Raw genomic sequence first — 43,943 nt, 5'->3', positions numbered from 1 at the left:
TAAAGCTAAAGCTGAAGAGAAAAAAGCTGCTGCTCTAGCTAAGGCTGAAGCTGCTAAAACTAAAGCTGAAGAGAAAAAAGCTGCTGCTCTAGCTAAGGCTGAAGCTGCTAAAGCTAAAGCTGAAGATAAAAAAGCTGCTGCTCTAGCTAAGGCTGAAGCTGCTAAAGCTAAAGCTGAAGAGAAAAAAGCTGCTGCTCTAGCTAAGGCTGAAGCTGCTAAAACTAAAGCTGAAGAGAAAAAAGCTGCTGCTCTAGCTAAAGTTGAAGCTGCTAAAGCTAAAGCTGAAGAGAAAAAAGCTGCTAAAGCAAAAAATGGTAAAGAATAATACGCTGTAATTAAGTTGCTTCATTGCAATCGAATATAGTAAAAGCCGGAAAGAATCGAATTCTTTCAGGCTTTTTTTATGTAATTATATATTGGTTTTTGCAAGTATGTTTTCCGTCCACTCAATGTGAGTTTTCGTCCATTCACCTTGGTTTTTCATCCATTCAATGCACGTTTTCGTCCACTCACCTATCGTATTTGTCCATTCGCTTGGAGGCATACACGATTCCTTTGGAGAAAGACATTGAATCCAATATCAGATTGATTTGGGGTATGAGTTCCTCATTTCTGGACATGTTACGCTTTTTTGGTTTTCCCATTACAGTATCACTGTGTAACAAAAATGAATCATAAAAAAAATCCATGCACGAGTGCATGGATCACTTAATTTTGACTAACACAACTTAACGGTGAGGGGGGTTAAGAATGTGTTTTAAAACTCAGCGTCGATTTGGAGAAAAGTCGCTGACATGGCTTCTTCCCTGATTTTCAGAAAGAATATGTTCTGTATACGATAATGATAATCATTATCACTGTGTATGTCAACACATTCTCTGTTAATTTTTTGTATACTACATTTATGACTACTTTGACGAACGATCAAATCCGACAATTAAATATGTACAGCACGTATATCACACCTCCTGCTCATCCCCTGTTTACACGTAAACAAATGGAAAACATCGATTTCCTGTCATTGGTACAAACCATAACGGGCATTAGCAATAAAACAGTTGCCGCTTCCTACCTTATGCGTCGCTATGGAATGTTTGTATCAACCCAATTTGTTATGCTGGCTACTTACGATGAATTGTGGATGGGACAGCATGAAGACTTGATGTTTGCTGCAAATGTTGAATATGGGGTTAAAGGCATTAGTATGTATATCGATAAAAATGATTACTGTGATGTAGAAAATCTTCCCCGTGAAGCAATTATTCAAAATATATTAAATGAACATATTTATTCGTTGATAGTGGAGATACGAAAGCACTCCTCTGTCTCGCCTCTAACATTGTGGGAAAACGTTTTTGGATTTCTGTTATGGCATTATGCTGTTCTGCTTGGAAATCCAGCTACTGAAAAACAAGCCAGAATTGATTTCGAAATCTTAAAATCGCCAACAGTGTGGCAAGGAATCTCCAGGAAATCATTGTTCCAGGCCTATCTAAAAAATCTTGAACCTAATCAATTACTGAATTCTCCAGTACGAACAACTTGCTGTTTTTCTAAGGATGTTCCTGGATTGCAGAAGTGCGGTTTTTGTCCTCTTAAATAGTAAAAAATACCCATTTGCACATTGGCATGTTTTAGTAATGTGGAATTAGGATAAACCTAACATTAAGAAGATGAAAAGGAGCGTGTCAATGACATGGAAAACATTCAGGGTAAAGTTCAAGAGGAATTAAACAACGTAAGTCCAGAAAAGAAAGAAGAAATTTTAGCGAATTTTTCAACCTTTAAATCTTATTTAGGCGATAAAGTAGCATTGGGAGAAAAATTAGGTCTTGGTGAAGAGCAATTAGCGAAGACAGCTGAAAAAGTTGCAGGCTATTTAGCAAATAATGAAGAGCCTCGTAACAGCGAAGAAAACTTATTACAAGAACTATGGAAGTCTGGCGATAAAGATCAGCAACATGCTTTAGCTCACATGTTAGTAAATATGGTGAGAAAATAAGCATTTGAAAGGTGTGGATTCGTATGACGAACAAACCTTTTGACAATAAAGAACGTGAAAATCAAAAAGGTCGTAAATTAGACAATCCAGATGTAGTTGATACAGATAAGGAAAGCCTATTCGATATGCATGAAGACATGCAAACCGTTGATGCTGTTCCTGTCGAAGAACTAAACCAAAAAGTAAAAGATGAAGAAAATAAACGTCATTCAAAAGATACTTCTTCTAGCGAAGAACGTTATCCAGAGTAAAAAAATCCGGATTCTCCCTTTGGAGAACCCGGATTTTTTCATGTTAATATGATTACTCTTCTTCAACTGTTGATGTTGCAGCTTCTTTAATTTCAGATCTTCTTGCATACGCATTTTTTACGATGGCCTTAATCACTGCGTAGGTCGGAATTGCTAATATGATTCCCCATAAACCTGCGATATTTCCTGCAGCCATAATGATTGTAATAACAGTCAATGGATGAATATGAAGAGCTCTTCCCATTACATTTGGTGAAATGAGATTACTTTCAATTTGTTGGGCAATAAGCATTATTACCGCAACGTAAATGACCATTTGCGGCTCTTGCACATAACCGATGACCAAAGCAGGTATGACCGCTATAAATGGTCCTAAAAACGGAATGACATTCGTTAACATACCAAAAAACGCCAATAGGAGTGCATAGTCCAAATCAATAATCATATAGCCGATAAGCAGCATTATCCCTACAGCTACACTCACCAAAAGCTGACCTTGAATGTATGCCTTCAATGTCAGATCAATATCATGCAAAGTTTTACGAATCCACGTCTTGCGTTCACCACTGAAAAAATTCGCAATAAACGGGGCAAATTTCTCATGATCTTTCAAAATATAAAAAAGGAAGAATGGCACTAAAACTAAAGCAAATAACCCCGAGGCAAAACTTTGTACAAATAATACGACCCAATTACTAAAGCCTTTTGCGAAATCGCCGACTTTGCTGGATTGGTCATCAATTGATTGTTCAATCGCTTCAGGGAGTCTGTTCTTTTGATCGAGTACATACTTCACCATATTTTCAACATCCTGTGTAAGAGCAGGAGCATCCTCAACCAATGAGTTAACTTGTTTTGTAATGGCAGGTCCGATTATTGCAGAGAAAATCCAAAAAACGAATGCCAGCAAGACAAAAATAGCCGATAAGCTTGTCCATCTTTTCCATCCTCTTTTATCCAAAACATTAAGTAATGGCCGAGTTAAATAGAAAAGAACACCACCCAATAGTAATGGGAGGAATATAGTTTGCCCGATAATAACAAGTGGAGAGAAAATCCCTTTTACTTCGATAAACATTCTTATAATCAATAAGGCCAGCAAAATGCCGACTCCAACTTGAAACCAAAGCTTCTTCGTCAATAAAGTCACGTCCTTGAATATGTTTGTTTTTCCTTATTATAAGTTATTTTTGGTAATAACGGGTATACATACTTAAAAATGGTTAAGAGAGGACGTTAGTAATGGAATATTACCATGAACTTCGACAACCTGTAGACCATCGTCCCCTTATTTTACCGGGAGCAGTTGTCATTATTCTAAATGATAAAAATGAAATACTGTTACAGGAACGTAAACCTGGTTTATTTGGGTTGCCCGGTGGATTAATGGACTTAGGTGAAAGCTTAGAAGAAACCGCTAGAAGAGAAGTATTCGAGGAAACAGGACTGAACGTAATGGACTTAGAATTATGTCAGGTTTTTTCTGGACCAGACTATTATTTTAAAATTGATAATGGCGATGAGTTTTATTCTGTTACTGTCGTCTATCAAGCGAAGAATTTCACTGGGGATCTTCAAATATATGAAGATGAGACACTGAGTTTAGGATTCTACCCATTGAATCAATTGCCAACCCAACTTTTGGCGTCAAACAAGAATTTTTTAGAAAAATGTTTAAAAACGTGATTTTAGGGCATTTATAATACGGAGGATTTTCTCGCCTACTTTGTTCCTCTTATTATTCTGCAACAAACAAAAACTCCAGGCAAAATTCTATTTTGGAAGGAGACTGTTTAAATGAATTGGTATGAAAAATTAAATCAATATTTCCCAGTCGAAGAAATGAAATCAAAAGAGCATATGGAAACTCTCCTTGCTGAAAAAGGCAATGTGTATATAAAAGATGAGGGCCCTAAACACGTGCTTATGTATGTTGAGTTTGAAAATTTTGTATTTGTGGATTACCTATTTGTCTCGAAAGAAGCCCGTGGTGAAGGATTGGGTCGCATACTTTTGAACAAACTAAAAGAAAAGAACAAAGCTATTCTACTTGAAGTGGAACCTGTAAATTATGAAGATACTGATACAGAAAAACGCCTAAAATTCTACGCTCGTGAAGACTTCAAACACGCATCCCGCATTGGGTATACACGCCGCTCTTTAGCGACCGGCGAAAATACCGTTCTTGAAATACTCTACTGGTCACCTAACGATCAAGATGAAGAAGAAATTTATAATGCAATGAAATGGACTTATGAAAACATCCATACTTTTAAAGACGAACAGTTTTATGGTGATTCATACGACCCATCCAGTCAGGTTCTTGTTTTTAAGACTGACAAAAAACCGAATATGCTTAAATCTTATTAATAACGAAAAGACGAGAGAACCGCTCATTTTGGTCCTTTCGTCTTTTTTTGAGCCTGCTTATTCACCTACCTCCATCTTGAAGTAAAGCACAATGTTACTTAAATATTCGAAATGCGAAATTCATTCATCATGATTAGCAATTTTCATTTACACAGGAATTCTACGTGATAGCAAAAGAACGTTCCTACGTAGTAAAGAAACCAACGAATATTACATATTTGAATGCAGAACCTTTTTTCTTATAATTTTCTTTCCAAATACGAACTGCTAATACTATAAATTGTTGCAATGATGAAAGCGATAATACTTGGGTAACCAACGTAAACTACTGGATTCATATGTTCAACTAAACTATATTCTCCCCATTCAAGCCATAAACGCCAACCCATTCCAAGGCTACTTAATATTAAGCTACCCCTAAAAACAAACCATATTCTTTCTTTAAATAGCCCCACAAATATGTTCGCAACCACAAAATACATCACTAATGCAACAATCATATTTAACAAACTAAATCCCTTCAATACAGGAATCACAAACGTAAATGTGATGCCTGAAAAAAAAACAATAATGATGATTGTAAGTATTAAAAATTTAGCAGGTGACTTCGCTACTTTATGATAAAACTGTTGTTCAAACATCCATTTACCTCCGTTTTACCATCAGCTGTATTAATTAATGTTGAGTTTACTTTCACCGACACTTATAATCTATTTTGTTTTGTGATCATTAATTACAGTTGAAAATTCGTTGAAAAATTTGATTACTGTTTCCCCTAATGGGTTTATATGATCTTCCGATTTGAAGGGAGTAATTCCATTTTTTCGATACTGTTTGATATATGTAGAAAATGCTTTATCTACCGCTGAAGCATACTGCTTAAGATTAAAAATATAATAGGATTTCTCATCTGAATAAGGATTGATATATTCAATTTGAAGGCTTGTACCATCACTTGAGAAATTATAATAGTCCCAATTCCCGTAGTATTCCACTTTAGATGTAGTAGCTTCTCTCTTATATAAATTCAAAAGGACAAGGAAGTATTCAGGTAAAGCCATAAAACCAAGGCCAGAAATAAAACTAAATTTTTCTTCACCTCCAGTAACTTCAATCTTAACATCACCATTAGTGAAATTTATGTCTACGTTACACTGGTAATCCATACTCAAAATAGTTTTCCCTCCTTATTTCTTGTGTAAAAAATTTAAAATTCCCCCATCAATAATAGTAATTTTCCGCAGTATAGATTGGCCATTCCCAAAATACAGATCCTTGGGATACAATAAATCTATCCAAAAATAATTCCAAATTAAGGTGGAGTGGTCTTGGTCCATCTATATGGTCTAATAGAAAAAGATAATTAGGGTTCTTTTTTTCAATCGCCTCTAAACTAATGACGAGAAATTGTTGTTCCACTTTCCCAATTGGTAATAATTTACTTTTCTTGTCCATGTATTCTAGATTCTCTACTATTTCCTGTATCGAAAATAATTCAAGACCACCACCAATGTTTCTTCCATCGAGCAGCTCCTGAAAAATCTTCACCCCATTAAACTTCATCAGAAATAAACGATAGTCATCGGGTAATCGATACCCAATCCTTTCCTCGAACTGTAGAACGTTTTTTTCCTCGTCAGATTGATTGATTGAACTTATTACTGAAGTAAGTCGTCCACCAGTTTTAATTAATGTGTGTCTTTTTTGGCTATCCATAGTTTGTATAAGAGTTTGTATAATCTTCGTCACGTCCATATCTTCACTCCTCGTAATTATTCCACCAGCCATTATTGCCACAAACAACCTTTTGGTGAATGTAAACAGATGGCGCAAATCTTTTAAACAGGAATGCTACTCCATTATTTAAAGAAGCATAGGATAACGAAATTTACTTAGTTGCCGTTAAACAATCCAAAGCCTGTTAGTACGATGAGGGCAAGAAGATATATTAAAATTACCCTTACTTTAAAGCACCCCTTAAAGCTTCAATTTTTACATATATTACTAATTCAACATCATTCTAATAATCCCTTTTTCTCCTACCCCGTTAATTGGAGAAGAAAAAAGAGCTGTTAAATGCAGCCCTGTGATCAATCCTTTAATAAATTACTTTTACGTACTGCGTTAGTTCAATAAGAAGCATAGTCTTCAGGAACGTATTATCTTAAAAACTCATAAAGTATTTTTTGGCGTTCGTCATAGTCTGGGTAAAGTATATGGAAGGTTGGTACTGCTATTTCGGCATTTTTATTTCCCTTCCAAAATATCTCCAACCATTCCTCAAAGTTTTTAATGATTTTTACAATTGATAGAGATGATTGACCAATGAAACCTAATCTATAGTTATAATCAACTGAATCTTTTTCGCAAATAAAAACCCAGTGATTATTACTTACTTCACCTGCATCGAATGTTGTTAGAGAAATAAGCTGATTTGAATCTATAACTTCATTCGTTTCTTCAATTAGTACTTTCTCTGGAATGTTTGGGATGATTTTATTTACTGGACCAATCATTCCACATGGAGAATTTTCACTAATTCCACCTATGGGCTCCCATGCTAAAAGAAGAATCCCATTAGAGAATTCCATAAGAAATTCTTTGTATGAAGATGGAAGTCGAAACCCAAGTTCCCCTTCAAATGAGGCAATCATCTGTTCTGTTGCTCCATAAAACCGCTCTGCAGGAGGAAATCGTTCATCAAACATATTAAAGAACTCTTTATTCGGAAATCGTTCATTATACTGCTCTATAAATTCATTTATCTTCATGGGTTCCCCTTCCCCAAATTAATCTAATATCCGACGTTTATTCAACTATCCGACCTGAAAAATGAAAGTTCGTTGAGACGGAAATTATTGATAAAGATAGTAATCTTGCGCGTGCACTACTTCAAAACCGACAGATTCATATAGTTTCAAGGCATGTGCATTTTTTGTTTCCACTTCAAGATGCACGGAGTGACCGAGCATGCTTTGTTTTTTGACGACATTTTGCAGCACTTTTCGGCCTGTGCCTTTGCCTTGGAATTCAGGTAGAATGGAAAAGCCATAAATCCAGGCTTGCCCGTCTTCACGTTTCACGCGGATTTTCCCGATTGTTTGATTATTTACTTCAATCATCAACATATCGGTATCTTCATCGCTATCAATTCTACTTTCCATTGCTTTAGCGTCTTCTACAGGTACACCAAACGCTTCAATGTCTAAACGAATTCTCATGTCCAGATCTTCAAGTGTCGCCTCTCTCAAAACTACACCTTCCATTTCATTAAGTGGTCTTTCCTTCCATTCCATTTGATGTTCTGAAAATGCGTGTATAGCACCGTGTTTATTCAAAAAAGCTTTTGCTTCTTCAGACCCAGCTGGTGCATTCAGTAAAATCTTCTTATAGTTATTTCGTGCAGTTTCCATTGCTTCTAAAAATAAGCGATTAAAATGACCTTTTCGACGTTCCCTTGGTTTAACCATCCCGCAAATTTCCGCAGTGGAACCAAATGCGTAAATCCCTAAAAATGCAACAAGTTCATCATTTTCATAGTGCAGAAAATCCAATTCATCTGATTCACGTGATCTGAGCATTTCCCAGTTCAGTTTCAATTGGATGCCGTCATGTGCTTCACATTCTTTTTGTAGTTTTTCGATTTCTTGTAATTGTTCTTTTGTAAGCATATATTTCTCCTTCTATTCTGATTATTCAACTTAAAAATAGCTTCCCACATTATCCAATGGGAAGCTACTGATTATTCAGGTTTTTTATAATTTGCTATGGCTGTGGTAATTTGATCTTCAATTGGTGTAACTGCTGCTAAATCATTGTTAATCATAATGGAGAATGTGAGTAACTCTCCATCTTTCGTTGTGACATAACCCGATAAAGCCGACACGGCCGTTAAAGTTCCGGTTTTCGCTTTCACATTTCCGGCTGTAGGTGATACTTTCATTCGATTACGCAATGATCCTCCTACAAAACGTTCACTCACTCCGGCGACTGGCAGTGATGTTAAGAATGTTTGATACCATGGCTCCATTTGAACAGCCACAAGAAGACTAGTTAATTCATTTGAAGGAATTAAATTGACGTGAGACATACCCGAAGCATCACGAATCTGGATGTTTTCCATGTCTAATCCGAGTAGTGCTGAATTCTCTTCGATCACTTGAAGTCCTTTGTCCCAACTTCCTTCCCCATAGACCACTTTCCCCATTTCCTTTGCCAATACTTCGGCGTGTCCGTTATTGCTGAGTTTCATGAACGGAATGAATAGTTCTTTCAGTGTCATAGAGTGCTTAAACGTCAGAAGTTGAGCATTGCTAGGTGCCTTGGCCAACGTGATTTTTGATTTACCTACAAATTGAATTCCTTTTTCCTCTAAAGATTTTTTGAATAAGTCCAACGCATAGTAGGAAGGCTCCCAAATCGCTATCCACTCACGAGTGACTGTACCACCCACTGGGACTGTGCCTTCGATAATGATATTGTTCGATCCATGTTCCCGTTCTATTGTGAGCTTTTTCGTTTGGTCGGCACCAACCGTTTTCGAACGATTGATAATGTTGACTACATCAGTGGCAGGCAATACTTTAATTGTAGCCGGCTCCCCGACATTTTCATTTGCATGTGCTTCTACAATTACTGTCCCGGCATCATAATCCGCATTAGGGGATGCTGTGAGTGCCGACACTTGTGCAGCATAATAATAAGATTCATCCGTCCACGTAATATCCTGCGATAAACGAACGTTGTCATACCAAGTATCGTCCCCAAGCAAGTTCCCGTTTATCTTTTTAATACCCTGTGCTGCAAGATTCTGTGCAAATACATCGAAGTCCTCCTTTAACAACGTTGGATCTCCTTTGCCTTTCAAATACAAATCTCCATGTAACATGCCATTTTTTACTGTGCCATCGGTCAAAACTTCTGTAGAAAACCGATAATTTTCACCGAGTGTTTCAAGAGCAGCCGCTCCAGTTAGGAGTTTCATATTTGAAGCAGGATGCAACCTCGTTTCACCGAAGTGGTCATAAATTAGTTCTCCTGAGGTGGCTTTTCGAATACTCACGCCAGTCGTGGCTCCATCGAGACGTTCATCTTGAAGAATTTTATTGATGCTGATTCCTAATTGGGCATACTCATCTGTTGCAATAGCGGTTTGTTGTTTCGTGCCATCTGTAAATGGATAAATCGCCAGCACCGCAATCAACAAAAAGAGTATATATTTTTTCAATTTCAAGATGATGTTCCCCCTTATAAGATATTTAGACGAGCATATCATAAATTATTTGAATATTATGGTATTTTTAACTAATTTATAAAAAGCATTCTATTCTCATAGGCGCGCTGTCGAATGTCTATTTCTATATATGTACACCAACTGATAGGTATGTATTCAAAATAGATTGACTTACACCTTTCGTCGCACAAAAAAACTCACTTGAACAAAGTGAGTTTAAGTGAATATAACTGCATAATATTGAAAAAGTTCCAATGTAAGAAATATTGATTTCCATTGCGGCGGACGCGTTTCGCGGGCACGGCTTCAGTCTCCTCATCACTGCGTTCTTCCGGGGCCTTCAGCTCGTGCTGTTCCCGCTGAAAAGATATTGGTCTACCAATATCTTTGCGACGAGTAACCGCAGGAGCAGTCTTGTTTTCGCCGCCTCCACTCCAATCAACAGAAATCGCTTCTCTTCAAAATAATTAAATTTGGAAAGTGGTCGGTTATTTCTGAAGACTCCTGCGGAAAAAACGGAACAAGCTAGACCCCGCAGGCAGAGCCGAGGAGGCTGGCGTTTCGTCCGCGGAAAGCGAAAGAAATAACCGACCACCTTCTTTTTTGATGGAGTGCGAAAAATAAGAACACGTATTTTCACTATTTTATTAATCAATATTCTTTTGTCATAAAACTGAACCTCACTTGAATAAAGTGAGGTTTGGACGAGTTGTTAAATATACTCCACACAATATGATGAGTAAACCGATGATCATGTGTAAGGAAATAGGCTCTTTCAATAAGAAATAGCCCCAAAAAATGGCTGATATCGGGATTAAGTACGTTACGGAAGTCGCGAATTCTGCGCTCCGTTCTTTCATTATGTAAAAGAATAATAAATGAGCAATTCCGGAACCAAAGAATCCTAACCCAATAATGGCAAACACGACTTCCCCGTTCAAGTTTTGTGTAAGTGTATGTAGTTGATTGGGATTCGTTAGTAACATCATAACCCCTCCTACCACAGCACCTATAATCAATGTACAGGTTGTGATAAAAATGATTCCAGCCTCTCTCAAATGTTTACGAACATAATGTGATGAAAAGCCATAGCACATAGTCGCCAAAATCATCGTACCTATTCCAACAAAACTTTCGCTGAACAAAAGTGAAAGATCGAAATCCATGATAATCAGTATTCCAACGAACCCTAGAGCAATGCCAATCCATTGTTGTTTAAGTAAAATCGCACCAAAAAACAGCAAGCCAATTAAACCTGTAAATATCGGCGTAAAAGCATTAAGAACTGCAGCCAGACTGCTGTTAATTTGGGTTTGACTCAATGCGATCAATCCCCATGGCAAACCGGCATTTACAACACCAACCACCACTAATGCTTTCCAAGGAATAGGTTTAATTATTTCTTTTCGCTTAAACCAAAGCATTGGGAGCAATAACAAAGCACCCGCAATACAACGGATAAAAACGGTCCCCCATACACCCGCTGGCTCACTAAGAATTGAAATGAATACGAAAGATAATCCCCAAATCAAACTTAGGGTTATTAGTGCTATGTATACGCGCATAAGAACTACTTCCTTTACTGAACTTTCGTTCGATAGTGTGTAGGGGATTCCCCTGTTTGTCGGTGAAACACTGTTGAAAAATGCGCCGCATTGACATAACCGACAGTATGAGCAATATCGCAGACAATCAAATCAGTTGTGCGGAGTAGTTGCTTTGCCTGATCCATTCTTGTTTTCAATAAAAAACATGCAGGAGATATCTTCATTTCTTTCGTAAATACCTTCTGTAAGTAAGTCGGAGAAACAAATAATTGCTCAGCCAGTTTTTTCAGTGTAAGGGGTTCCTCTAAATTTGTTTCAATTATTCCAATCGCTTGATTGACGAGTTGTGAGCGCGACTGAATGAAAGACAGATCTTCCGGTCGGCACCTTTTACATGGACGATACCCAGCGTCGATGGCAGCACGTTGCGATAAAAAAATGGAGACATGCTGACGAAGCGGAACTTTGGATGGACAGGAAGGCCGACAAAAAATGAGCGTAGTTGAAACCCCGTAAAAGAACTGACCATCAAAATGACGATCATTTTTTGATAGAGCTAACCATTCTACTTCATTCATCCGCATTCCCTCCTTTTTTTCATAATAGTAACACATTCCTTCAGCTTGAAAATTGAATGCCAACAATAGAAAAGCAAAGAGCATCGATGTTCATTATAATTAGTAGTAGGAGGTGTTCATATGTACAGAGGTTATACGGAATCACCTATTGGTCTCATTGAAGTAACCGCAACAGAGATCGAACTTGTCTCTGTCTTATTTGTTGATGAAAAACAACAGAGCCATGAGAATGAAATTATCCATCATTTCCTTTATGAAATAGATGCTTATTTTAAAGGAGATTTAAAACAATTCACAATTCCTCCAATGAACGGGACCGCTTTTCAAAGTGGAGTTTGGAACGAGCTCATCCGCATCCCTTATGGTGATCGGTTAAGTTACTCTGAAATTGCTCATCGTATTCAAAAACAAAAAGCTGTGAGGGCCGTTGGAACGGCTATCGGCAAAAATAAATATGCACTCATTGTGCCATGTCATCGAGTGTTCAGTAAAAATGGCTCACTGTCTGGATTCGCTTGGGGCTCATGGCGAAAAGAATGGTTGCTAGAACATGAAAAGAACCATTCACAAAAGTGAACGGTTCTCTATTTTTCAGTTATATCCTGTTTTTCCTATTTCCCATGATATCCGAAATTCATATGTTGATAGCGTCCACGAATGATTTGGTAAATACCGTACAAAATTAGACCTACAGCTACTACCGCAAGGATAAATTGACCAAATGGTTGACTCGCAAGTTCGGATAATGCGCCACCGAGACCTTTCGAATGGTTAGGATCATGCGTGTAGGCAGTGCGAATAAAGAAGAAACCAACCATTGTTAACACCACTCCACGTGCAATTAATCCAATCTTCCCAGAAATACGTGCCAACTTCGTTTCTTTATCATTCATTTCATACGTCTTGAATTTCTCCATAAACTTTTCTTTCACACCACTGAAAAGTTCATATAGTCCATATCCGATGATAATGGCACCCACTAAACCGACTAACCAAACACCAAACGGTTGCTCCATCAATTTGGCTGAAATCGTCTTTTCGCCTCCACCACCAGCGTTACCGGTGTGACTTGCTAGTTTAATCGCTCCAAAAGCCAAGTTACTATAAATCACGCCACTAATAAAATAACCTGTTCGCTTAATTAACCCTTTTGCATCCGTGCCTTCATTTTCAGGATCTTTAAATGCCTTGATGAAATCCCACAGGATGTAACCTATCAAACCAATACCAATAATCCATAATAAAATTTCTCCGAACGGCATTTCCGCAATGGATTGTAATGCTCCTGATGTACCTGTTGTATCTCCACCTGGACCGAAAGCTGCTAGTGCTGCCAGGATTCCAATCATCCCATACACAACACCTTTCGCCATATAACCGAATCGACCGAAGCGACGAATCCACGGTTTCGCTTCCTTCATTTTCTCTTTTGCTTGTGCGGTTGATGTATTCATCTGGCCACGTCCTCTACTTTTACTGTTACTTCATAAGTTCCCTTTCGAGTGAAATTGGAAACCTACTAGTTGAGGTCGTTTGAAAAAAAATCAGAAATAATTTCTGGGTGTAAAGGATAACTTTACAAATTTTAACCCAATGAACAACATAACCATTTTCAAGAAAAAGCCAACTTCTATTTTGAAGCACTTCATGAATGATTCATTTTTTGGAAAAGCCTTCATTATGCCAACCTACTCGTTTAGTTGGTTGACTTGTGGTTTGGTGGAGTTACTTTTGCTTAATCGGCATCACCACAGATTTAATCGGCATGAAAACACATTCAATCGTTTTCGCCCAATAATCACCAATAATTAAAGACATGGCCTAGACCCTGTCTTTTACTTTTTAGTATGAGCTATCCAACCGCCAAATAAAGTGGTTGAAAAGAATTGGGTCACTCGTTCAAAACCAGCTTGTTGTAAAAGTTCTTCCATTTGACTGGAAGGAATGAATGATAGTTCACGAACCGACTCCTCCATTGCATCTACATCTTCTTGCGTTAAATCCGTTAAATCCAGCCAGATTGATTTCCATAAATTCATTCGTTCATCAAATTCCGGATTTGATTGATCACCAAACATTGACACAAGAACAAAGGGAGAACCAGGTTTCAATCTATCTCTTACGGTTTTTAATAAGCTCAACTTTTCTTCGTTGGTTTCCACGAAATGGAGGACGAGCAAGCAAGTCGCAGCATCAAATGTTTCATTAAACTCTATTTCTTCAATTGTCCCTGTATGGATGGATACACGTTCTTCGATTCCTTCATTTTTAGCTTTTTGCAGAGCAACTTCCAGCATAGCTTCCGATGGGTCAACTCCACTGAACGTCCAAGTTGGATTCGCTGTTCCAAAAGTGACAATTTCATTTCCTCCACCCGCTCCAATAACCAACACATTTGCTGAGTCTTTTACATTGGCGCGCAGAAATGACTGTACCATCCTGAACAAAGCATCGTATGTAGGCAGAGCCCTGCGAATGCCTTTATCGTATTCTCTTGCCATTTCCATATCAAATTCCAAATCGTCTTTCACTGTGTTGCCCCCTTAGAAGTTGCACTTTATTACCTTCTATTATGAGTTAGTTTTTAGAAACTTTCAAACCGTCCCATACTCGCTATTTTAAGAGAATAAATGGTACACTTTGACAAAACACATGCCCAATGGAGGCTGATATAGATGGCAAACACGATGTTAAAACGTCCTCTCGGTCAAACAGATTTGCAACTCTCTCCCCTGGGACTGGGGACTTGGCAATTCAGTAAAGGTTCAGGTGTCGTGGGCAAATTTTGGGGAACGCTGGATGACCAACTAACTGAAGACATCATTAAAACGTCATTAGAAGGCGGCATCAATTGGTTTGATACCGCTGAAGTATATGGCAACGGGGAATCCGAAAGAATTTTATCGAAAGCACTTGAAAATATCGGTGCCACTCCTACAGAAGCACGCATTGCAACCAAATGGTGGCCGATGCTTCGAACAGCGGGTTCCATATCGAAGACAATCGAAGAACGCAAAGAAGCACTACGAAATCGCCCGATCGACTTGTATCAAATTCATCAACCATATTCCCTTTCATCAGTTGAAAAGCAAATTACAGCGATGATTGAGCTAGCTAAAGCCGGTCATATCAAGCATATCGGTGTCAGTAATTTTAATGCCTCCGCGATGGTCAATTCTCATCGCATTCTAACTGAAAACGGGCTAAGTCTTGCATCCAATCAAGTGAAATACAGCTTACTCGATCGACGTATGGAGGAAAATGGCGTTCTGGAAAGCGCTAAGGAATTAGGCATTTCCATCATCGCTTACTCGCCACTTGAACAGGGGTTACTGTCTGGTAAATTCCATGACAATCCAGCATTGATTCACGATGCAAAAGGCCCCCGCAGGTTTCAACGTAAATTCAAGGAAGCAGGATTGGCAGAATCTAAACCACTGATTGCTTTACTCGATGCTATTGGAGAAAAATACAATGTCAGTGCCAGCCAAGTCGCTTTGAACTGGACCATTCATTATCACGGTGATACCGTATTTGCGATTCCCGGTGCCACTAAAGTTCACCACGCGCAAGATAATGTTGGTGCCTTGACGTTTAAACTGGATGCCGGTGAACTCGAAGAAATTTCACGAGCTTCCTGGAAAGTTCTTCAAAAATAATTAGTTTCCTCTCGAGGAGTGACATGATGTTAGAAAAATTTGTTGAAGATGCTACTGGAAAAAGAATCAGAACGTGTGCCTCCTTAAAAGGTGGCATATCTTCTGAAATGTTGAAGTTCGTGCTTTCATCGGGTGAATCAGTTGTGCTGAGACATATTATTGATTCACAGTGGCTCAATGAAGAACCTGATTTAATTGAGCATGAAAAACAAAGTTTATTGATTATGAAGTCTATGTCAGTGCCTACACCGCATTTTTTAGCTGCTGGTCCACCGAAAATTGAAGCCCTATTGATGAGTGAATTACCAGGTAGCGTAGACTTGGAAATTACTCAGTCTCTCGACGCTATAAAACAATTGGCAACAACACTGCACGTCATACATCAAACTCCAATATTGGATCCATTTAAATGGACCTATTCTTCCTATGTAAAACTCACAAATGTATCGATTCCTTCTTGGACCACTCAACATCAAGCTTGGACAAAGGCTATACAATTTGTTCAGAATACGCCTAAGTTCCATCCTGTTTTTATTCACCGCGATTACCATCCGACCAATATTTTATGGGAAGGAAACCAATTAAGTGGCGTGGTTGATTGGATTAATGCCTGCCTAGGTCCCGCTTTAGTAGATGTGGCTCATTGCCGAATGAACTTGGTAATGCTGTACGGGCTTGAAACAGCAGATCAATTCTTGGGTGAGTACTTACATTTATCCGAGGAGACCTATACGCCTTATTGGGACATTCTCGGTCTCCTTGATTTTGTTGATGAGGATTTAGATGTATACGATGGCTGGACTGATTCAGGATACTCGTTCCTAAACAGAACGATCATGCAACAACGTGCCGACGTATACATTCAAAACTTGACTGCCAAACTAGACGCCTTGTAAAAGGCGTTTTTTTGTTGTTCATTATTTTAAAAGGATTAAATTATTAGAATAATTAAAATTGTACTTGTAATTAGATTATTCAATATTGTATAGTCTTATACAAGAATGAATAAAGGAGCACTTCATGAATACAATGTTATTACTTCCTAATACCGACGAAGAAATAATGGATACCCACGATGAAGATATTATCATCACGACTCGGGAAGGAAAAATCATTAAAGTTACGCAAATCAGTGGTGAACATTATGGTCTAACGCCTGGTGACCTTTTAGGAAAGTCCGTTTTCGATTTGGAGGCACAAGGAATTTTTTCACCAGCGATTACTCCGGAAGTTGTGGAAAAAAAGAAGAAAATTGTAACGGTCCAAACGACACCATCAGGTCGAAAAGTACTGATTACCGGAATTCCCCTTTTTAACGAACAACGTGAAGTCGAGTTCGTCATCAGTTATTCTTACGAACTGTCAGAGCTCATTGTTATGAAAGAATACTTGCAAGATTTAGAGACTGAAATGTCTAAGGTCAAAGAAGAACTTGCCCATTTAAGGGATCAGCATATTCAAATTGATGGATCCATTATGGAGAGTCAATCTTCTGCACGTGCAGTTAAAACTGCCCTAAAAATGGCACGCATCGATGCTCCGATTGTTATTCAAGGGGAACGTGGTGTCGGCAAGACGACCTTGGCAAAATTTATTCACAGTCAAAGTAATCGAAGTGATGGTCCATTTATTGAAGTGAACTGCAGTACAATTCCTGAAGCTGTATTTGAAATCGCTTTCATTGGTCATCAAGAAGCCAAATCACAAGGCTATTTATCCCTAGCTTCTGGTGGTTCACTTGTATTAAAAGAAATGGATCAACTATCGCTTGCTTCACAAGCAAAATTATTTAACCTTTTGAACAAAAACACATCAGCCAGAATTATAGCGATGAGTGAAACTCCATTAGATGAATTAGTCACAGAAGGAAAACTGCGGGAAGACTTATTCTATCTTCTTCATATCGCACCAATTCAATTGAAACCACTACGGGAAAGACCCGAAGACCTTGAAAAAGCGATCTCCTTATATTTACAGGAATTCGTCGAACAGTATCAAGTTGAAAAGAAAATGGCAGATGATCTTTACATCCACCTTCTCCAACTTGAATGGAAAGGCAACTTCCGAGAATTGAGAAATGTTTTAGAACGGATTTTCATCACAAGTGATTCGAATAAATTAACGCTGGAAGATTTACCATTACACTATCAACCTTCCGAAGGTGAACAAATAGGGATTGATTTTGATGGACAAACTTTGCCACACATTTTGGAGTTTGTAGAGAAGAAAGTATTGCTGAATACACAAAAAAGATATAAAACGACAACAGAAATGGCCCATGTCCTTGGAATCAGCCAACCTTCTGTCGTTCGAAAGTTGAAAAAGTATACCAGCTCCCCTTTGGAAGATGAGATGGATAAAATTACTTAAACATTAAAGGGGGCATAAATTGTTGGTTACCCTTTAAAAGTATCTATTCCTTACACATCTACCATTGATAGTTTTAAGAATCTCCAAACCATCCGGCAACACGATTAAGCTCCTACTAGTCGGGGACTTGATATTTTAGATAGTCACATATTTTAGTAATAGGGGGAAATTATGATGAAAAAATGGTTGTTAGTATTATGTTCACTTATGTTGCTAGTCATGTTGGGCGCATGTGGTAAAGAAGGAGAATCCACTGCTTCTGGTAGTTCAGGAGAACCGTTAAAAGTAACTCTTCCTACATGGACAGGCTATGGACCACTGTTCTTAGCGAAGGAAAAAGGCTTTTTCGAGAAAAATGGTGTAGATGTAGAGCTTTCAATTATTGAAGGTTTAGGAGAACGTAAAGCTGCACTAGCTGGTGGCAAAATTGACGGCATGGCGACTGCTTTAGATGTACAAGTTACATTAGCAGGAGCTGATATTCCTGTTCAAGTTGTATGGTTATTGGATGATTCATACGGCGGTGATGGAATTCTCGTAAAAAATGATATTAACGATGTGAAAGACTTGAAAGGCAAACAAGTTGCTTTTGAAGTTGGTTCAACTAGCCAAATGCTTGCCTTAACAGCATTAGAGCAAGGTGGTTTAACGCAAGATGATATTACTGTTGTTCAAATGTCAGCGGGTGACGCTGGTGCCGCATTTGCAGCTGGTAAAGTAGATGCCGCTGTTACATGGGAACCTTGGTTGACTAAAGGTGCAGAAGCTAACGGAAAAGTTTTACTAACAACAAAAGATCTGCCTGGCATCATCCTAGATACAGTTGCTTTTAAAGAGGACGTAATAAAAGAACGTCCAGAGGATATTAAAGCATTTGTAAAAGCTATGGGTGAAGCGATGGATTACTGGAAAGAAAATGAAAAAGAAGCAAATGAAATTATGGCAAAAGGTCTAAATATCGACGTAAAAGAATTTGAAGCAACAGTAACTGGATTGAAATTCTTTACAAAAGAAGATAATGCGAAATTATTTGGAACTGAAAGCGAGAAAGGTTCTATTTATCAATCAGCAGAAAATGCTATTCAGTTTTATAAAGATCAAGACATGCTAGAGAAAGACTTAAAAGCAGATGATGTTGTGAATGGAAGTTTTCTTCCAAAGTAACAAATTAATAAGCTAATCATTTTTAAATAGGATGTATGAATTGTCACGTACCATCTTGGTGATTGATATTCAGGGTTTAACTTGATAGGTGTTGGTTTTTTCCTATTCAAGTTAAGCTCAAATCCAAATACATACATAGATGGAGGGTACGATATGGGAACCAAATGGTTTACACCAAATAAAGAGATACCTAAAAAGATTTATACTTCTGCAGGTTTTTTCACATTCATTGTTGTTCTTGGAATCTGGTCTCTCCTAAGTTACAGCGGATTTGTAAATCCCTTGTTCTTACCTACCCCTACCGCGGTCTTAGCTACAGCAACAGAAATGTTTATGAGCGGAGAGATTTTCTCTGATATCGGTATCAGTTTTTCTAGGGTATTTACAGGATTTCTTATCGCCGCATTAATAGGCATTCCTCTAGGAATACTCATGGGATCATTACGAATTATGGAAGGTGCTTTTGAACCCATTATTGGGTTTATTCGATACATGCCTGCATCCGCATTTATTCCATTATTAATTTTGTGGATTGGTCTTGGTGAATCCGAGAAAATGGCCGTTATTTTCTTAGGTACGTTTTTCCAACTTACACTCATGGTTATGGATGTTACCAAAAACGTGCAAAACGATTTAATCGATGTTTCTTATACACTTGGTGCCAAGAATTCTCAAATTTTCACTAAAGTTATTTTACCCGCTTCATTACCGGGAATCGTAGATACGCTGCGTATTACGTTTGGCTGGGCGTGGACGTACTTAGTGGTAGCAGAAATTGTTGGAGCTTCCAGCGGCTTAGGCTACATGATTATGCAAGCCTCCCGCTTCCTGCAACCTGAGAAAATTATCGTCGGTATTTTAATTATCGGTTTGCTCGGACTTATTACTGATATCATGTTCAAATCCATTTACCGCGCTTCGTTTTCATGGATGAGAAAGGATGGTTATTAAGATGGTCGCACCAAAACTAGAAGTGAATGCAATAGGAGCATCGGACTTAAGAAATGAAGGAAAAACAGCTCCCAGAATTATTACACCAAAATTGGAAATTAATGATGTAGGAAAAATATTTAAAACGAAATCTGGAGAAACCACAGCGCTCGAAAAAACATCTTTTACTGTGGAAGATGGTGAGTTCGTCACCATTTTAGGGCCGTCCGGATGTGGAAAATCAACCATACTACGTATCGTAGCGGGCTTGGAAGAGTCTACTTCGGGTCAGGTTTTGCTTGATGGACAAGAAATTAACGGACCTGGACCGGATCGCGGCATGGTCTTTCAATCTTACACTTTGTACCCCTGGTTAAATGTTAAAGAAAATATTACATTCGGCTTGAAGTTAAATGGTGTTTCTCAAAAGAGCGAGACGATATCGCAAGACACTACCTGCAATTAATCGGGCTGGAAGGTTTTGAAAAGCACTATCCCATTCAATTATCCGGCGGTATGAAACAACGCGTAGCTATTGCACGCGCATTGGCTAACAATCCGAAAATATTATTGATGGACGAACCATTTGGAGCACTTGATGCGCAAACAAGATCCATCATGCAAGAAGTTTTGCTTAAAGCATGGGAAGAGTCGAAAAAAACGATTTTATTTATCACACACGATGTCGATGAATCTATCTTTTTAGCTGACTCGGTATATGTAATGACCGCAAGACCAGGAAGATTAAAAAAGAAAATTCCAATCACACTGGATAGACCACGGGAATTTAGTATGAAAAACACTGCAGAATTTGGTCATTACAAAGAAGAGTTATTGTCTCTCATTCGTGAAGAAAGCCTAAAATCAATTAAGTAAGAACCGTTTTTACAAATCGAAATAATGCTCAATATGATCTTGGAGGTCAATTGTATGGAAAATAAATGGGACCATCTGGTCAAAAATATGCCAAATCGCTTAGCTCCGAGTATGGCTAAAGATCATCCGAACCTCCCTGTCGTCAAAGAAGAAGGTTGTTATTACTTCGGAGTTGACGGAAAGGAATATCTTGATTTCACGTCTGGTATTGCTGTAACAAATGTCGGTCACAGACATCCTAAAGTAGTTCAATCTATCAAAGACGCAGCAGATGGTTTAATGCATGGCCCCTCTGGTGTAATTATGTATGAATCTATTTTAAGATTGGCAGATGAACTTGCCGACATAATGCCCGGTAACCTGGATTGCTTTTTCTTCGCCAATAGCGGTACCGAAGCTGTAGAAGGAGCACTTAAACTTGCCAAATATGTAACAAAACGACCTTATGTCGTTTCATTCACAGGTGGTTTCCACGGGCGGTCATTAGGCGCGTTGGGTGTTACTACCTCAAAAAGCAAATACCGTAAGTTTATGCAACCATCAGGCCTTACATATCAAGTACCTTACGCAAATGTGAAAGAATGTCCGGCCGGTTCAGATCCAGAAGCTTATGTAATTGAGAAATTAGAGAAAGATTTCGCTACTTTGTTTAGTCATCAAGTCACACCTGAGGAAGTCGCCTGCGTAATTTTAGAGCCTGTACTGGGTGAAGGTGGCTATGTTGTCCCTCCAAAAGGCTGGTTGAAAAAGGTTCGTGAAATTTGCGACCGTCATCAAATATTGCTTATTTTTGATGAAGTACAAACTGGATTTGGCCGAACAGGCGAATGGTTTGCGGCACAAACATTCGATGTTACACCAGACATCATGGCAATAGCTAAAGGAATTGCATCTGGCTTACCTCTTAGTGCTACGGTTGCGTCCAATGAATTAATGAAGCAATGGCCACTTGGCAGTCATGGTACGACATTTGGCGGAAATCCAATCGCTTGTGCAGTAGCATTGACGACATTGAACATCATAAAAGAAGAAAATCTCCTTGAAAACACAAAACAAATGGGTGCATATGCTGTTCAACAGCTTGAAGAGATGAAGAAAAGACATCGTGTAATCGGCAGCATCCGTGCTGTCGGATTAATGATAGGAATTGAAATCATTGATCCCCAAACGGGTCAACCTAATGGTGCAGGATTGTTAAAAATTCTGGATTCAGCTCTAAAAAAAGGCGTGTTATTCTATCTTTGCGGAAATCATGGTGAAGTCATTCGAATGATTCCACCGTTAATCGTCACAAAAGAACAAATTGATGTAGGACTTCAATTACTCGATGAGGCATTATTGGAATATGAAGAAACATTAATGAGTTTAGAAGGTAAATAGAGAATGAAATGATTAGAGGCTGACTCACTATTGAGTCAGCCTCTTTCTCTATTATTTTGGATAACGCCTTCATAGATTGATATATCAAACATATAATGGATAAAAGGAAGGAGAGTTTCGTAATGACCGATCCCATTCAAACAATGATTCAATTATTGCAAACGTTGATTCCCCTTATACTTGGTACCATTCTCTTTTCTAGCACCCTTATGTCTCCAAAAAGATGGCTTGTCGTCATCGCTTTATTTATAGGAATCAGTGGGCCTTTCATTTATTCACTATTTGATGAACAATCTCATCCTGCTATCGATGCAAATATCGGTTTGGGTCTCTCCATGCTTTTTGTATGGGTTTGCTCAGGACTGTTGCTACTCATTGCCCTCATTCGTATCTACCTCAACATAAAACAACAAAAAAACTAGATCATGCGACTTTTTGTCGAATGATTCTAGTTTTCTTTATTCTCCATACGGAACCGCTCAAATATCAAAAATATTAGATAATGCAACAAAGTTTGCATGCTCCAGTATTAATTATTTAACTTGTCTCTTCATTCGCCAAATCTAAAATGTTTTCACCCATAGGTTCCCACAATTCGATTTTGTTTCCTTCTAAATCTAAAATGTGTGCAAACTTTCCGTAACTTTCCTCCAAAATAGGTGCTAGGATTTCGACACCTTTCGTTTGGAGTTCTTCAGCCAATTCAACCAAATCATCTACGCGGAAGTTAATCATGAACTGCTTCTGAGATGGTTCAAAATAAGTCGTCTCTTCTTTAAACGGCGCCCAAATCGTCCTCCCTATACCTGGTGGCTCTACAGAATTCCAAAGAAACATTTTGCCGTACTCATCCGAATCTATTCCTAATTTTTCTTTATACCAGTTACGTAAGGCTATAGGGTCCTTACTTTTAAAGAAGACTCCACCAATTCCTGTTACACTTGCCATTACAATCACTCCGATTTATTAAAAGTCTCTTAAAATATACAATTGTTTATCGTACATTTGCGCTAGCCGGACGTTCCGCTATCGTTTTTCATTCAATATCAACAGCATTCTTAACCTTATTATAGAATTATTTTTAAAGCTTGAAAAATATTTCAGCCAAAATAAAGCCAAATGTAGTAATTAGAACATTTAACAATTGTTCTGGAAGGACTATAAATTAGAACAAGAGTTACTTAGTCAAAAGAAAACAAATAAGGAAGGCGTGAAAAAAATTATAAACAGGAATCGGACAATTCCACTCATCTTTGCAGTTGCTGCAGCCTTGTTGATTGCATTTAGTTTGCAAACGGATAAACGAACGGCTTTTACTAAAGAATTTAAAGAAGTGTTTCTCCCTGAGAAAGAAGTGATTCAAAGCATCGAGGGAGAGAACGAAGAAACCCAATTACAGCTAACTGAAGGTAAAAATTCGGAATATGTGATCTATGTGGATGAAACACGTTACAAGCAAACCCACAATGAAACATCAGATATCATTACCCCTATTATCCCAGCACCTGTAAATTATCCGGATGTGACGATGGAAATCAGGCAAATTCCCGATGAGAAACCAGAAGTTCTTGTTAGTAATATTGAAGCCGAACTAAAAAAAGAATTTCCTGAGCTACGGGAAGTTGAAGAAGTAACAGAACCAGTAAAGGGGTTTCAGTTACACGGTTCAGAAGGCAATGAAGCCGAGAGTAAAATCGTCAATGCTTACGTCATCAGTAACGGAAAAGAAGGAAGCTTTGTTATCACCCAATTCTATTTCCTCGAAGCTGCTGAAGGGCATGGTGCAAGGTATTACCATATGCTGAAAACCTTTAAAATCGTCGAATAACCTTTAAGGGGAGCCCGTTATCCCGCTCCTCTAAAAGGTTATTCTTTTTGCTGATGGAATACCGATATCAGTTTAATAATTAACCGAGTTTCAGAACATGTGTGGTATCAGGTGTATCATGTGTCTCTTCAAATCCGTTTGCCCGGTAAAAAGCATCAGCTTTTGCGGATTCAGTACGACATGTGATTCTTGAGAAATTCCCTTTGGCATGGTTTACAAGCTCCTGCAACAGTTGGGATCCTACCCCTTGGCGTCGAGCATCTCCAAGCGTATAAAATCTCCTTAAGCGAGCTTCATCTTTATTTTCTGTATACGGATTTCGATTGATACCACCGATGGCTACCAACTTCTCTGGTCCTTCCCACACTCCGAAAAGCGCTTCACCATCTTTACTGAATGTATTCGATCCATCTTCATAATCATTCACTAAACGAGTTAAGAAACGGTAACCTTCTTCTTCACTTTCCGTTACCAACTGCGATACGTCTACTTTCTTCAAATCTTCTATTCGTTGAACTTTGAACGTCATCTGAGTTTCTCCCCTTTAGTTAATAATTTAATTATTCTAACTATATACTATTTCGCTACTTACTCCTTCATTCCCTTTTTTTAAACATATAAAAAAGAGCGGGACATTCCCACTCTTTAGGTATTACATTAAACTTCCACTGTATTTCAATTCATCTACAGATAGCTGATCAGCCTTGCCATCTAATATCGCCTCTACATCTTGCAATGTTTGTGACATTGCCACTGATTGCCCTTTTTGTCCTGTTACCGATTCTGCAACAAACAATGGTTGAGTGAAATAGGCTTCCAGTCGTTCTCCCCTTTGATATGTTTCCAACTCGGCAGTAGGAATTTTCTCCATGCCATGAACAGCAACCACAGAACGCAACTCACGATAACGGCGTAACAATTTTTGGGCACGCTGCCTCAAGTTAAAATGACGTTGGTCCAAATCAATTCCTTCCAAAATCGAAGACGTGGAATATATCGGGTGAACCGCTGGGTATTGGTGGCGACTTGCCAAATCGGCATCCAGTTGCCACAGCGTTTCTAGTGGTCCGTAAGGCAAGTCTTCTTCCACCACTTCACCGGATAAATCAACAAGAATGGTGGTTACGTTTTGAACACAATCTGCCAATAATTTCTCCTGTAACTCCAGGAGTTCACCGGAAACAATATAACTCTTATCCGTAATGAAAATCACTTCTCCATTATGAGAAGTTAAGGTCGAGAATGTTTCATCGATTGTAGTTGTCACAATATCAGCCAATTCCGTTGTACCTACAAGTTCGGGATGATTCCCAGTTGGGAGTAAAAAGACAGTAGTTAGGTCGCTTTCTTTGAAACGATGCATCAATTCAGCCAGTATAACCACTTGCCCCATACCTGGACGAGCCACAATTCCTGTTGTACCGCCTTTTACTAGCGGTGCAAAGAAATCTAAAGTCTTAATTTGCGTTTCGATCATATTCAATTTCTCCCCTCGAATGATTAATTCGTCAACTGAACAATTAGCAAGTGATGCAAGACCAACCAACGTTCGAACTTCCGCTTTTCCTAAATCAATCTTGCCAGTACATAGATTAGACACGGTAGCCGGTCGAATACCAATTGATTTTGCAGCAGTCGTTAAATTTGGAACTTTCCTTCTAAGTAAAGCCACATTCAAACGAATATTATCCATCAATTTATCCCCCTTCGTTACTTTTTATAGTAAATTAATTTACGTTTTAATGCAACATTAATTTATTTTGAGCGTAAATTTAATTACTTTAAAAGTAATTATTTTTGCAAATTAGAAATAACATATCATTTCTCTTTCGGTATTTGTTAATAGATATAGTTAGGTATGCAAATTAAGCAAGAAAAAGCAGGGCCCGCCACTTCGCTTTCCGTGGGCTTGGCTTCAGCCACCTACGGGGGTCTTCAGCAAAGATTAAAGTGGAAATAAAAACACCATGAACGCTCGGTTCATGGCACATTAAAATGTATATAAAAAAAGCCATCCTCTAAAGGACAGCTTTCATTAATTAATGTGTAAATTTCTTATCGACATTGTACTTCGCAACAAATTTGTTGATTGCGTAAGTCTCATAAATTTCACGTTCCATTGCATCGTCAACGTAGAAAATCTTGATTTTTGCCACTTCATCACGGTGCTCTTTAAGTGGTGACACATTATCTTCAAAATGTTTTTTCACACGTTGTCTTACTTTACGTGCTTTCCCTACGAACAAAAGCTCTTCTTCTTTGTTGTAAAACATGATGATGCCGCCTTTGTCGCGTGCAATCTGGTGGAAGTCGATGAAACCATAAATTGAAGGAATCTCTGGCTCGTCGTTTGATCGGTCTTGTTCACGTTGAACAATAGTTAGGTCTGGTTTTGGCATTTCAATTTTAATCATATTCAGTCACGTCCTCACTTCTTTAGAGTGTAATGCTATCACAAATAGCGGTAAAAATCTATCAGATATACATTGTTGACCTTTAGAAAAAGTTTTAGCCAATCCAATACCGTTTAATCACATTCCCATCATCTTCAACAAAATTCGTGTCTTCAATACCACCATTTTTTTGGATGGTTTTTTCTGAACCGACATTTATCGCATCACACACAACTAGTGCCCGTTCGATTCCAAGATCTCTTGTTTTTTCCAGAGCCAACTTCAATAGTCCAGTTGCAAAACCTTTTTGGCGTTCTGATGGACGAATACCATATCCAATATGTCCTCCAGCGTTCATCAAGTGTTCAGTTAATTTATGACGAATATTGACTACGCCAAGAATGCGGTATTCTTCATCAATTAACCAATAGGTCGAATCAGGTACCCAACCTTCTGGCAAACCAATTCCTTTTTCAGCTTCGAGTAAAGACTGTACCATCCCTTCAAAATCAGTTGGATCTTTGCCGATTACCCAAGGAATCGTTGCCTCGCCACTTGCTTTCCATTCCTCGTAAAAAGACATGTAAGCAGGCTTTAAATCAATCGTTGGCCGAACCAATTTCACCATATTTCTCACCTCTTACATTATCTAACGCTTTCAATCGCTTGCTTCACGCTGCCATATGTATTGAATGATGTAAAATCAATTCCAGCTTGTACTACTGCCATCGATAAGTTCGGTCGGATTCCTGTAAACATGACGTGAATCCCCAATAATTGCAATACATTATGAATCGTGAAAATATGTTGTGCTACTTCTGAATCAATCGTCAAAATACCCGAGAAATCGATAATTAAATGGTCTATATCCAAAGATGGAATAGATGGCAGAACATTGTTCAATAGGTGTTGAACTCGTGGGTAGTCAATTACTCCAATTAACGGTAAAACAGCGATACCATGTTGTATTGGCACGATTGGAGCAGACAATTCGTTGATTTCTTTTTGGCGATCTTTAAGTTGTTCATCACGGTAAGCCTCATAAGCAAAAATGGTTTCAATCATACTGACATCTAGTAAATAACAGATACGATTGCTGATTTTCAAAACATCTTCCGTCGATAAACCATGGTCCATTGCAATTTGAGTAATCTTTTGTAAATACATCAAACGATTTTCTGCATATGGCTTTATCATTGTCGATAATTGAGCAAGCATAGCCGCTTGTTGTTCGCCATTTTTTTTGCTCCATTTGATTAATTCAGCTGCCGCTACTTCGTTGCTAGCTTCAAATGAATCCACTAACATGGTTAAAAACTCGACATTTAGTTTGATTGATTGCTGAATCATTTCTTCGGTAACTTCGAATTCTACTCGTTGAAGTGCAGGTTCTATCATTGACGTCACGATTTCTTCTGCATGATCCACCAAATACTTACCTACTTTTAAAATATCGTCCATTATAGTGCACATCCTCAGTTTTTATTGTCAGCTATTACTCTATAAGAGAATATTACTATAAACACAAGAGGAAAGCATGAATATTCAATAATTTACTAAATAAATAGTAAAACCCACTTCAAAGAGTGGGTTTACTTCACTTTATACTTAAATACTTTGCATAGCCTGACCAATCTTCGTCTCTGTAATGTTCCAATGCGAAGCATGCCAAATAGGTTCTTCATTCGACACAATGAAAATCTGTGGCGATTGATGTTGAACGCCTAAATTACTTTCGATTTCATTCGATACTGGACGACTTTCAATGACTTTTACTAAATAAGCGTCTACATCCGATTCCAATGACGTGAATTCACGGTAAGCAGCAGCACTTACAGGACAAGTCGTACTGTGTTTAAACAATAAGACTGGTTTTTCTTTTGATTTTTGAAGAACGTTTTCCCATTCAGGCAATGTTGTAATTTCAGTATATGTGGCCATCAATCATCATCCTTTCAATAGTTAGTTTTCCTATTATCTCGAATTTCAAACCGTTTCGCACGTATATTGCTTAATTAATATAAGTACTCAACGGGTTTTCCTTTTTTTGTGGTGATGAGTCTTCCAAATGAATTTAGTTAAACAAATTCCTATATTTAGTCTAAATTTGCACCGTTATATACAGATTGGTCCGCCTTTTGAAAAAAAGTTATTGAAGTGATTTTGTCATGATCAAGTCCACTTGCTCATCATCACCCATATAAAAAGAGTGTGCGCCCGTTTGGACAAACCCCTTTTTCTGATAAAATGCGATGGCGTTTTCATTTTCTTCCCAGACACCGAGCCAAATTTTCTTTTTCTTCTGATTCAGCGCAATTTCCAGAGATTTATTTAGCAACTGCTTCCCAAGTCCGTGCTTTTGGAATTTCTTCTTTATATAAATCCTCTCGACTTCGAGTGAGTCAGCGCCCATCGCTTCAGACTGTGCCTCATCGGTATTGACCTTTAGATATCCAGCGACTTCCTGATTAAGATAAACAAAAAAGAATTGCGAATTACGATTTATTAATTCTTGTTCTAGTTTGTCCAAGTTATATGCCCTTTCCAAATAGGCATTCAGGTGTTCGGGTGAATTCTGATCTTTGAAAGTCTCGGTGAATGTTTCAACACTGATTTTTTGAAGTTCGCGTAAATCTTCAAGCAGACATTTCTTAATCGTCGTTGTCATTTCAATCGGTCTCTCCTTCAGCTCATTAATAGTCTCTCTTGTTTCCCTTTTTTACAAATTCCCAGTCTCTTTCGACATTTTTCCTGATTCTCTGCAGCAAATCGAAAGTGATTTTTGATTCCTTTTCGGAAAATCCATCTAATGCTACGAGATTGGAATAATCATTTTCTCTTTTGATGAAAGGATATACTGTGTTCCCTTTCTCCGTTGGAAAGAGTCTTTTGATTTTTTTGTTGTGTGGATCTTCTTTCTTTTCAATAAAGCAGTTTAATTCTAGTTTTTGGATGGCACGAGTTGCTGTAGACCGGTCCACTTTGATCATCTCCACTAACTGTTCCTGAATGATTCCCGGGTTCTCACAGATTCGTACCAAGTACAAATACTGTCCTTTGGTAAGGTCAAATTCTTTGAATTCTATGTTGCTAATCGAATCCAATGCTCTTGCTATCATGCCGATTTCACGCAGAATTTCCTTCATAAATAAACTCCTTGTATCGAATATTTTCATTGCTAATGCAACAATAAAGATTTACATTCAATTTAAACTATTTTTATTGCATTTGCAACAAAAATAACGATGAAAAGCGGAGAACAATGAAATATATAGACCGGATTAATTTTAAAATTGCACACACCAAAAGACTTTTACAACGTGAACGTCGATTTTTCCTACGTCAACTCCAATTTTTCCTACGTGAGCAGCGTTTTTTCCTACGTCGACGTCGAATATTACAACCAAGAATCCGAGTGCTCTTGTTAACTTCAAGATAAAGGAGATAAGCTTCGCACAATCAGATAAAAAAAGTAGAAACCTGCCAAAATTTCATCTTTGGCAGGTTGCTTTCCAAAATCAAGGTGTCGATTCTTTAGTCGACCAAAAAAGCACTTAAACTTTGGCACATTGAGTTCCTGGTGACAGACAAAAAACGCCGCAGGATTGCTTAATGCCGGGAAAGTTAAGAAGGTTTATAAAGCTTTTGAATCTGGGAATACTCTAACTATAAAAATATGGAAGGATGACTATTAGATGGCACTGAAAAAATATGCTTTTTATGGACCTGCACTATTATCAACCGCCTTAATGTTAGGTGCTTGTGGAGACAATGAGGAAGTGAAAGATGGACCTACGGCGGATCAAGCCGAAACTGAATTCGGATTTCGCTCTTTCGATTTAGATATTGATACTGCAGATCAGAAAGACGCAATTGATGTTTCGTTTGACGTAGATGTATCAGAAACGGAAGCGGAATATTTAAATAAGTTGGAGACATTTAACTTATCAGGAGATGAAGCTTATAAAGAGCTTGAACCAATTTTTAATGATCTTGCACTTACGAAAGATATGAGTAAGGAAGAAGTTTTGGAAAAAGTGGCAAAGGCGTTTGGTGTAGAAGATTACAAGGAAATCGAATTGGAAGTTGAATTTTCCGATGGCGACGACCAAGAGTTTAAAGAAGTGAAATAATCACAACTGAAAGCCAAGTCGCGTACAATATGCGATTTGGTTTTTATTAATACCTTCGTTGGAGGCATACATTGTTTTTAGCGACATATGTAGCATAACCAGGTTTTTTCTGTTTTTCTTTTCTAGCAATTTTGTTAGCAAGATAGTCAACTACAGTGGACTGAAATCCTACCTATCGGAACAGTAGTATTCCAACGAAACATCCAGTCTCCAGCGCAATTTTCCTACGTGAACGTCGATAATTCCTACGTCGACGCCAATTTTTCCTACGTGAACCCCGATTTTTCCTACGTCACCCCCGATTATTACAACCAAGATTCGATTTCTCCTCTCTCTAAAAACACACGAAAAAGCCTCGACGAAGAATTCTTCGTCAAGGCTCCGTTTTATTGATCAATTAAACTGACAGATACTTTCACATCTAGTTTGTGACTGCCGCCTCGGTAAACTCCTTGCACCGGACTGACATCTCCGTAATCGCGACCGACACCAACGCGAATGTGGTTTTCAAGGGCTTCCACATTATTTGTCGGATCAAGTCCTACCCAGCCGATACCAGGGACCATGACTTCCACCCACGCATGACTTGCTGCGTCACCAACCAATGCCGAATTTTCTCCGACATACAGGTACCCGCTGACGTATCTTGTCGGAATGTGCTTATTGCGCAAGATCCCTAGCATAACGTGAGAAATATCCTGGCAAACGCCTTTCTTCAAGTCAAAGGATTCCAAGGCTTTCGTTGAAACATTTGTCGAAGAACCGTCATACGTAAAACGATTGAACAAATACCCCATCACATCAATGGCATATTGGACAGGATTCGCCATTTGCCCTAAGTCCTTATCGACTTGTTCCATTTGTTTTGGAGTCAAATAAGTGTATGCCGTATTACTTAAATAAGCTAAATAATGATTGCTGAATAATTCGGAATGGAAAATGGCATGCATTTCCGGTGAATAATCAATGCGATGAATCCACGGACTCTTTTGAATGCTGACAACGGATGTTGCCTTAACTTCCAAGTGCTTGTGATGATCCGCTATGAAAAAGGATTCGACACTGTTCCCCCAAATATCCACATGTTCTTTCGTTAGAGCTACAGGGGTAATATCCGTTCGATAGGACAGCAATCGTTGACACTCATCCGTACGGGGTTTTAAGCGGATTGAGTTCATACTTTGATCCACCCACGAATCGTAATCAAAAATGTTGGTATGTTCGATTCTATATTTCATGGAGGAAGCTTTTTCTGTCATCGGTTGTTGAGGTAAATCTGCCAATTGAGTTTGTCGTTGTGTACCAACCGGTTCAATTAGATAGTAAGTCTTCGAGAAAATTTGTCCGATTTCATTACATTTGTTTTGGAACGTGTTTAAAAATGCCAGCATATCGTCTGAATTCAACTCTTGAATGGACATTTCATCAAATTCGTTCTTCAAATTTTCAAGGGCATAATATAGTTCGGAAGAATAGTGTGCAATTTTTGCATTCTCTAATAAATCAATCGCTGATCTTACATGGTTGATATTGTAATGAATCGATCTTGGAAACGATTCGTCCGTAATTAGAAAAGTTAAGATGGTTTTTGGGTCCATCTTAGGGCGATTTACTTTTAAATAGGCTTCATAGCCATTCAACATGCGAAGTGCCGATAACCACGCATAGTAATCGTCACCTTTGTAAAGCAACTGGGTTTCCCGTGTTTGTTCACAAACCACGTTTAAAATACGTGCCGTTTTTTCTGCACGCTCCAGCCATTTCCCGATTTTAAGCATTCGGTAAGCGACACTGCGGGACATACCTGATTCAATAATTCCTTGTGTTGTCAAACACGTCAATTTCACTTTATGCAAAAACGTTCGCAAATGATGGATTGAAAAAATTTCTTGTTCAGCTTGAATCGTAAACAGATACAAGTCATTCCATACTTCAAAAAGTTCGTTTGGCAAGTGATCCCGGCTTTGACGGGCATTTTCCCGCGCCACCCGAACGCAGCTATAGATGGAATTGAGATTATCTGTATGAAAAGCTAAATAGCGTATATAATCTTCATCCTGAGCATTTGCATTGTTTTGAAGTTTATCTAGTTCGTCCTTCGTTGAACACGCCTCAAACATTATTTGCCAGTGTTTTCCGTCTAACAAATCTTCACTCGAAGTCTCAACCATTTGTGTTAAATGAACGTCCAAAATACGCGCATTTGATTCTGTACGTTCAATATTGCGTGCCATCCAGTAGAGTGAATCTGCTACACGACTTAACATTAGCTCATCCCTCCTGACTTCATGACCCAAGTATCTTTACCGCCACCACCTTGCGATGAGTTCACGACAAGGGATCCTTTTTTTAGTGCCACTCGGGAAAGTCCCCCCGGGAAGACATGCGTTTCTTTTCCTCTCATGACAAACACACGTAAGTCCACGTGACAAGGATAAAACTCATCCCCTTGATATGCAGGGGCTCTCGATAATTTTATCGTCGGTTGGGCGATATATTGATGAGGGTTCTCAAGTATTTTCCCACGGAATAGCTCGATTTCCTCCAAGGTTGCGTGTGGTCCCACCAGCATGTCATATCCACCTGACGCTCCAACATTTTTGACTACCAATTCAGGTAATCGATTTAGCACCCAATCCCGCTGTTCTGGATCATCCAGACGGTAAGTCATGACATTATCAATAATTGGCTCTTCTTTCAAGTAGTAGCGAATCATATCAGGCACATACACATACATCGCCTTATCATCCGCCACTCCGTTGCCAATTCCGTTCAAAATCGCCACATTCCCTTGACGATAAGCTTCAAGCAAACCATCAACACCTAAAGTTGAATCCTCGCGGAACGCCAATGGATCCAGAAAGTCATCATCAATTCGACGATAAATGATATCGACTTTTTCAAGGCCACGAATCGTTTTCATATAGACAATGTTGTTCGCGACCATTAAGTCACGGCCTTCAACCAGTTGAAGCCCCATTTGTTGTGCCAAAAACACATGATCATAGTAAGCGGAATTATAAATTCCAGGAGTCAGTAGAACTGCTCGAGGATTGTCCACTCCTTTTGGCGCATGGTCCATAATCGCTTCATGTAAATAGGTTACTTGATGCTCCAATGTCTGGACGGAATGTTTTGCAAAAAATTCAGGGTAGACTTGTCGCATAACGTAGCGATTTTGGTAAACATACGAAATGCCAGAAGGATTTCTCAAGTTGTCCTCTAATACTAAGTATTTGCCATTTTCATCCCGAATTAAATCAATCCCGGCAAGGAAAATGTGGTTATTCAATGGAATATTTATGCCTTGCACTTGCTTGTCGTAATAGTAAGGGTTGTCCAGTACTAATTCTTTTGGAATGACCCCAGCCTTAATGATTTGCTGGTCATTATACACGTCATGCAAAAAGCAATTGAGCGCTTCCGTCCGTTGTACCATTCCTTTTTCTATCGTTTCCCAATCTTCTGGAGGAATGATGATCGGCACAAAGTCAAAAGGCATTGTGCGTTCAGCGCCCACATTATTATGATAAACCGTAAAAGTAATGCCTTGTCTCAAAAAAGATAATTGGGCTGTTTCATGTTTTTCCTTCAACTCATCGGGAGAAAAATTATGTAACATTTCATAAAACTTTTGATAGTGATCTTTAGGTTTTCCGCTTGCCTTTAACATTTCATCAAAAAACGGCTTTACTTTGTACGTTGTAAACATGAAAACACCCTCTCTATATATGAAGTTGGAAAATTAAGAAAATAGTACATTAAGTTTATCATATCTTTCCTCTTTTCCTTACCCATTCTCCTATTTCCTAAAGCTTGCTTTTAAAAATATTATATGTTACCTTTTAGTCACATTATAAAATATAAGGATGTGGACAACCAAACTTATGATTAATGAAGAAGTAACTCATCTTTTTAAAGCATTATCCCATCCAACTCGTGTAGACATTCTTGATCTATTGAAAAAAGGACCGATTTCCACAGGAGAATTAAGTGAACAATTCGATGTATCAAGATATGCAATTATGAAGCATTTAACGATATTGGAAGAAGTCCATTTAATTGTAGTAAGACGACAAGGACGAACTCGTTTGAACTTCCTGAATATCATCCCACTACAAGAAGTGTATAACCGTTGGGTCAGTAAATATGAATCCAAAATGGCAACATCCTTAACTAATTTAAAAACAAAACTAGAAGCTGGAGGAACAGAATTTATGAAAAAGGAAATTAGCTCATTTCAAATCGAACAGGAAATTGAGATACACGCACCGGTTGAAGGTGTATTTCAGTCACTCGTTAACGACATCAACAATTGGTGGGAGTTTCGATTGCATGCAGAAAACTCACATTTGACACTGGATGCGACTGTTGGTGGATTCTTTAAGGAAAATTGGGGAAATGGACAAGGCGCTATTTGGGGAACGGTTCTTTATTACAAAGAGAATGAAGAAATTCGTTTGCAAGGGTTGCTTGGAATGACAGGCGCTGTGAACAGCCATTATGGATATGTATTAGAAAATAAGGGTAACTCTACGATTGTCAAATTATCACATAGTGCAGTAGGTTTGCTTGATCCTAACTGGGAAGAAGCACATTCAAAGGGATGGACATTGTTGTTGAATAATTTGAAAGAACAGGCAGAAAAGCAATGAGCAGTTATATAAAGACAATTCAAATTGCTGCATCAGCTGAGAAAATATATGATGCTCTAACAACTGAAAAAGGGATTAAAAGTTGGTGGACAGTCGATTGTGATATAAGTACGGAAGTCGGTGGCATCCATTCTTTTCGCTTCGAACGATTGTTATTTAATTCAATGAAAATCATTGAACTCATACCAATTGAAAAAGTTCACTGGAAATGTGTGGATGGATGGAATGAATGGAAAGGAACAGATGTAGTATTTTCTCTTCATCCAAAGGAAGATGGAATAACAGTTTTAGAATTTCAACATATAGGGCTAACTCCATCATTGTCATGTTACAAAATGTGTTCCAAAGGATGGGATGACACACTGCTGCATCTCCAACAATATGTGGAGACTGGTGAAACCACAGCTCATGTACCTAAATCCGGTATAAAAGGTGTCTTAGCTAGATCAGCTTTCAAATTTTTTTCAAAGAAGTATATGTAACAGACCCGAGTTTCTTCGTCTTCCAATGAATTAAAAAAAGCAGCTTCCACGTGATACGTTTCCTCACGTCGAGCTGCTCTATATAAATTAGTAAGAATCCCGTCATTTGGACGTTCCCCTTACTAATGTTTATTCATATTCCCCAATAATCTCGACTGCTTTTTCCGTTATATCCGTATCAATGGCTTCATCAAAATTGAAGTCGCCTCGAATTGCACCGTTTTTCTTGTACAATTCATACTGATCGCGAATGTCCCCTATGAACATTTTGCCATTTGGATTAAGTCCCGTCACATTTACATCTTCCCATACCGCAGCATCTTTTAACGCTGTGTATTGTGTCATGATGTCAATGATCTCATCTTTGCCTTCCCCTTTTTTGAAGGCGTCGTTATAATCCCGTACACCTTTCAGGTAAGCAGCCATGAATCGTAAAGAGACATCTTGCTCTTCATTCATAAACTGTGGTGAACCTAGTACCATGGCAATCTGTGCTTCAGGTGCGAAATCGGTGGCATCGCCAAAACGTACATGCATCCCTTGTGCAACACCTGTAGTAATCAGTGGTTCGATATTCAAAGCAGCATCAATCGATCCATTCTCAATCGCAGCGAGCATGGTCCCGAAATCAGGCATGAGGACGAACTCGACATCGTCTTTCGTCAGACCTGCGTGATCAAGCATCAGATGGAATATATAATCGTCAACACCGTTCTCGCCGGAAACCGCAATACGCTTACCTTTTAAATCACTATACGTTTTGATTTCATCCTGTTTATCTGCACCAATCACAAATGTAAAGTATGATTTTCCTTTTACATTATGACCTTTATCAGCCACAATTTTCACGTCGATCCCTTGGGCAATTGCATTAAAGAAGGCGGCTGAAGAAATGCCTCCTGCAATATCCACTTCTCCCGACGCAAGTGCAGGTAACATGTCATCGCTATTTGCGAATGTGGCGAATTCCACTTCGATATTATAATCAGCAAAATAGCCTTTTTCATTCGCGATATAGAAACCAGCTCCAGACGCCGCTCCATCTTCAGCTACTATAACTTTTGTTTTCTCCTTCAATGGTGCCAAATCCCCGGAAGGATTATCTTTACTCACATCGTCATTCACTTGCACCGTTTCCTTATCGGAGCACCCCCCGACAAGTAAAATCAAAACGCCTAACATTCCTAACCACTTCTTCATTTATACACTCCTCGTTTACAATCTTGATCCTTGTACTTCTACTTGCAAATGACGCCAGATGGTCAAAAACTTCAAAGCCATTTCTGGATTGGATCTAAAATCTTCTAGTTTCCTTGGACGCGGCAGATCTATTTTCATTTCTGCAACGATTTTTCCAGGTTGCGCACTCATAAGTAAGACACGATCACTTAAATACAATGCTTCGTCGATGCTATGTGTGATGAACAGTACCGTTTTCTTTGTTTCAGACCAAATGGACAATAATTCTTCTTGTAAGATGTATTTGTTCTGTTCGTCTAAAGCGCCAAACGGTTCATCCATCAACAAGATTTCAGGGTCGTTCGCAAACGCTCTCGCAATGCTTACGCGTTGCTTCATCCCACCAGAAAGCTCTTTCGGGTACATTTTCGCGAATTTTCTAAGACCTACCTTATTTAAAAAATAAGCGGTTCGTTCTTTTACAATTGATTTTGGCAAATGCCGCATTTCAAGTCCGAACGCCACATTTTCCTCAACCGTCAGCCAAGGAAGAATGCCTCTTTCTTGAAACACCATTGATTGACTCGGCCGGTCTTCGTCACCCGGTTCGATTGTAAAATCACCAGAACTTTGGTTTTCAAGCCCTGCCAGGATTCGAAGTAATGTTGTTTTTCCACATCCGCTTGGTCCGACGAGACACACAAATTCCCCGTCTTCAATATTGAGAGAAATATTTTCAAGTGCAGTAACACTGTTTTCTTTTTTATAAAATACTTTCGTCAATTCCTGAATCGATATTTTGGGTTTTGACCTCACGTCGTCACCTCCACGGCACTAATTTTCGTTGTAATCCTCTTAATAACAATGAAAAGATATATCCAAAGAAAGAAATCAGGATTAACCCGACAAACATCTCTTTTAATAAAAACGCACTGTAGGACGTCCAAATTAAATAGCCAATCCCTGAAGTTGCACCCATCATTTCAGCTGCGACAATGGTTAGCAAAGCAATTGCCTGCCCCATTTGAATCCCTTCGAGCATGACTGGAAGCGAACCAGGTAAAGCTATTTTCAAGAAGAAATCCTTTCTGCTTGCTCCATAATTTTTCGCTACATCCAAATAAATGGAGTCAATTGAAATGACACCAGCTACCGTATTGATTACCACTGGAAAGAACACACTTCCTGCAATCGTAACTACTTTAGACACTTCACCAATACCGAAAATGATTAAAATAATCGGCAATAAAGCAATTGTGGGGATTGGCATCAAAGCCATTATAATCGGAGAAATAAAATGGCGGATCGGTGCATAGAGACCCATGCATAAACCGATGAGTATTCCGGGAATTACACCAAGTAAGAAACCAAATCCTATTCGAAACAATGAAATGTTAATGTGATGAAACAATTCACCAGACGTGAGCAATTCAAGAAATGTGGAAACAATAGCAGTTGGCGGAGGGAAAAACCTCGCATCAATAAGTCCGCTTTGAGAGAGAAATTCCCAGACGAGCAAGAGACAAACGGGAGAAAAAATGGTTAGCCACGTTTTCAATCGATTCTGGTTTTGCTGCTTTCTCCATTCCTGTTGTTCCGTTTCTATTGGATCTTTTATATCCCTCATTTTTCACCACCTCTTCATCCAAATAATATGTAGGCTTGAGGAAATGTGTGCTCACTGAGCAGTGATAGAAACCGTTCGTTTTCAGACGTCACTGCTGATTTTTCAGACGTCAACCTTGTTTTTTCAGACGTCATGCGCTATTTTTCAGACGTCAACCTTAAAAAGTCAGACCGAGCCTCCCGACACTTTAAAAATGTCTATCCCACAACAAAAAAAGACCCGGAAAAATATCCGGATCCCAATTTCTTCTTATTCAACTTATCCGTTTCGGTAAATTTTGGCGCTGGTTTTTAAAATCTGAGTCGCTTGTGATTCTTCTGTGTTACCGTTGACTTGTGATTTGGCTTTCTTAGGCCTTGTCCAGTTATGATGTAACTCCGCTGACTTGGAATCCAGTGGTTGTTTTTTACTCATTGCCCTTCACCTCTTTTTTCTAAGAATGAAAAGAAGAAATCTTGATTAGTATGTGTTATCTGGGCAAATCTATGAGGGGCAGAATTTTATTTCTCTAATTGTTTGAGAATTAACGTTTCAAACTTTCGTTCAAAGTTCTCATTATCTTCTTTTCTTCTCTTTTTAGGCCCTTTCATTCGTCCGCCTGCCTGACGAATTTTCTTGGCAATATGACGACTATCTAATAATTGATCAATATTTTCATTTGTATACTCGCGACCATTTTGGTCCATTACGAGACCTCGTTTAGCCAATACCATGGCAGCCAGTCCGTAATCCTGTGTAATGACGATATCTCCCGGTTTGACTCGATTGACGAGCACAAAATCCACGGCATCCATTCCCTTTGACACCATCACGGTTTTTGCACCTTCACGTTGCATATTGTGTGCTGTATCGCAGAATAAAGTGACAGGCATATCATGTCGTTTAGCAATTTGAATCGTACTATCGACAACCGGACAACCATCCGCATCAACTAATATGTTGACCATTTTTATCATTTCCTCCCACTTTTGAACACATTCTCGATTTTGTTTTCGTTAGAATTTCTTTTTATCTAGTTTCCATAAACGTTTTAATACATGTTCGTTCTATAGCACATGTGTATGAAAACGTGTAAACTAAAACTTATCGAAAGATTCTGCCGATTGGAGATTGAACCATGCATTTTTTCCTAAAAGTCGGACTCAGTTTGGTCCGTATGAAAAATCTTACCTTATTATTTGCAGCATTAATCTTTATTGTATTTTGTACAGTGACGATTTATTTGTTGGAGCCCGAAACGTTTGAAAGTTTGTTAACATCATTTTACTTTGTAATGACCACGTTTTCTACTGTAGGGTACGGAGATTATTCACCTGTTACCGCTGCAGGCAGATTATTTACAGTCATGATGTACTTATTAGGAATTGGATTACTCGGTGTTGTAATCGGGAAAATAGTTGATGCGTTTTCCATTTTCAGAAAACGTAAGGAGGAAGGCAAGTTGGCTTATACACATGAACATCACATCATTATTGTCGGATGGGGAAAGAAAACAGAAATGGCACTCAAAGAAATTCTTTCATCAGATCCTTCCGTTGAAATCGTCATTATTGATACGCTTCCTACATCCCCGACAGATGTCAGCATGGATCGTGTCCATTATGTACAAGGTGATCCATCCGAAGAAGGACCTTTTATTCAGGCAAATATTGCGAAAGCGAAATCTGTTATCATTTTTGCGGATGAAAACATTACAGTTGCGTCTTTACGTGATGCCAAGACACTGACGATTGCGATCACTTGTGAACGCCTTGCTTCAAATGTCCATACGACCGTGGAAGTAATGACAGAAAAACAACTCGCCAACTTCTCACATGTCAAAGTGGATGAGTTTATTTTGTCCCAAGAAACGATTTCTTTACTCGCTGTCCGCTCGGCAATGCATCAAAATGTAGGCAACATCGTGACGCAATTAATCAGTCGTACTGTAGGTGAGGATTTGTTTGAAATACCAACACGTCCTGAATGGAAAACATATGGAGATGCATTTCATGCATTACTAGAACATGGTGCAACATTAATTGCCGATCGTCAGAAAATGGACATCAATCGTCGTTTACAGGAAGACATTCCTTCCGATGCGATATTGACGGTCATTTGTGACGATTCAACCTATCATTCTATTATTTCGAAAGGAGTTCCATCATGACTTATTCAATCGTAGGTTTCGATCCAGAAACTAAGGAGCTCGGAGTAGCAGTAGCATCCAAATTCTTGAGTGTTGGTGCTGTAGTTCCATTCGCGAAAGCTGGTGTGGGTGCCATTGCCACTCAGTCCTGGGCGAACTTGGATTACGGTAAACATGGTTTGGAATTGCTTGAAAAAGGACTTTCGCCACAAGATGTATTAGACCAATTGATTGGTAACGATGACAAATTCGCATCTAGACAAGTTGGCATTGTAGATGCACAAGGTCGAAGCGTCACGTTTACTGGAGAAGATTGTTATGACTGGGCCGGTGGTTTTGCCGGAGACAACTTTGCCGTACAAGGAAATATTCTGGTCGATCAGCAAACTGCAGAAACAATGGAATCTACATTTTTGCAAACTCAAGGGTCATTGGCAGAACGTTTGCTTTCAGCGCTTCTCGCAGGTGATACGGCAGGTGGTGACAGTCGAGGGAAACAGTCGGCTGCCTTGTTGATTGTAAAAGAAAATGGCAGTTATGGCGGGTACAATGATCGCTATATTGATTTACGGGTGGATGATCATGAAGAACCGGTTCAAGAGTTAGCACGCTTATTAAAATTGCATCAGCTGTATTTTGAACCTACTTTACCTGAGGATATTATTGCGATTGAAGGATCGTTGGCAGAAGAACTGCAAAACCTATTATACGAAAATGGCCATTTGCAACGGGAGCTTTCCGACCATCAAGATCTACTTGATGCAGTTCAGTCTTACCATCTTATGGAGAATTTTGATGAACGCATTCAAAATCGCGGCATGATTGATCGTAAAGTTGTGGAGTTTATGCGAATTAAATAAATAAGTAGAGGCTTCCCCAAAAGTTATTTAAAATGACTTTTAGGGAAGCCCCTTTTTTTATATTTTAAAAAACTCTGCTGATTTCCGTTTCAGGCGGACGCTTTCCGCGGGCGGTCCGTGAGCCTCCTCGTCGCAAGCGCCTGCGGGGTCTCACCTGGACTCGCTTTTCCCGCTGGAGTCGCCGCCTTCCACTTCAATCATTTAACTTTTAACATACCAACAGGAAGACACATCATAAAAAAAAGAATCAAGCTATACACTACAGACTCAGTGTAATAGACAAGGGAACGCAGTTTAAAACAACTTAACAACAATCTTATTTAAGTAAACCGCCCTGTTAGTTAATCAAGCACCTGGATGATTCGACACTAAAACCTTATTAGGTTAACATAACTACCGGATAAACCAGTATTCAACTTCATAATTACAAGAAAAGGAAATGCCTTAACGCTATTTTGATGAGTAAAATCAATCAGCTACGTAACTGGATGGTCATTAGGGTTTATTTTAGTTATTTCTAATTTCTCACTATCCAGTTCTAGCACCACATGATTGTTATACGAATTAAAAAACTCATCACATGATATTAATAATTTATTTTTATTCCAACTATGACATTTAATATCATCCATTTCTATTGGACTTTCCACGAGTTTCTTATTTTTTAATGTTGACTCTATGATTTCAATACAATAATAATCAGCTATTATGAAATCTCCTGATGGTGAAACTGTTAAACTCTGATATAGAGGTTGGGATTCATATTCAATTAATTCTCCATTGAGACGATTAACTTGAAATAAATAATCTGAAGTAAGAACTAGAACATAATTATGCTTTTTTGATACTTCAACAGCTCGTGGAAAACCTCTGAATTCACCACACCATTCAGTTAAATCCTCATTTACAAATTTAACCCAAGTCCAATCCTGAGAATTCCATGGATTAGAAATATCAAAAATCTTCTCCTTGTATTGTCCCGAATAAGGTAGATTTATTATTTCTGCTTTTAAAATCATTTCATCTGTCCTCTATAAAACCTCGATTTAGAATGGCTCTTTCTTATGACCTTATTCAGCTAGCTGTTCTGCTAATTTCAATTACTCATCTTTTAATTCATTCTCATCAAGCCCTGACATATTCAACGTATATGAATACGTAACATCTTTGACGATTACATCAAGTTGGTTGGGTAACGTATATTGAGCTTGATAGCCATTATTTAAAGTAATTTTTTCCGGAGTAGTATCTGCATAATCAATGGTTCCCTTTGTAGTGGAAAGCAGCAAGTTATGATTTTGGTCACCAGTCGCCATAAATTGGGCATCTGGATTTTGACCTTTTCCACCGATATCCGTAATTCCTAGAGATTTGAATCCTTCGGTTTTGAATGGCAATTCCTCGGGCAAATTGACTTCATAGGGTAAAGCATCAATAGCCACGTCTAGAGAAGGTGCGCTATAAAACTTGATGAATCCCTCATCACTCGTTTTTGATTCCGTTAGTTGTGATGTATCTAATTTGTTTGAACAAGCCGTCAATAGTAGTAAACAGCTTGCGATTAATAATTTTTTCATAAATAACCCCCTTCTTTCAGTATACAGTTTTTTCTATATTTTGGCTGAACTGTAAAAAGGAGTTTTCCATATTCACGGCTTGAAAGGATTTGTTGAACGAATGCTACCGAAGTATCACGCTACGCTATATTCCCTATTAATTAGCTTTTTGGTATGTGGTTTCACTTTGATATCGATACTAATTAAACAGAATCTTATTGGTCATTTTGATCAAACCATAATTACGATTGTACAAAATTTCGAGACTCCATCCTTAACGAATCTCATGCTTTTTTTCACAGAAATTGGTTCAGGATCTTCCATTCATATTTTTGCCTTTATCATCTTCATTATCTTTTATTTCTTTCTAAAATATCGAGTGGAACTTCTTCTTTTCATTGTCGCCCTGCTAGGATCCCACTATCTCTTCCGTGCATTAAAACTAATGTTTCAGAGGTCACGTCCAGATTTGCATAGACTAGTGGAAATTGGCGGATACAGTTTTCCAAGCGGCCATGCCACAAATGCTATATGTATATATGGAATTCTTACGTTTGTTTTGTGGCGTCATATTCCATCACTCGCGGGTAGATTCCTACTGCTATCTCTATCGATTTTCATGATTTTGGCCATTGGAATTAGCCGCGTATATTTAGGTGTCCATTACCCTAGTGATGTATTGGCTGGTTATTTTGCAGGTGGATGTTTGTTGACAATCGTCATTTGGAGTTATCATTTTGCA

General features: G+C 38.6%; 51 protein-coding genes and 1 pseudogene (1 of these 52 running past the window's edge). 22 read left to right on the top strand and 30 right to left on the bottom strand.

Annotation, left to right across the window (positions count from 1 at the left end):
* The 4 genes from ACQKEV_RS02550 to ACQKEV_RS02535 form a co-directional block, all read left to right on the top strand.
* Nucleotides 1-325, top strand: a 325-nt coding sequence (locus ACQKEV_RS02550) for a hypothetical protein (protein ID WP_427457690.1), incomplete at its 5' end; no start/stop codon positions are given.
* A gap of 579 nt (nt 326-904) precedes the next feature.
* Entirely contained in the window at nt 905-1,603 is a 699-nt protein-coding gene (locus tag ACQKEV_RS02545) for a hypothetical protein (RefSeq protein ID WP_427443059.1), read from the top strand.
* A gap of 93 nt (nt 1,604-1,696) precedes the next feature.
* Nucleotides 1,697-2,002: a DUF3243 domain-containing protein gene (locus ACQKEV_RS02540; RefSeq protein ID WP_269927228.1), complete on the top strand. Its 306-nt coding sequence runs from the start codon at nt 1,697-1,699 to the stop codon at nt 2,000-2,002.
* Between the two features lie 23 nt (nt 2,003-2,025).
* The gene (locus ACQKEV_RS02535) at nt 2,026-2,253 is read left to right on the top strand and encodes a hypothetical protein (RefSeq protein WP_427443057.1); all 228 of its coding nucleotides are present in this window, start codon (nt 2,026-2,028) and stop codon (nt 2,251-2,253) included.
* 52 nt (nt 2,254-2,305) lie between these two features.
* On the opposite strand, the gene ACQKEV_RS02530 is transcribed toward ACQKEV_RS02535, so the two are convergent.
* The gene (locus ACQKEV_RS02530; RefSeq protein WP_427443055.1) at nt 2,306-3,394 is read right to left on the bottom strand and encodes an AI-2E family transporter; all 1,089 of its coding nucleotides are present in this window, start codon (nt 3,392-3,394) and stop codon (nt 2,306-2,308) included.
* 101 nt (nt 3,395-3,495) lie between these two features.
* On the opposite strand from ACQKEV_RS02530, the gene ACQKEV_RS02525 reads away from it, so the two are divergent.
* Together ACQKEV_RS02525 and ACQKEV_RS02520 are read left to right on the top strand one after the other, a co-directional pair.
* Nucleotides 3,496-3,939, top strand: a complete 444-nt coding sequence (locus tag ACQKEV_RS02525; protein ID WP_427443053.1) for an NUDIX hydrolase — start codon at nt 3,496-3,498, stop codon at nt 3,937-3,939.
* Nucleotides 3,940-4,050: 111 nt separating this feature from the next.
* Complete coding sequence (locus ACQKEV_RS02520; protein WP_427443051.1) at nt 4,051-4,623, top strand: GNAT family N-acetyltransferase; 573 nt, start codon at nt 4,051-4,053, stop codon at nt 4,621-4,623.
* A gap of 239 nt (nt 4,624-4,862) precedes the next feature.
* Here ACQKEV_RS02520 and ACQKEV_RS02515 read toward each other — a convergent pair whose 3' ends face one another.
* The 8 genes from ACQKEV_RS02515 to ACQKEV_RS02480 all read right to left on the bottom strand — a co-directional run bounded on the left by ACQKEV_RS02515 (nt 4,863) and on the right by ACQKEV_RS02480 (nt 11,981).
* Nucleotides 4,863-5,264, bottom strand: coding sequence for an ABC transporter permease (locus ACQKEV_RS02515; protein ID WP_427443049.1), 402 nt, complete (start codon nt 5,262-5,264; stop codon nt 4,863-4,865).
* Between the two features lie 69 nt (nt 5,265-5,333).
* Entirely contained in the window at nt 5,334-5,795 is a 462-nt protein-coding gene (locus ACQKEV_RS02510; RefSeq protein ID WP_427443047.1) for a hypothetical protein, read from the bottom strand.
* Between the two features lie 49 nt (nt 5,796-5,844).
* Nucleotides 5,845-6,378, bottom strand: a complete 534-nt coding sequence (locus ACQKEV_RS02505; protein WP_427457687.1) for an SMI1/KNR4 family protein — start codon at nt 6,376-6,378, stop codon at nt 5,845-5,847.
* 404 nt (nt 6,379-6,782) lie between these two features.
* Complete coding sequence (locus ACQKEV_RS02500; RefSeq protein ID WP_427443045.1) at nt 6,783-7,394, bottom strand: SMI1/KNR4 family protein; 612 nt, start codon at nt 7,392-7,394, stop codon at nt 6,783-6,785.
* A gap of 84 nt (nt 7,395-7,478) precedes the next feature.
* Nucleotides 7,479-8,294: a GNAT family N-acetyltransferase gene (locus ACQKEV_RS02495; protein ID WP_427443043.1), complete on the bottom strand. Its 816-nt coding sequence runs from the start codon at nt 8,292-8,294 to the stop codon at nt 7,479-7,481.
* Nucleotides 8,295-8,365: 71 nt separating this feature from the next.
* Nucleotides 8,366-9,856 (bottom strand): D-alanyl-D-alanine carboxypeptidase/D-alanyl-D-alanine endopeptidase, encoded by a 1,491-nt coding sequence (gene dacB, locus ACQKEV_RS02490; protein WP_427443041.1) that lies wholly within the window; start codon nt 9,854-9,856, stop codon nt 8,366-8,368.
* Between the two features lie 680 nt (nt 9,857-10,536).
* A complete protein-coding gene (locus ACQKEV_RS02485; RefSeq protein WP_427443039.1) occupies nt 10,537-11,421 on the bottom strand; it encodes a DMT family transporter in 885 nt (294 codons plus the stop codon).
* A gap of 14 nt (nt 11,422-11,435) precedes the next feature.
* On the bottom strand, nt 11,436-11,981 hold the full coding sequence (locus ACQKEV_RS02480; protein ID WP_427443037.1) for a bifunctional transcriptional activator/DNA repair enzyme AdaA: 546 nt from the start codon (nt 11,979-11,981) through the stop codon (nt 11,436-11,438).
* Between the two features lie 120 nt (nt 11,982-12,101).
* Between ACQKEV_RS02480 and ACQKEV_RS02475 the strand changes: the two genes are divergently transcribed.
* Nucleotides 12,102-12,557: a methylated-DNA--[protein]-cysteine S-methyltransferase gene (locus tag ACQKEV_RS02475; RefSeq protein WP_427443035.1), complete on the top strand. Its 456-nt coding sequence runs from the start codon at nt 12,102-12,104 to the stop codon at nt 12,555-12,557.
* Between the two features lie 35 nt (nt 12,558-12,592).
* Here the strand turns inward: ACQKEV_RS02475 and ACQKEV_RS02470 are convergent, their stop codons facing one another.
* Both ACQKEV_RS02470 and ACQKEV_RS02465 read right to left on the bottom strand, forming a co-directional pair.
* Nucleotides 12,593-13,435 (bottom strand): DUF1206 domain-containing protein, encoded by an 843-nt coding sequence (locus ACQKEV_RS02470; RefSeq protein ID WP_427443033.1) that lies wholly within the window; start codon nt 13,433-13,435, stop codon nt 12,593-12,595.
* A gap of 381 nt (nt 13,436-13,816) precedes the next feature.
* Nucleotides 13,817-14,512 (bottom strand): class I SAM-dependent methyltransferase, encoded by a 696-nt coding sequence (locus tag ACQKEV_RS02465; protein ID WP_427443031.1) that lies wholly within the window; start codon nt 14,510-14,512, stop codon nt 13,817-13,819.
* 144 nt (nt 14,513-14,656) lie between these two features.
* On the opposite strand from ACQKEV_RS02465, the gene ACQKEV_RS02460 reads away from it, so the two are divergent.
* From ACQKEV_RS02460 to ACQKEV_RS02425, 8 genes and pseudogenes are all read left to right on the top strand, one after another.
* Entirely contained in the window at nt 14,657-15,640 is a 984-nt protein-coding gene (locus ACQKEV_RS02460) for an aldo/keto reductase (protein WP_427443029.1), read from the top strand.
* Between the two features lie 26 nt (nt 15,641-15,666).
* Nucleotides 15,667-16,536: a phosphotransferase family protein gene (locus ACQKEV_RS02455; RefSeq protein ID WP_427443027.1), complete on the top strand. Its 870-nt coding sequence runs from the start codon at nt 15,667-15,669 to the stop codon at nt 16,534-16,536.
* 124 nt (nt 16,537-16,660) lie between these two features.
* Nucleotides 16,661-18,010 carry a sigma 54-interacting transcriptional regulator gene (locus tag ACQKEV_RS02450; RefSeq protein WP_427443025.1) on the top strand — a complete coding sequence of 450 codons (1,350 nt, stop codon included), beginning with the start codon at nt 16,661-16,663 and terminating at the stop codon, nt 18,008-18,010.
* Nucleotides 18,011-18,184: 174 nt separating this feature from the next.
* Entirely contained in the window at nt 18,185-19,174 is a 990-nt protein-coding gene (locus ACQKEV_RS02445) for an ABC transporter substrate-binding protein (protein ID WP_427443023.1), read from the top strand.
* A gap of 153 nt (nt 19,175-19,327) precedes the next feature.
* On the top strand, nt 19,328-20,125 hold the full coding sequence (locus ACQKEV_RS02440; protein ID WP_427443021.1) for an ABC transporter permease: 798 nt from the start codon (nt 19,328-19,330) through the stop codon (nt 20,123-20,125).
* 1 nt (nt 20,126) lies between these two features.
* A pseudogene (locus ACQKEV_RS02435) lies at nt 20,127-20,980 on the top strand (ABC transporter ATP-binding protein).
* Between the two features lie 54 nt (nt 20,981-21,034).
* A complete protein-coding gene (locus tag ACQKEV_RS02430; RefSeq protein ID WP_427443019.1) occupies nt 21,035-22,360 on the top strand; it encodes an aspartate aminotransferase family protein in 1,326 nt (441 codons plus the stop codon).
* A 122-nt stretch (nt 22,361-22,482) separates the two neighbouring features.
* Nucleotides 22,483-22,782 carry a hypothetical protein gene (locus ACQKEV_RS02425; protein ID WP_427443017.1) on the top strand — a complete coding sequence of 100 codons (300 nt, stop codon included), beginning with the start codon at nt 22,483-22,485 and terminating at the stop codon, nt 22,780-22,782.
* Between the two features lie 115 nt (nt 22,783-22,897).
* Here the strand turns inward: ACQKEV_RS02425 and ACQKEV_RS02420 are convergent, their stop codons facing one another.
* Nucleotides 22,898-23,308 carry a VOC family protein gene (locus ACQKEV_RS02420; RefSeq protein ID WP_427443015.1) on the bottom strand — a complete coding sequence of 137 codons (411 nt, stop codon included), beginning with the start codon at nt 23,306-23,308 and terminating at the stop codon, nt 22,898-22,900.
* A gap of 262 nt (nt 23,309-23,570) precedes the next feature.
* Between ACQKEV_RS02420 and ACQKEV_RS02415 the strand changes: the two genes are divergently transcribed.
* Nucleotides 23,571-24,188 (top strand): hypothetical protein, encoded by a 618-nt coding sequence (locus tag ACQKEV_RS02415; RefSeq protein ID WP_427443013.1) that lies wholly within the window; start codon nt 23,571-23,573, stop codon nt 24,186-24,188.
* Nucleotides 24,189-24,267: 79 nt separating this feature from the next.
* Here the strand turns inward: ACQKEV_RS02415 and ACQKEV_RS02410 are convergent, their stop codons facing one another.
* The 8 genes from ACQKEV_RS02410 to ACQKEV_RS02375 form a co-directional block, all read right to left on the bottom strand.
* Nucleotides 24,268-24,717, bottom strand: coding sequence for a GNAT family N-acetyltransferase (locus ACQKEV_RS02410; protein WP_427443011.1), 450 nt, complete (start codon nt 24,715-24,717; stop codon nt 24,268-24,270).
* A gap of 123 nt (nt 24,718-24,840) precedes the next feature.
* Nucleotides 24,841-25,881 carry a hypothetical protein gene (locus ACQKEV_RS02405; RefSeq protein ID WP_427443009.1) on the bottom strand — a complete coding sequence of 347 codons (1,041 nt, stop codon included), beginning with the start codon at nt 25,879-25,881 and terminating at the stop codon, nt 24,841-24,843.
* Nucleotides 25,882-26,227: 346 nt separating this feature from the next.
* The gene (locus ACQKEV_RS02400) at nt 26,228-26,602 is read right to left on the bottom strand and encodes a nucleotide excision repair endonuclease (protein ID WP_427443007.1); all 375 of its coding nucleotides are present in this window, start codon (nt 26,600-26,602) and stop codon (nt 26,228-26,230) included.
* A 94-nt stretch (nt 26,603-26,696) separates the two neighbouring features.
* Nucleotides 26,697-27,209, bottom strand: a complete 513-nt coding sequence (locus ACQKEV_RS02395) for a GNAT family N-acetyltransferase (RefSeq protein ID WP_427443005.1) — start codon at nt 27,207-27,209, stop codon at nt 26,697-26,699.
* 17 nt (nt 27,210-27,226) lie between these two features.
* Entirely contained in the window at nt 27,227-28,042 is an 816-nt protein-coding gene (locus ACQKEV_RS02390; RefSeq protein ID WP_427443003.1) for an STAS domain-containing protein, read from the bottom strand.
* A 147-nt stretch (nt 28,043-28,189) separates the two neighbouring features.
* Nucleotides 28,190-28,522, bottom strand: coding sequence for a bacillithiol system redox-active protein YtxJ (ytxJ, locus tag ACQKEV_RS02385; RefSeq protein ID WP_427443001.1), 333 nt, complete (start codon nt 28,520-28,522; stop codon nt 28,190-28,192).
* Nucleotides 28,523-28,730: 208 nt separating this feature from the next.
* A complete protein-coding gene (locus ACQKEV_RS02380; protein ID WP_427442999.1) occupies nt 28,731-29,249 on the bottom strand; it encodes a GNAT family N-acetyltransferase in 519 nt (172 codons plus the stop codon).
* A gap of 25 nt (nt 29,250-29,274) precedes the next feature.
* Entirely contained in the window at nt 29,275-29,727 is a 453-nt protein-coding gene (locus ACQKEV_RS02375) for a MarR family winged helix-turn-helix transcriptional regulator (RefSeq protein WP_427442997.1), read from the bottom strand.
* A gap of 549 nt (nt 29,728-30,276) precedes the next feature.
* Here ACQKEV_RS02375 and ACQKEV_RS02370 point away from each other — a divergent pair.
* Entirely contained in the window at nt 30,277-30,714 is a 438-nt protein-coding gene (locus ACQKEV_RS02370) for a YusW family protein (protein ID WP_427442993.1), read from the top strand.
* 168 nt (nt 30,715-30,882) lie between these two features.
* Here the strand turns inward: ACQKEV_RS02370 and ACQKEV_RS02365 are convergent, their stop codons facing one another.
* The 3 genes from ACQKEV_RS02365 to ACQKEV_RS02355 form a co-directional block, all read right to left on the bottom strand.
* Nucleotides 30,883-31,029 (bottom strand): hypothetical protein, encoded by a 147-nt coding sequence (locus tag ACQKEV_RS02365; RefSeq protein WP_427442991.1) that lies wholly within the window; start codon nt 31,027-31,029, stop codon nt 30,883-30,885.
* A 71-nt stretch (nt 31,030-31,100) separates the two neighbouring features.
* The gene (locus ACQKEV_RS02360) at nt 31,101-32,981 is read right to left on the bottom strand and encodes an alpha-E domain-containing protein (protein WP_427442989.1); all 1,881 of its coding nucleotides are present in this window, start codon (nt 32,979-32,981) and stop codon (nt 31,101-31,103) included.
* On the bottom strand, nt 32,981-34,426 hold the full coding sequence (locus ACQKEV_RS02355) for a circularly permuted type 2 ATP-grasp protein (RefSeq protein WP_427442987.1): 1,446 nt from the start codon (nt 34,424-34,426) through the stop codon (nt 32,981-32,983). Before ACQKEV_RS02355 ends, ACQKEV_RS02360 begins: the two co-directional genes overlap by 1 nt.
* A 175-nt stretch (nt 34,427-34,601) precedes the next feature.
* On the opposite strand from ACQKEV_RS02355, the gene ACQKEV_RS02350 reads away from it, so the two are divergent.
* Nucleotides 34,602-35,369, top strand: coding sequence for a metalloregulator ArsR/SmtB family transcription factor (locus tag ACQKEV_RS02350; RefSeq protein ID WP_427457684.1), 768 nt, complete (start codon nt 34,602-34,604; stop codon nt 35,367-35,369).
* The gene (locus ACQKEV_RS02345; RefSeq protein ID WP_427442984.1) at nt 35,366-35,851 is read left to right on the top strand and encodes an SRPBCC family protein; all 486 of its coding nucleotides are present in this window, start codon (nt 35,366-35,368) and stop codon (nt 35,849-35,851) included. Before ACQKEV_RS02350 ends, ACQKEV_RS02345 begins: the two co-directional genes overlap by 4 nt.
* 129 nt (nt 35,852-35,980) lie before the next feature.
* Here the strand turns inward: ACQKEV_RS02345 and ACQKEV_RS02340 are convergent, their stop codons facing one another.
* The 5 genes from ACQKEV_RS02340 to ACQKEV_RS02320 form a co-directional block, all read right to left on the bottom strand.
* Nucleotides 35,981-37,051, bottom strand: a complete 1,071-nt coding sequence (locus tag ACQKEV_RS02340) for an ABC transporter substrate-binding protein (protein WP_427442982.1) — start codon at nt 37,049-37,051, stop codon at nt 35,981-35,983.
* A gap of 15 nt (nt 37,052-37,066) precedes the next feature.
* A complete protein-coding gene (locus ACQKEV_RS02335; protein WP_427442980.1) occupies nt 37,067-37,846 on the bottom strand; it encodes an ABC transporter ATP-binding protein in 780 nt (259 codons plus the stop codon).
* A 4-nt stretch (nt 37,847-37,850) separates the two neighbouring features.
* Nucleotides 37,851-38,657 carry an ABC transporter permease gene (locus tag ACQKEV_RS02330; RefSeq protein ID WP_427442978.1) on the bottom strand — a complete coding sequence of 269 codons (807 nt, stop codon included), beginning with the start codon at nt 38,655-38,657 and terminating at the stop codon, nt 37,851-37,853.
* Between the two features lie 258 nt (nt 38,658-38,915).
* Nucleotides 38,916-39,071, bottom strand: a complete 156-nt coding sequence (locus ACQKEV_RS02325; RefSeq protein WP_269927353.1) for a YpzG family protein — start codon at nt 39,069-39,071, stop codon at nt 38,916-38,918.
* Nucleotides 39,072-39,157: 86 nt separating this feature from the next.
* The gene (locus ACQKEV_RS02320; protein WP_427442976.1) at nt 39,158-39,604 is read right to left on the bottom strand and encodes a YaiI/YqxD family protein; all 447 of its coding nucleotides are present in this window, start codon (nt 39,602-39,604) and stop codon (nt 39,158-39,160) included.
* A gap of 170 nt (nt 39,605-39,774) precedes the next feature.
* On the opposite strand from ACQKEV_RS02320, the gene ACQKEV_RS02315 reads away from it, so the two are divergent.
* Together ACQKEV_RS02315 and ACQKEV_RS02310 are read left to right on the top strand one after the other, a co-directional pair.
* A complete protein-coding gene (locus ACQKEV_RS02315) occupies nt 39,775-40,806 on the top strand; it encodes an ion channel (RefSeq protein ID WP_427457681.1) in 1,032 nt (343 codons plus the stop codon).
* Nucleotides 40,803-41,645 (top strand): DUF1028 domain-containing protein, encoded by an 843-nt coding sequence (locus ACQKEV_RS02310; RefSeq protein ID WP_427442972.1) that lies wholly within the window; start codon nt 40,803-40,805, stop codon nt 41,643-41,645. The genes ACQKEV_RS02315 and ACQKEV_RS02310 overlap by 4 nt, the downstream gene beginning before the upstream one ends.
* Nucleotides 41,646-42,121: 476 nt before the next feature.
* Here ACQKEV_RS02310 and ACQKEV_RS02305 read toward each other — a convergent pair whose 3' ends face one another.
* On the bottom strand, nt 42,122-42,664 hold the full coding sequence (locus ACQKEV_RS02305) for a hypothetical protein (protein WP_427442970.1): 543 nt from the start codon (nt 42,662-42,664) through the stop codon (nt 42,122-42,124).
* 81 nt (nt 42,665-42,745) lie between these two features.
* Nucleotides 42,746-43,222, bottom strand: a complete 477-nt coding sequence (locus ACQKEV_RS02300; RefSeq protein WP_427442968.1) for a hypothetical protein — start codon at nt 43,220-43,222, stop codon at nt 42,746-42,748.
* A 166-nt stretch (nt 43,223-43,388) separates the two neighbouring features.
* On the opposite strand from ACQKEV_RS02300, the gene ACQKEV_RS02295 reads away from it, so the two are divergent.
* On the top strand, nt 43,389-43,943 hold the 5' portion of the coding sequence (locus ACQKEV_RS02295) for a phosphatase PAP2 family protein (protein ID WP_427442967.1). Its footprint extends 18 nt past the window's final position; only the first 555 of its 573 coding nucleotides appear in the window; its start codon is at nt 43,389-43,391; its stop codon lies off the right edge, out of view.

Origin of the sequence: Paenisporosarcina sp. NPDC076907, assembly GCF_050269735.1 — a bacterium.
Taxonomy (GTDB): Bacteria; Bacillota; Bacilli; order Bacillales_A; family Planococcaceae; genus Paenisporosarcina.
This window is presented reverse-complemented; position numbering and strand designations above follow the sequence as displayed.

Bases quoted from the DNA above. Each gene is read 5' to 3' on its own strand.
- ACQKEV_RS02380 (WP_427442999.1), bottom strand. From the start codon at position 29,249: ATGACAACGACGATTAAGAAATGTCTGCTTGAAGATTTACGCGAACTT.
- ACQKEV_RS02485 (WP_427443039.1), bottom strand. From the start codon at position 11,421: ATGCGCGTATACATAGCACTAATAACCCTAAGTTTGATTTGGGGATTA.
- ACQKEV_RS02355 (WP_427442987.1), bottom strand. From the start codon at position 34,426: ATGTTTACAACGTACAAAGTAAAGCCGTTTTTTGATGAAATGTTAAAG.
- ACQKEV_RS02540 (WP_269927228.1), top strand. From the start codon at position 1,697: ATGGAAAACATTCAGGGTAAAGTTCAAGAGGAATTAAACAACGTAAGT.
- ACQKEV_RS02515 (WP_427443049.1), bottom strand. From the start codon at position 5,264: ATGTTTGAACAACAGTTTTATCATAAAGTAGCGAAGTCACCTGCTAAA.
- ACQKEV_RS02545 (WP_427443059.1), top strand. From the start codon at position 905: ATGACTACTTTGACGAACGATCAAATCCGACAATTAAATATGTACAGC.
- ACQKEV_RS02450 (WP_427443025.1), top strand. From the start codon at position 16,661: ATGAATACAATGTTATTACTTCCTAATACCGACGAAGAAATAATGGAT.
- ACQKEV_RS02410 (WP_427443011.1), bottom strand. From the start codon at position 24,717: ATGACGTTCAAAGTTCAACGAATAGAAGATTTGAAGAAAGTAGACGTA.
- ACQKEV_RS02370 (WP_427442993.1), top strand. From the start codon at position 30,277: ATGGCACTGAAAAAATATGCTTTTTATGGACCTGCACTATTATCAACC.
- ACQKEV_RS02325 (WP_269927353.1), bottom strand. From the start codon at position 39,071: ATGAGTAAAAAACAACCACTGGATTCCAAGTCAGCGGAGTTACATCAT.
- ACQKEV_RS02520 (WP_427443051.1), top strand. From the start codon at position 4,051: ATGAATTGGTATGAAAAATTAAATCAATATTTCCCAGTCGAAGAAATG.
- ACQKEV_RS02310 (WP_427442972.1), top strand. From the start codon at position 40,803: ATGACTTATTCAATCGTAGGTTTCGATCCAGAAACTAAGGAGCTCGGA.
- ACQKEV_RS02330 (WP_427442978.1), bottom strand. From the start codon at position 38,657: ATGAGGGATATAAAAGATCCAATAGAAACGGAACAACAGGAATGGAGA.
- ACQKEV_RS02420 (WP_427443015.1), bottom strand. From the start codon at position 23,308: ATGGCAAGTGTAACAGGAATTGGTGGAGTCTTCTTTAAAAGTAAGGAC.
- ACQKEV_RS02300 (WP_427442968.1), bottom strand. From the start codon at position 43,222: ATGAAAAAATTATTAATCGCAAGCTGTTTACTACTATTGACGGCTTGT.
- ACQKEV_RS02425 (WP_427443017.1), top strand. From the start codon at position 22,483: ATGACCGATCCCATTCAAACAATGATTCAATTATTGCAAACGTTGATT.
- ACQKEV_RS02360 (WP_427442989.1), bottom strand. From the start codon at position 32,981: ATGTTAAGTCGTGTAGCAGATTCACTCTACTGGATGGCACGCAATATT.
- ACQKEV_RS02455 (WP_427443027.1), top strand. From the start codon at position 15,667: ATGTTAGAAAAATTTGTTGAAGATGCTACTGGAAAAAGAATCAGAACG.
- ACQKEV_RS02430 (WP_427443019.1), top strand. From the start codon at position 21,035: ATGGAAAATAAATGGGACCATCTGGTCAAAAATATGCCAAATCGCTTA.
- ACQKEV_RS02375 (WP_427442997.1), bottom strand. From the start codon at position 29,727: ATGAAGGAAATTCTGCGTGAAATCGGCATGATAGCAAGAGCATTGGAT.
- ACQKEV_RS02345 (WP_427442984.1), top strand. From the start codon at position 35,366: ATGAGCAGTTATATAAAGACAATTCAAATTGCTGCATCAGCTGAGAAA.
- ACQKEV_RS02460 (WP_427443029.1), top strand. From the start codon at position 14,657: ATGGCAAACACGATGTTAAAACGTCCTCTCGGTCAAACAGATTTGCAA.
- ACQKEV_RS02305 (WP_427442970.1), bottom strand. From the start codon at position 42,664: ATGATTTTAAAAGCAGAAATAATAAATCTACCTTATTCGGGACAATAC.
- ACQKEV_RS02470 (WP_427443033.1), bottom strand. From the start codon at position 13,435: ATGAATACATCAACCGCACAAGCAAAAGAGAAAATGAAGGAAGCGAAA.
- ACQKEV_RS02320 (WP_427442976.1), bottom strand. From the start codon at position 39,604: ATGGTCAACATATTAGTTGATGCGGATGGTTGTCCGGTTGTCGATAGT.
- ACQKEV_RS02395 (WP_427443005.1), bottom strand. From the start codon at position 27,209: ATGGTGAAATTGGTTCGGCCAACGATTGATTTAAAGCCTGCTTACATG.
- ACQKEV_RS02475 (WP_427443035.1), top strand. From the start codon at position 12,102: ATGTACAGAGGTTATACGGAATCACCTATTGGTCTCATTGAAGTAACC.
- ytxJ (WP_427443001.1), bottom strand. From the start codon at position 28,522: ATGGCCACATATACTGAAATTACAACATTGCCTGAATGGGAAAACGTT.
- ACQKEV_RS02315 (WP_427457681.1), top strand. From the start codon at position 39,775: ATGCATTTTTTCCTAAAAGTCGGACTCAGTTTGGTCCGTATGAAAAAT.
- ACQKEV_RS02405 (WP_427443009.1), bottom strand. From the start codon at position 25,881: ATGGATAATATTCGTTTGAATGTGGCTTTACTTAGAAGGAAAGTTCCA.
- ACQKEV_RS02500 (WP_427443045.1), bottom strand. From the start codon at position 7,394: ATGAAGATAAATGAATTTATAGAGCAGTATAATGAACGATTTCCGAAT.
- ACQKEV_RS02350 (WP_427457684.1), top strand. From the start codon at position 34,602: ATGATTAATGAAGAAGTAACTCATCTTTTTAAAGCATTATCCCATCCA.
- ACQKEV_RS02480 (WP_427443037.1), bottom strand. From the start codon at position 11,981: ATGAATGAAGTAGAATGGTTAGCTCTATCAAAAAATGATCGTCATTTT.
- ACQKEV_RS02525 (WP_427443053.1), top strand. From the start codon at position 3,496: ATGGAATATTACCATGAACTTCGACAACCTGTAGACCATCGTCCCCTT.
- ACQKEV_RS02445 (WP_427443023.1), top strand. From the start codon at position 18,185: ATGAAAAAATGGTTGTTAGTATTATGTTCACTTATGTTGCTAGTCATG.
- ACQKEV_RS02505 (WP_427457687.1), bottom strand. From the start codon at position 6,378: ATGGACGTGACGAAGATTATACAAACTCTTATACAAACTATGGATAGC.
- ACQKEV_RS02535 (WP_427443057.1), top strand. From the start codon at position 2,026: ATGACGAACAAACCTTTTGACAATAAAGAACGTGAAAATCAAAAAGGT.
- ACQKEV_RS02340 (WP_427442982.1), bottom strand. From the start codon at position 37,051: ATGAAGAAGTGGTTAGGAATGTTAGGCGTTTTGATTTTACTTGTCGGG.
- ACQKEV_RS02495 (WP_427443043.1), bottom strand. From the start codon at position 8,294: ATGCTTACAAAAGAACAATTACAAGAAATCGAAAAACTACAAAAAGAA.
- ACQKEV_RS02400 (WP_427443007.1), bottom strand. From the start codon at position 26,602: ATGATTAAAATTGAAATGCCAAAACCAGACCTAACTATTGTTCAACGT.
- ACQKEV_RS02390 (WP_427443003.1), bottom strand. From the start codon at position 28,042: ATGGACGATATTTTAAAAGTAGGTAAGTATTTGGTGGATCATGCAGAA.
- ACQKEV_RS02440 (WP_427443021.1), top strand. From the start codon at position 19,328: ATGGGAACCAAATGGTTTACACCAAATAAAGAGATACCTAAAAAGATT.